This is a genomic window from uncultured Cedecea sp. (assembly GCF_947498825.1).
Taxonomy (GTDB): Bacteria; Pseudomonadota; Gammaproteobacteria; order Enterobacterales; family Enterobacteriaceae; genus JGM124.
The window spans coordinates 115344-173014 of record NZ_CANMLV010000001.1 but is presented as its reverse complement, the minus strand read 5'-3'; the positions used below and the strand labels follow the sequence as shown (position 1 = coordinate 173014).

At 46.1% G+C, this 57671-nt stretch carries 55 protein-coding genes and 2 pseudogenes (2 of these 57 cut by a window edge); 25 read left to right on the top strand and 32 right to left on the bottom strand.

Going from position 1 to position 57671, the window contains the following annotated elements:
- The 4 genes from lolE to Q1A40_RS00820 form a co-directional block, all read left to right on the top strand.
- On the top strand, nt 1-636 hold the 3' portion of the coding sequence (lolE, locus tag Q1A40_RS00835) for a lipoprotein-releasing ABC transporter permease subunit LolE (RefSeq protein WP_299996534.1). 609 nt of this gene lie to the left of the window's left edge; the window shows 636 of its 1245 coding nt (coding positions 610-1245); its start codon lies off the left edge, out of view; the stop codon is at nt 634-636.
- Between the two features lie 36 nt (nt 637-672).
- Nucleotides 673-1584, top strand: coding sequence for an N-acetylglucosamine kinase (gene nagK / locus Q1A40_RS00830; protein ID WP_299996531.1), 912 nt, complete (start codon nt 673-675; stop codon nt 1582-1584).
- 3 nt (nt 1585-1587) lie between these two features.
- Nucleotides 1588-2412: a Sir2 family NAD+-dependent deacetylase gene (cobB, locus tag Q1A40_RS00825; RefSeq protein WP_299996528.1), complete on the top strand. Its 825-nt coding sequence runs from the start codon at nt 1588-1590 to the stop codon at nt 2410-2412.
- Between the two features lie 393 nt (nt 2413-2805).
- Nucleotides 2806-3102 (top strand): hypothetical protein, encoded by a 297-nt coding sequence (locus Q1A40_RS00820; protein WP_299996525.1) that lies wholly within the window; start codon nt 2806-2808, stop codon nt 3100-3102.
- A 223-nt stretch (nt 3103-3325) separates the two neighbouring features.
- On the opposite strand, the gene potD is transcribed toward Q1A40_RS00820, so the two are convergent.
- From potD to potA, 4 genes are read right to left on the bottom strand one after another with little or no spacing between them, the layout of a single operon-like run.
- Nucleotides 3326-4372: a spermidine/putrescine ABC transporter substrate-binding protein PotD gene (potD, locus tag Q1A40_RS00815; RefSeq protein ID WP_299996522.1), complete on the bottom strand. Its 1047-nt coding sequence runs from the start codon at nt 4370-4372 to the stop codon at nt 3326-3328.
- Nucleotides 4369-5160: a spermidine/putrescine ABC transporter permease PotC gene (gene potC / locus Q1A40_RS00810; RefSeq protein ID WP_299996519.1), complete on the bottom strand. Its 792-nt coding sequence runs from the start codon at nt 5158-5160 to the stop codon at nt 4369-4371. Before potC ends, potD begins: the two co-directional genes overlap by 4 nt.
- A complete protein-coding gene (gene potB, locus Q1A40_RS00805; RefSeq protein ID WP_299996517.1) occupies nt 5160-6014 on the bottom strand; it encodes a spermidine/putrescine ABC transporter permease PotB in 855 nt (284 codons plus the stop codon). The genes potC and potB overlap by 1 nt, the downstream gene beginning before the upstream one ends.
- On the bottom strand, nt 5998-7116 hold the full coding sequence (gene potA / locus Q1A40_RS00800; protein WP_299996514.1) for a spermidine/putrescine ABC transporter ATP-binding protein PotA: 1119 nt from the start codon (nt 7114-7116) through the stop codon (nt 5998-6000). Before potA ends, potB begins: the two co-directional genes overlap by 17 nt.
- 257 nt (nt 7117-7373) lie before the next feature.
- Here potA and pepT point away from each other — a divergent pair, with 257 nt between their 5' ends.
- Nucleotides 7374-8606 carry a peptidase T gene (gene pepT / locus Q1A40_RS00795; protein ID WP_299996511.1) on the top strand — a complete coding sequence of 411 codons (1233 nt, stop codon included), beginning with the start codon at nt 7374-7376 and terminating at the stop codon, nt 8604-8606.
- A gap of 42 nt (nt 8607-8648) precedes the next feature.
- On the opposite strand, the gene Q1A40_RS00790 is transcribed toward pepT, so the two are convergent.
- The 8 genes from Q1A40_RS00790 to rluE all read right to left on the bottom strand — a co-directional run bounded on the left by Q1A40_RS00790 (nt 8649) and on the right by rluE (nt 16409).
- Nucleotides 8649-9770, bottom strand: a complete 1122-nt coding sequence (locus Q1A40_RS00790; RefSeq protein WP_299996508.1) for a cupin domain-containing protein — start codon at nt 9768-9770, stop codon at nt 8649-8651.
- 73 nt (nt 9771-9843) lie between these two features.
- Entirely contained in the window at nt 9844-11313 is a 1470-nt protein-coding gene (phoQ, locus tag Q1A40_RS00785; protein ID WP_299996505.1) for a two-component system sensor histidine kinase PhoQ, read from the bottom strand.
- Nucleotides 11310-11984: a two-component system response regulator PhoP gene (phoP, locus tag Q1A40_RS00780; RefSeq protein WP_299996503.1), complete on the bottom strand. Its 675-nt coding sequence runs from the start codon at nt 11982-11984 to the stop codon at nt 11310-11312. Before phoP ends, phoQ begins: the two co-directional genes overlap by 4 nt.
- Before the next feature lie 122 nt (nt 11985-12106).
- Nucleotides 12107-13477, bottom strand: a complete 1371-nt coding sequence (purB, locus tag Q1A40_RS00775; protein ID WP_299996501.1) for an adenylosuccinate lyase — start codon at nt 13475-13477, stop codon at nt 12107-12109.
- A 16-nt stretch (nt 13478-13493) separates the two neighbouring features.
- Nucleotides 13494-14123: a high frequency lysogenization protein HflD gene (gene hflD, locus Q1A40_RS00770; RefSeq protein WP_299996499.1), complete on the bottom strand. Its 630-nt coding sequence runs from the start codon at nt 14121-14123 to the stop codon at nt 13494-13496.
- 21 nt (nt 14124-14144) lie between these two features.
- Nucleotides 14145-15254 (bottom strand): tRNA 2-thiouridine(34) synthase MnmA, encoded by a 1110-nt coding sequence (gene mnmA, locus Q1A40_RS00765; RefSeq protein ID WP_299996496.1) that lies wholly within the window; start codon nt 15252-15254, stop codon nt 14145-14147.
- A 51-nt stretch (nt 15255-15305) separates the two neighbouring features.
- The gene (locus tag Q1A40_RS00760) at nt 15306-15767 is read right to left on the bottom strand and encodes an NUDIX hydrolase (RefSeq protein ID WP_299997812.1); all 462 of its coding nucleotides are present in this window, start codon (nt 15765-15767) and stop codon (nt 15306-15308) included.
- A 9-nt stretch (nt 15768-15776) separates the two neighbouring features.
- Nucleotides 15777-16409: a 23S rRNA pseudouridine(2457) synthase RluE gene (gene rluE, locus Q1A40_RS00755; RefSeq protein ID WP_299996494.1), complete on the bottom strand. Its 633-nt coding sequence runs from the start codon at nt 16407-16409 to the stop codon at nt 15777-15779.
- Between the two features lie 147 nt (nt 16410-16556).
- On the opposite strand from rluE, the gene icd reads away from it, so the two are divergent.
- The 3 genes from icd (at nt 16557) to Q1A40_RS00740 (ending at nt 20753) form a co-directional block, all read left to right on the top strand.
- On the top strand, nt 16557-17807 hold the full coding sequence (gene icd / locus Q1A40_RS00750; RefSeq protein WP_299996492.1) for an NADP-dependent isocitrate dehydrogenase: 1251 nt from the start codon (nt 16557-16559) through the stop codon (nt 17805-17807).
- Nucleotides 17808-18312: 505 nt separating this feature from the next.
- Nucleotides 18313-18807 (top strand): molybdopterin-dependent oxidoreductase, encoded by a 495-nt coding sequence (locus Q1A40_RS00745; RefSeq protein WP_299996489.1) that lies wholly within the window; start codon nt 18313-18315, stop codon nt 18805-18807.
- Nucleotides 18808-18824: 17 nt separating this feature from the next.
- Nucleotides 18825-20753, top strand: coding sequence for a bifunctional diguanylate cyclase/phosphodiesterase (locus tag Q1A40_RS00740; protein ID WP_299996486.1), 1929 nt, complete (start codon nt 18825-18827; stop codon nt 20751-20753).
- A 106-nt stretch (nt 20754-20859) separates the two neighbouring features.
- On the opposite strand, the gene catA is transcribed toward Q1A40_RS00740, so the two are convergent.
- The 4 genes from catA to Q1A40_RS00720 all read right to left on the bottom strand — a co-directional run bounded on the left by catA (nt 20860) and on the right by Q1A40_RS00720 (nt 23853).
- Nucleotides 20860-21537 (bottom strand): type A chloramphenicol O-acetyltransferase, encoded by a 678-nt coding sequence (gene catA / locus Q1A40_RS00735; RefSeq protein WP_299996484.1) that lies wholly within the window; start codon nt 21535-21537, stop codon nt 20860-20862.
- A gap of 223 nt (nt 21538-21760) precedes the next feature.
- On the bottom strand, nt 21761-22186 hold the full coding sequence (gene arsC, locus Q1A40_RS00730; protein ID WP_299996482.1) for a glutaredoxin-dependent arsenate reductase: 426 nt from the start codon (nt 22184-22186) through the stop codon (nt 21761-21763).
- A 12-nt stretch (nt 22187-22198) separates the two neighbouring features.
- Entirely contained in the window at nt 22199-23488 is a 1290-nt protein-coding gene (locus Q1A40_RS00725; protein WP_299996479.1) for an arsenic transporter, read from the bottom strand.
- 44 nt (nt 23489-23532) lie between these two features.
- Nucleotides 23533-23853: a metalloregulator ArsR/SmtB family transcription factor gene (locus tag Q1A40_RS00720; RefSeq protein ID WP_299996477.1), complete on the bottom strand. Its 321-nt coding sequence runs from the start codon at nt 23851-23853 to the stop codon at nt 23533-23535.
- Between the two features lie 434 nt (nt 23854-24287).
- On the opposite strand from Q1A40_RS00720, the gene rnz reads away from it, so the two are divergent.
- Nucleotides 24288-25208 carry a ribonuclease Z gene (rnz, locus tag Q1A40_RS00715; protein ID WP_299996475.1) on the top strand — a complete coding sequence of 307 codons (921 nt, stop codon included), beginning with the start codon at nt 24288-24290 and terminating at the stop codon, nt 25206-25208.
- A 137-nt stretch (nt 25209-25345) separates the two neighbouring features.
- Here the strand turns inward: rnz and Q1A40_RS00710 are convergent.
- A pseudogene (locus Q1A40_RS00710) lies at nt 25346-25747 on the bottom strand (integrase core domain-containing protein); the annotation flags it as partial.
- Nucleotides 25748-26196: 449 nt separating this feature from the next.
- Between Q1A40_RS00710 and Q1A40_RS00705 the strand changes: the two are divergent.
- The 5 genes from Q1A40_RS00705 to dcuC all read left to right on the top strand — a co-directional run bounded on the left by Q1A40_RS00705 (nt 26197) and on the right by dcuC (nt 33155).
- Entirely contained in the window at nt 26197-26730 is a 534-nt protein-coding gene (locus Q1A40_RS00705) for a fimbrial protein (RefSeq protein ID WP_299996472.1), read from the top strand.
- A gap of 48 nt (nt 26731-26778) precedes the next feature.
- Complete coding sequence (locus Q1A40_RS00700; RefSeq protein ID WP_299996471.1) at nt 26779-27504, top strand: molecular chaperone; 726 nt, start codon at nt 26779-26781, stop codon at nt 27502-27504.
- Nucleotides 27497-29980: a fimbria/pilus outer membrane usher protein gene (locus Q1A40_RS00695; RefSeq protein WP_299996468.1), complete on the top strand. Its 2484-nt coding sequence runs from the start codon at nt 27497-27499 to the stop codon at nt 29978-29980. Before Q1A40_RS00700 ends, Q1A40_RS00695 begins: the two co-directional genes overlap by 8 nt.
- A 5-nt stretch (nt 29981-29985) precedes the next feature.
- Nucleotides 29986-31122: a fimbrial protein gene (locus tag Q1A40_RS00690; protein ID WP_299996465.1), complete on the top strand. Its 1137-nt coding sequence runs from the start codon at nt 29986-29988 to the stop codon at nt 31120-31122.
- A gap of 584 nt (nt 31123-31706) precedes the next feature.
- Nucleotides 31707-33155, top strand: a complete 1449-nt coding sequence (gene dcuC, locus Q1A40_RS00685; protein WP_299996463.1) for an anaerobic C4-dicarboxylate transporter DcuC — start codon at nt 31707-31709, stop codon at nt 33153-33155.
- An 88-nt stretch (nt 33156-33243) separates the two neighbouring features.
- On the opposite strand, the gene Q1A40_RS00680 is transcribed toward dcuC, so the two are convergent.
- The 3 genes from Q1A40_RS00680 to Q1A40_RS00670 form a co-directional block, all read right to left on the bottom strand.
- Nucleotides 33244-33645 carry a DUF1090 domain-containing protein gene (locus Q1A40_RS00680; protein ID WP_299996460.1) on the bottom strand — a complete coding sequence of 134 codons (402 nt, stop codon included), beginning with the start codon at nt 33643-33645 and terminating at the stop codon, nt 33244-33246.
- Nucleotides 33646-33803: 158 nt separating this feature from the next.
- Nucleotides 33804-34199 (bottom strand): DUF4440 domain-containing protein, encoded by a 396-nt coding sequence (locus Q1A40_RS00675; protein WP_299996457.1) that lies wholly within the window; start codon nt 34197-34199, stop codon nt 33804-33806.
- A complete protein-coding gene (locus Q1A40_RS00670) occupies nt 34196-35575 on the bottom strand; it encodes an MFS transporter (protein WP_299996455.1) in 1380 nt (459 codons plus the stop codon). Before Q1A40_RS00670 ends, Q1A40_RS00675 begins: the two co-directional genes overlap by 4 nt.
- A gap of 125 nt (nt 35576-35700) precedes the next feature.
- Here Q1A40_RS00670 and Q1A40_RS00665 point away from each other — a divergent pair, with 125 nt between their 5' ends.
- A complete protein-coding gene (locus Q1A40_RS00665; RefSeq protein WP_299996452.1) occupies nt 35701-36603 on the top strand; it encodes a LysR family transcriptional regulator in 903 nt (300 codons plus the stop codon).
- A 28-nt stretch (nt 36604-36631) separates the two neighbouring features.
- Here the strand turns inward: Q1A40_RS00665 and Q1A40_RS00660 are convergent, their stop codons facing one another.
- From Q1A40_RS00660 to Q1A40_RS00645, 4 genes are read right to left on the bottom strand one after another with little or no spacing between them, the layout of a single operon-like run.
- Entirely contained in the window at nt 36632-37102 is a 471-nt protein-coding gene (locus Q1A40_RS00660; RefSeq protein ID WP_299996449.1) for a DUF1284 domain-containing protein, read from the bottom strand.
- Nucleotides 37103-37711: an energy-coupling factor transporter transmembrane protein EcfT gene (locus Q1A40_RS00655; RefSeq protein WP_299996446.1), complete on the bottom strand. Its 609-nt coding sequence runs from the start codon at nt 37709-37711 to the stop codon at nt 37103-37105. It abuts the gene before it with no gap.
- Nucleotides 37708-38373 (bottom strand): energy-coupling factor ABC transporter ATP-binding protein, encoded by a 666-nt coding sequence (locus Q1A40_RS00650; RefSeq protein WP_299996443.1) that lies wholly within the window; start codon nt 38371-38373, stop codon nt 37708-37710. Before Q1A40_RS00650 ends, Q1A40_RS00655 begins: the two co-directional genes overlap by 4 nt.
- Before the next feature lie 47 nt (nt 38374-38420).
- On the bottom strand, nt 38421-38969 hold the full coding sequence (locus Q1A40_RS00645) for a biotin transporter BioY (RefSeq protein WP_299996441.1): 549 nt from the start codon (nt 38967-38969) through the stop codon (nt 38421-38423).
- Nucleotides 38970-39208: 239 nt separating this feature from the next.
- Here Q1A40_RS00645 and Q1A40_RS00640 point away from each other — a divergent pair, with 239 nt between their 5' ends.
- The 6 genes and pseudogenes from Q1A40_RS00640 to Q1A40_RS00615 all read left to right on the top strand — a co-directional run bounded on the left by Q1A40_RS00640 (nt 39209) and on the right by Q1A40_RS00615 (nt 45575).
- Nucleotides 39209-39910 (top strand): nitroreductase, encoded by a 702-nt coding sequence (locus Q1A40_RS00640; RefSeq protein ID WP_299996438.1) that lies wholly within the window; start codon nt 39209-39211, stop codon nt 39908-39910.
- Nucleotides 39907-41049, top strand: coding sequence for an AMP-binding protein (locus Q1A40_RS00635; RefSeq protein WP_299996435.1), 1143 nt, complete (start codon nt 39907-39909; stop codon nt 41047-41049). The genes Q1A40_RS00640 and Q1A40_RS00635 overlap by 4 nt, the downstream gene beginning before the upstream one ends.
- Nucleotides 41046-42164 (top strand): thiolase family protein, encoded by a 1119-nt coding sequence (locus Q1A40_RS00630; RefSeq protein WP_299996432.1) that lies wholly within the window; start codon nt 41046-41048, stop codon nt 42162-42164. The genes Q1A40_RS00635 and Q1A40_RS00630 overlap by 4 nt, the downstream gene beginning before the upstream one ends.
- A gap of 296 nt (nt 42165-42460) precedes the next feature.
- On the top strand, nt 42461-42910 hold the full coding sequence (locus Q1A40_RS00625; RefSeq protein WP_299996429.1) for a carboxymuconolactone decarboxylase family protein: 450 nt from the start codon (nt 42461-42463) through the stop codon (nt 42908-42910).
- A 60-nt stretch (nt 42911-42970) separates the two neighbouring features.
- Nucleotides 42971-43207, top strand: a pseudogene (locus Q1A40_RS00620) (transposase); the annotation flags it as partial.
- A gap of 370 nt (nt 43208-43577) precedes the next feature.
- On the top strand, nt 43578-45575 hold the full coding sequence (locus Q1A40_RS00615) for a choline BCCT transporter BetT (RefSeq protein ID WP_299996427.1): 1998 nt from the start codon (nt 43578-43580) through the stop codon (nt 45573-45575).
- A gap of 140 nt (nt 45576-45715) precedes the next feature.
- On the opposite strand, the gene nhaA is transcribed toward Q1A40_RS00615, so the two are convergent.
- The 3 genes from nhaA to Q1A40_RS00600 all read right to left on the bottom strand — a co-directional run bounded on the left by nhaA (nt 45716) and on the right by Q1A40_RS00600 (nt 49134).
- Entirely contained in the window at nt 45716-46897 is a 1182-nt protein-coding gene (gene nhaA / locus Q1A40_RS00610; protein ID WP_299996424.1) for a Na+/H+ antiporter NhaA, read from the bottom strand.
- Between the two features lie 277 nt (nt 46898-47174).
- Nucleotides 47175-47738 carry a hypothetical protein gene (locus tag Q1A40_RS00605; protein ID WP_299997809.1) on the bottom strand — a complete coding sequence of 188 codons (564 nt, stop codon included), beginning with the start codon at nt 47736-47738 and terminating at the stop codon, nt 47175-47177.
- Between the two features lie 187 nt (nt 47739-47925).
- Nucleotides 47926-49134 (bottom strand): MFS transporter, encoded by a 1209-nt coding sequence (locus Q1A40_RS00600; RefSeq protein WP_299996421.1) that lies wholly within the window; start codon nt 49132-49134, stop codon nt 47926-47928.
- 103 nt (nt 49135-49237) lie between these two features.
- On the opposite strand from Q1A40_RS00600, the gene Q1A40_RS00595 reads away from it, so the two are divergent.
- On the top strand, nt 49238-50158 hold the full coding sequence (locus tag Q1A40_RS00595; protein ID WP_299996419.1) for a LysR family transcriptional regulator: 921 nt from the start codon (nt 49238-49240) through the stop codon (nt 50156-50158).
- Between the two features lie 121 nt (nt 50159-50279).
- Here Q1A40_RS00595 and Q1A40_RS00590 read toward each other — a convergent pair whose 3' ends face one another.
- Nucleotides 50280-51065, bottom strand: a complete 786-nt coding sequence (locus Q1A40_RS00590) for a glutamine amidotransferase (RefSeq protein ID WP_299996416.1) — start codon at nt 51063-51065, stop codon at nt 50280-50282.
- A 71-nt stretch (nt 51066-51136) separates the two neighbouring features.
- Nucleotides 51137-51724 carry a TetR/AcrR family transcriptional regulator gene (locus Q1A40_RS00585; RefSeq protein ID WP_299996414.1) on the bottom strand — a complete coding sequence of 196 codons (588 nt, stop codon included), beginning with the start codon at nt 51722-51724 and terminating at the stop codon, nt 51137-51139.
- A 154-nt stretch (nt 51725-51878) separates the two neighbouring features.
- Here Q1A40_RS00585 and Q1A40_RS00580 point away from each other — a divergent pair, with 154 nt between their 5' ends.
- The 3 genes from Q1A40_RS00580 to Q1A40_RS00570 all read left to right on the top strand — a co-directional run bounded on the left by Q1A40_RS00580 (nt 51879) and on the right by Q1A40_RS00570 (nt 54450).
- Entirely contained in the window at nt 51879-52460 is a 582-nt protein-coding gene (locus Q1A40_RS00580) for a sugar O-acetyltransferase (RefSeq protein WP_299996412.1), read from the top strand.
- A gap of 179 nt (nt 52461-52639) precedes the next feature.
- On the top strand, nt 52640-53401 hold the full coding sequence (locus Q1A40_RS00575) for an isocitrate lyase/phosphoenolpyruvate mutase family protein (RefSeq protein ID WP_299996410.1): 762 nt from the start codon (nt 52640-52642) through the stop codon (nt 53399-53401).
- Nucleotides 53401-54450 carry a bifunctional transcriptional activator/DNA repair enzyme AdaA gene (locus Q1A40_RS00570; protein WP_299996408.1) on the top strand — a complete coding sequence of 350 codons (1050 nt, stop codon included), beginning with the start codon at nt 53401-53403 and terminating at the stop codon, nt 54448-54450. Before Q1A40_RS00575 ends, Q1A40_RS00570 begins: the two co-directional genes overlap by 1 nt.
- A gap of 164 nt (nt 54451-54614) precedes the next feature.
- On the opposite strand, the gene Q1A40_RS00565 is transcribed toward Q1A40_RS00570, so the two are convergent.
- From Q1A40_RS00565 to Q1A40_RS00555, 3 genes are all read right to left on the bottom strand, one after another.
- Entirely contained in the window at nt 54615-55646 is a 1032-nt protein-coding gene (locus tag Q1A40_RS00565) for a methionine synthase (RefSeq protein WP_299996406.1), read from the bottom strand.
- A 26-nt stretch (nt 55647-55672) separates the two neighbouring features.
- Complete coding sequence (locus tag Q1A40_RS00560; protein ID WP_299996404.1) at nt 55673-56656, bottom strand: DUF1852 domain-containing protein; 984 nt, start codon at nt 56654-56656, stop codon at nt 55673-55675.
- A gap of 826 nt (nt 56657-57482) precedes the next feature.
- Nucleotides 57483-57671: the 3' portion of a DUF488 domain-containing protein gene (locus Q1A40_RS00555; RefSeq protein WP_299996402.1), read on the bottom strand. It continues 165 nt past the right edge of the window; only the last 189 of its 354 coding nucleotides appear in the window; its start codon lies beyond the right edge, outside the window — the gene reads right to left on this strand; its stop codon occupies nt 57483-57485.

Here is a 57671-nt window from a genome sequence, read left to right as displayed (position 1 = left end):
GCTATGGTGCCGCTCAGTGATGCCAGCGAGTACTTGGATATGGGACACAGCGTCACCGGCATTGCCATTAAAGTCGATGATGTCTTTAACGCCCAGCAGCGGGTACGTGAAGCGGGTGAAGCCACGAACGCCTATGTTTTTATTAAGAGCTGGATTGGTACCTATGGCTATATGTACCGTGATATCCAGATGATCCGCGCCATTATGTATTTGGCGATGATTCTGGTGATAGGCGTGGCCTGTTTTAATATTGTCTCGACGCTAATTATGGCTGTAAAAGATAAAAGCAGTGATATTGCAGTATTGCGTACCCTGGGGGCAAAAGACGGCTTAATTCGTGCTATTTTTATCTGGTATGGCTTACTCGCAGGGTTTGTGGGTAGCGTCAGCGGAGTGATTATTGGTGTACTGGCCTCATGGCAATTGACGCCGATAATTAACGTGATTGAAAAGCTGATCGGACATCAATTTCTATCCGGTGATATCTATTTTATTGATTTTCTGCCATCGGAATTACACGGACAAGATGTATTCTATGTGCTGCTCACCGCTCTGATACTGAGTTTACTGGCGAGCTGGTATCCGGCGCGACGAGCCAGCAAAATAGATCCAGCCCGGGTACTCAGTGGACAGTAAATACCATTTCTGCAAACAGCAGGGGACGACATAGCCATGTATTACGGCTTTGATATTGGCGGCACTAAGATGGCTCTTGGCGTCTATGATGCTGACAGAATGCTGCAATGGGAAACACGAATAGCGACACCGCATAGCCAGTATGCCGAGTTTTTGCAGGCCATTGTCGACTTAGTGGCGCAGGCTGATGCGCGATTTGGCAGCCCCGGGAGCGTAGGTATCGGTATTCCGGGAATGCCGGAAATCGATGATGGTAAACTTTATGCTACCAATCTTCCGGCCGCCAGCGGACAGCCGCTGCGGGCAGACTTAAGCCGCCTGTTACAACGCGAAGTACGTATCGATAATGATGCTAACTGCTTTACCCTGTCAGAAGCCTGGGATGATGAGTTCCGTTCCTATCCGGTGGTGATGGGGCTGATTCTCGGTACTGGCGTCGGTGGCGGCATTATCGTCAACGGTCGCCCGATCACCGGTCGAAATTTTATCACTGGTGAATTTGGTCATACCCGCCTGCCGGTTGATGCACTGGATATCCTCGGACGTGAAATTCCCTTTATCCCTTGCGGCTGTGGGCAAAAAGGCTGTATTGAAAATTACCTTTCTGGCCGGGGATTTGCCTGGTTATGGCAGTATTTCTACCAGACGGAGCTGGATGCCCGGCAGATTATTGCCCGCTATCGGGCAGGAGATAAACAGGCGCAAAGTCATGTAGAGCGCTTTACCGAGTTGCTGGCTGCCTGTTTAGGTAATCTTTTTACGGCACTAGATCCTCACCTGGTGGTGATCGGTGGAGGGTTGTCTAACTTTAGTGAGATGTATGCGCTATTAACGGCGCGGTTATCGCAATATTTATTGCCACTCGCACACGTACCCAGAATTGAGCCCGCACGCCATAGCGATGCGGGCGGAATGCGCGGTGCGGCATTTCTCCATCTGCCGGAGTAAATTATGTTGTCTCGTCGTCAACAACGACTCAGTCGCTTCAGGAAGAAAAAACGATTGTTACGCCATCGACTGCGTCAAAGCAGTTACTTTGGAGAACAGGTTATGCTGAAACAGACAGAAAAACCGAAAATTGTTGTACTCACGGGGGCGGGAATTTCTGCTGAATCAGGGATCCGAACTTTCAGAGCAGCGGACGGATTATGGGAAGAGAGCCGGGTGGAGGATGTCGCGACACCAGAAGGTTTTCAGCGTGATCCTCAAAGGGTACAGGAATTCTACAATGCCCGTCGCCGTCAGCTTCAACAGCCGGATATTCAACCGAATGCCGCCCACCTGGCGCTGGCAAAACTTGAGTCAGTGTTAGGTGAAAATTTTCTCCTGGTCACGCAAAATATTGATAATTTGCATGAGCGGGCAGGGAATAAACGCATCATTCATATGCATGGAGAGCTGTTAAAAGTCCGCTGTGTCAGAAGCCGTCAGGTTGTGAGCTGGCAGGAGGATATTACCCCAGCCGATCGCTGCCACTGCTGCCAGATTTCAGAAGTATTACGCCCGCATGTCGTGTGGTTTGGTGAAATGCCGTTGGGGATGGATGAAATTTATCATGCCATCAGCGAAGCCGATTACTTTATTGCGATTGGCACCTCCGGGCATGTTTATCCTGCGGCGGGCTTCGTCCACGAGGCCCGACTGCAAGGGGCGCATACCGTTGAGTTAAACCTTGAACCCAGTCTGGTAGAAAGCGAGTTTGAGGAAAAACATTATGGTTTGGCCAGTCAGGAAGTTCCTGATTATATCTATAAATTGTTGAACGATATTGGTTGATAACAATCCCCTTAACTTAAATTGTTAAGGGGATTAATTTAAATCATTGCTTAACAGAATAAATAAAATAATAAATAAAATAACCACATCGATCAAACACCTATTACTAACGGCTGGCACATGTGTGAATTTTATTTCTCATAAAAAGAGATGAATGGATAACGTTATTTAATCTGTATGGTTAGGTTTAATGTCATATTAAAAACTGTGTTTTCGAATTTATTTATTATCAGACAGTTTCTGTTACAAAATACTGTTTCTGTTATCATGTCGGCGGTCTCTACACTCTGGGCAAGGATTTATTTTTTACGAAACCATGATTCATGGTTTATATCGCTCTGGTATCTGACAGGTTTAGACGCGTTTTGCACAGGAAAGTGCCAAGGATAAATTATGATCCGGGAACGACAGGAATCAATACGACATAAACGCCCCACAGAGCCATCCCTGGTCATATGGTTGATGGCAGGAGTGGTGGCGCTGTTAAGTGGTGTACTGCTATTCTGGCTGCATATATTTCAGTTACTGGGAGCACTGCAGATTTACGATATCCGCTTACTATCTGCGATACCACTACTTCTCTGGCTTATCCTCCTGTGCCTGCGAGTCTGGTTGTATAATATGATGTTCCATCTCTACTGGCAGGAAATTAATGAAGCGGAAAAAAGGAAAAACGAGAAGAAAAAATAAATGATATATAATATGTTTCTGTAACGTATCGGATTATTATTTTGCTGTGTTACTAAAGTAACCTGATGAATGTATTTCAGGAGAAGGGCCAGTGAATGATTATTGCTATCCCTGATAAATCACAGTATTTATTTCTGTTTATTATCAGGGATATTAAACCTCTACAGTAGAGCTCGTCTTCAGGTACCAGAAATTCGATACTGACTGTTTTCAAACGTCAGCATCATCCCCCGGTTTTCAGTTTCTGGTAATAAGACTCATACAGCAGACTGGCGTCACCCACATCGTTTTGCCACTCTCCGGCCTCTATCACTTCGGCATCGGGATAGAGTGACTTATCGCCAGAGACTTCTGGTGGTAATAATTTACGTGCGGCGAGGTTAGGAGTCGGATAGCCAATAGTTTCGGCGACTTGTTGGGCGATCTCCGGACGCAGCAGGAAGTTAATCAGTTGCAGGGCACCGTCCACGTTTTTAGCATTAGCCGGAATTGACAGGTTATCCATCCAGAAAATACCGCCTTCTTTCGGCCAGATGATTTCCAGCGGAGTGCCTTCTTCACGGGCAACATAGGCTGAACCATTCCATACCATCCCGACATTGACTTCACCTTCCATATATGGATTCGCCGGGTTATCAGAGTTAAAGGCGGCAACGTTTGGCATCAGTTTTTGCAGCTCGTGGTAGGCGGCTTCGATCTCTTTCGGGGAGGTACTGTTACCGGAGTAACCCAGTTTACGCAACGCCACCTGGAAGACTTCACGAGCGTCATCTGTCAGCAACAGGCTCTGTTTATACTCGGGCTTCCACAAATCAGCCCAGCTGCTGATGCTTTTCGGATCCCTCTCATCGGCGTTAACGCCTATCGCGGTTGCCCCCCAGATATAAGGGATGGAATAGTCATTATTGGGGTCGAAAGGTTTATTCAGCATCTCCGGGTCGAGATTACTAAAGTTCGTCAGCTTACTTTTGTCGATTTTCTGGATCATACCCTCTTTACGCATTTTATCGACAAAGTAAGTGGAGGGGACAACCAGGTCATAGGCGCCATCTTTATAGGTTTTAAGCTTGGCGTACATGGTTTCATTCGACTCATAGGTGGAATAGATAACCTTGATCCCGGTTTCTTTCGTGAATTGTTCTAACAGGCCGGGTGGTACATATTCGGTCCAGTTATAGAAATAGAGTGTTTTATTATCGTTAGCTTGTGCGCTCCCTATAACCAGCGCAAGTGCACCAGCAGCAAGCAGGTGGCGTGACCATTTTTTCATTTTAACGTCCCCTGGGGTTTTGTTTTATCGCGAAGAATGAGTTGACTGGCGATGACCATCACCAGTGACAGTAACAGCAGAATTGTTGCCAGGGCATTCACCTCAGGTGATACGCCCACTTTCACCATTGAATAGATCTTTAATGGCAGAATTTCATAGCTTGGACCGGTGACAAAGGAGGAAATCACAACATCATCCATCGACAGTGTGAAGCTCAGCAGCCAGCCTGCAGCAACCGCGGGCATTGCCAGTGGCAGCAGAATTTTCCGCAGAATAACCCACTCACTGGCGCCTAAATCACGCGCGGCTTCCAGCATTTTGACGTCGAAACCTTTAAGTCGTGAATAAACGGTTATCACAACAAAAGGCAGGCAGAAGGTGATATGGGAAAACAGCAGGGACCAGAAACCGAGTGAAATGCCGAGTAACATAAACAGCACCAGCAGTGAAATCGCCATCACGATATCCGGCGACATCATCACTACAAACAGCATGCCGCCGACAAAAGGCTTGCCGCGAAAGTGATAGCGATAAAGTGCCACGGCGGTCAGCGAACCGATAAGGGTCGCGGCGGTGGCTGAAAAGACGGCAATGGTGAGAGAGTGACGGGCAGACTGGAGCAGGCTGTCGTTGTTCATCAGCAGGCGATACCAGTCGGTGGTAAAGCCCTGCCAGTTAATGCCAAATCTGGAGCGGTTAAAAGAGTTAACGATAAGCAGGATAATGGGAATGTACAGAAAGGCATAAATCACCGACATAAACCCTGCTTTGAAGAGTCGTCCTTTCATTACGGCGCCTCCTTCTTATTCAGTAAGCGGGAAGTCCGCCAGTACACCAGTAACATCAACCCCATAACCAGCGTCAGCATAATGCTGGTGGCAGCCCCAAAGGGCCAGTCACGAATAGTAAGAAACTGACTTTTAATCACATTGCCAATCAGCAAGTTTTTCGCACCCCCCATCAGGTCCGAAATATAGAACATCCCCATTGCAGGCAACATCACCAATAAACTACCGGCAACAATACCAGGCATGGTCAGTGGCAGAATAATCCGCAGGAAGGTTTGTCGCTTACTGGCTCCCAAATCTCGCGCCGCTTCCAGTAAGGGTTTGTCGAGCTTTTCAATACTGGAATAGAGTGGCATCACCATAAAGGGCAGTAAAATATAGACCAGACCAATAATGACTGCACTTGGGGTAAACATTATCTTTATTGGCGTCTCTGTCACGCCAGTCCACAACAGAAATTCATTGAGATAGCCTTTGGTACTGAGAAATAATTTCAGGCCATAGACGCGAATTAATGAGTTTGTCCAGAAGGGGACTATCAGCAAAAATAACAGTAATGGCCGCACGCGAGCGGGCAGGCTGGCAAGATACCAGGCAAAGGGATAACCGAGGATCAGACAGGCGAATGTGGCAATCAGTGCCATATTCAATGAATGAATCAGTACCTGGGCATAAAGTGGGTCAGCCAGACGGGTATAGTTATCAAACGTGAATACCATACTGACAAAATGCGCATCATCCCGGGTGAGAAAACTGGTGCCGATTATCATTAGGTTTGGCAAAAAGACAAACACTAATAACCAGCCTACTGCCAGGCCGATGACAATGTGTTTAAATTTACGAGAACTCTGCATCGGTCAGGACAACCTCCCAGCTTTCAACCCAGGTCACAGCCATTTTCTGATTTAATGAATGGTCGAAATCAGGATCGTCTTCGTTGAAAAACTCACTCACCATTATCATCTTGCCGTTTTCCAGTTCGACGGTTGATTCGAGGGTCATACCTTTATAGTTACGCTCGCGGATATACCCTATCAAACCATCAGATTCACTACTGTCATTGATCTCTTCAACTCGTAAATCTTCCGGGCGTAACAGCACTTTGAGTGCCTGACCTGGTGTTACCGGTTTTTGAACAAAAATATGACATTCCCGGCCTTCCACCTGTGCCAGAACACGCTGTTTATCAAGACGTTCAATCACTACTGCATCAAAAATATTGATTTCACCGATAAAGCTGGCGACAAAGAGATTTTTCGGTTCTTCGTAGATCTCACGCGGCGTGCCGTCCTGCTCAATTTTACCGTTACGCATCACCACAATACGATCGGACATGGTGAGAGCTTCTTCCTGATCATGAGTGACGAAAACAAAGGTAATACCGAGTTTACGCTGTAACGCTTTGAGTTCATTTTGCATCTGCTTACGCAGCTTATAGTCGAGAGCAGATAACGATTCATCGAGAAGTAGCAGGCGGGGTTTATTCACAACCGCACGGGCAATGGCCACTCGTTGTTGTTGGCCCCCGGAAAGCTGATGGGGTTTGCGCTGCGCAAACTCTTCTAACTGTACCATTTTCAGGGCTTCAGTCACCCGAGGCGCAATCTCACTGGCGGGTGTTTTTTGCATACGCAAGCCAAAAGCGACGTTTTCAAAAATGGTCATATGGGGAAACAGGGCATAACTCTGAAACACCGTATTAACGGGACGATGCTCAGCCGGAACGAGGGTAATATCCTGGTTATCCAGAGAGACAGAACCGCCGTCAGCCTGTTCGAGTCCCGCTATTAAGCGTAATACTGTGGTTTTGCCGCAGCCAGAAGGGCCAAGTAGCGTCAGAAATTCACCGTGACCGATGGTGAGAGAGAAGTCAGAAATGACGGCTTTACTATCAAATCGTTTAGTTAACGCCGTAATCTCGACTAACGGCGAAACGTAAGATTGCTGTTTTTCCAATTGTTACACTGTCCCATCAATAACGTATCTTTCGAAGCAGATACAGGGTTTGTGGTTAACCACCTTGAGGCTTAACACATAAAGTAAGGGCTGGCATTCTACGGGAAACTCAGTTCATCGCCAATAATTGATGTGGTAAAACTGTCTGCCCGCAAGCGAAATGATTTACAGTCAGCCTACCTAACTATGATATGACGCAATACTTCTGAGTCCGGCCTTATGAATAATGGAATAACTCTACTCTGAAGGTGAAAGCAATGGATGAATTACTTGACCGCTTTCTGGAATATATCGATTTTGATACCCAGTCACGCCCGGGCGTGAAGCGTACCCCCAGTAGTACTGGGCAATGGGATCTGTTATTCCTGTTGCAACAGCAGCTTACCGGAATGGGATTGACTGACATCAGTTTAAGCGAGCAGGGTATCCTGATGGCAACACTGCCAGCTAATGTGAGCCATACCGTGCCGGTTATTGGTTTTATTGCACATGTGGATACTTCGCCGGATTTCAGTGGGAAGAATGTTCAACCACAAATTATCGAAGGCTATCGAGGGGGGGACATTGCGCTGGGGCATGGCGAAGAAATACTGTCCCCGGTGATGTTCCCTGTATTGCACCAATTATTAGGACAGACATTAATTACCACAAACGGTAAAACGTTATTAGGTGCGGACGATAAAGCGGGAATTGCCGAAATTATTACCGCCCTTGCTGTATTAAAAAATGACAATATTCCCCACGGTGATATTCGGGTCGCTTTTACGCCAGATGAAGAAATTGGCCGTGGCGCGGCATACTTTGATGTGAAGGCTTTTGCTGCTGACTGGGCCTATACCGTTGATGGTGGTGGGGTCGGTGAACTTGAGTATGAAAATTTCAATGCCGCAGAGGTAAAAATTGAAATCGTGGGGAATGTCGCGCATCCTGGTTCGGCAAAAGGCGTGATGACTAATGCGATAGCGCTGGCTGCTCGTTTGCATGCTGAGCTCCCGCAGGAGGAGACCCCCGAGTGTACCGAGGGATATCAGGGCTTTTTCCATCTGCATAGTCTGAAAGGTAATGCAGAACATGCGCAAATGCACTATCTGATCCGCGATTTTGATATACAACAATTTCAGCTGCGTAAGAAAAAAATGGTGGAGATAGCGGAGCGGGTGGGAAAAGGTCTGCCCCCGAAGTGCTATATTGAGCTGGTTATTGATGACAACTACTACAACATGCGTGACAAAGTACTGAGTCATCCCCATGCGTTGAATATTGCCCGTCAGGCGATGACCAACTGCAATATTGAACCGATAATGAAACCTATACGCGGGGGAACGGACGGGGCACAACTCTCTTTCAAAGGACTGCCTTGCCCTAACTTATTCACCGGCGGATATAACTATCATGGAAAACATGAGATGGTGACTTTGGAAGGTATGGAAAAGGCCGTTAACGTGATTGTACAGATAGCGAAGCTGACCTGCGAGATTACCCCTGAATAAGAGATTAATGACGGTAGCTAAAACCCGCTACCGTCATGATAATTAGTCTTCGAAATACCAGTAACCGCTATTGACGAGGGCAGTCAGTAAAACGAGGAAGCCAGGATCGTCAAGGGCGTCAGCGAAGTGCTCTGCGTTTAACGTCAGATGACTGGCAAGCGCTTCCAGCGCCTGATGTTGCGGACTGTCCAGCTTCTCGCCATTCACATACACCTCATTTGCCACGCGTAAAACGCGCAGGCCACCGGCTCGGGTCAGTACATCCCCCTGATGTAAAGCATCAACAATTTCATCGGCCTGATAAGGGGGTTCTGGTGGGGCAAGATCCAGTTCATGACGCGACTGGCTAATAAACTCGCCGAACCAGTGATTAAAAGTTTCAGGTTGATTCAGCATACTGAGCATCATATCGCGAAGTGCATCAACTTCTTGCGGCAGGATATCGGCAGGGTGATTTCGCTTCGGAACCTGTGGATCGCTATAACGCAAGCCACCCAGTTCACGCTGCAATACAAAGTCAGCGAAACCGCTGATCAGTTCGCGGCTGCTGGGTGCCCGAAAACCGACCGAGTAATTCAGCGCATTTTCCAGCGCATAGCCTTCATGCGGGAAACCCGGTGGAATATAGAGCACGTCACCAGGCTCCATCTCTTCATCAATGATGGCATCAAAAGGCTCGACTTGTAACAGATCCGGATGCGGACAGTGTTGTTTCAGTGACGCCTTTTCACCAACCCGCCAGCGGCGGCGACCGAGACCTTGAATAATAAAGACATCATACTGATCGAAATGCGGACCGACACCACCACCCGGAACAGAAAAAGAGACCATTAAGTCATCGATTCGCCAGTCGGGTAACGCCCGGAAAGGAATCATCAGAGCGCTGGCAGGCTGATGCCAGTGATTGACGGCTTGAACCAGCAAAGACCAGTTATGTTCGCCCAGGTGATCATATTCCTGAAACGGGCCATGACCCACTTGCCATTTGCCTTCGTTATGGCTGACCAGACGGCTATCGACTTCGCTTTCCATCGCCAGACCGGCCAGTTCGTCCGGAGATATGGGGTCAACGAAATTTTTGAAAGCGTGCTTCAGTATTACCGGACGTTTCTGCCAGTAGCGTTCAATAAAATCTGGCCAGTTTAAATCAAGCTGATAGTCCATAGTGGTTACCTTGAGGGTGAAAATAATGCTATCCGGGATTGTAACGGATGCCAGTGTGACTGACGGTATCTTTTTACTCTATTTCCTGGGAGAGATACTGATGAGAAAAAATGACCTCCATCCTGGCTCCGCCCAGCGAGCTGACGCCAACGAGAATTTCTCCTTCATACTGAGAGACCAGTTCCCGTACCACCGAGAGGCCAATACCCTGACCTGGCCTTAACGTATCCGCACGCTGACCCCGATGAAATACTCTTTCACGCTGACTTTCTGGAATGCCTGGCCCATCATCTTCAATAATAATATGCAGCCTGTCATCGTGCTGTTGAGCAGAAACTTCAACAAACTCCAGACAATATTTACAGGCGTTATCCAGTATATTGCCCATAATCTCCATAAAGTCATGTTTTTCACCGACAAATATCGTTTCCGGAGAGATATCGAGCGTAATATTCACGCCTTTACGCTGGTAGACTTTATTCAGGGCTGAACACAGGCTGTCCAGTAATGGGGCGACAGAGTGGAGTTCCCGGCTGAGCAATTCCATATCACCGCGTATACTGGCACGATGCAGGTAATAGCCAATTTGCTGAGAAATACGGCTTATTTGTTCCAGCATTTCCGGCTCAGCCTGATCCAGGTTAATTTTATTGCCCCGCAACGATCGCAGAGTAGATTGTAGTACAGCTAACGGCGTTTTCAGACTATGGGTCAGGTCGGTCAAAGTAGTGCGATATTTATCATGACGTTCCCGCTCGGTGCGTAGTAGCCGATTGAGGTTTTGTACCAGGCTTTTTAGTTCCGGCGTAGTTTCCGGGTTCAGGCTATTACGATCGCGCTTTTCCAGCTCACGTACTTCTCGCGCCAAAGCTTCTATTGGGCGTAAGCTCCACCACGCTGCCAGTAACAGTAACGGTACCACTAATAACAGATTCGCCAGCAAGACATAAATAAACCAACTCCATACCATATAAGAGCGCTTAAGCTCTATCGGAATGGTATCGACCATTACAATAGTCACCGCAGGCATGCGGGAGGTTGCCGGGTACTGGTTAACGGCAATCGAATGCGTCACTTCATACTCATCATCGGCCTCTGCTTCATACATCACTTTTAGTTCAGCCAGCCGTTCGGCGTCATCTCCCAAAAGCGCACTGCTGGTGGCGTAGTTGGCTTCCAGTTCAAAAAAACCATTATCTCTCAGCCATTCTTTACGGATTTGGTGTTCGATATAAGGCACATCACGCTGGGCCCACAGCAGTTTACCGTCCGTATCGTAAATAAGAGCCATTGCCGGGCTTTGCAGGTTTAAATCACTGGAAAGTGCAACGTCCATCTTACCGTTTTCCCAGCGAGCTAAGGTATAGATGAGGTTGCTTTCGCCGCGTAATAAACGGAAAGTTGTTTTATCAAAACTGACACTGTAACCGACCAGGGCGACCAATCCATAGGCCAGAGATAACACCATGACCACCGCCGCTGTCGCCAGTAAAAACCGAATACGCAGTGAAAGTGGTAGCAGGTGACGAAACAGGCGCTTCATGATGGCAAGTCGAACCGATAGCCTTGCCCGCGTACGGTGGTAATAACCTCAGGAGTATATTCGGCCTGAATTTTTTTACGTAAACGCCCCATCAGAACGTCAATAGTGTGGCTTTCGCGGAGTTCAGCATCGGGATAAAGTTGCAGCATCAGCGAGTCTTTACTGACAACTTTCCCGGCATTACGGATTATCGTTTCCATAATCGTGTACTCAAAAGCGGTGAGTTTAATTAACTGGCCGTTAATCGACAGTTCGCGACGCGATAAATCAACCTGAAACGGTGGGCGAGAGATAACCTGCGAGGCCAGGCCACTGTTACGCCGCATAAGGGCCTGCATTCGGGCGACAACCTCTTCAAGATGAAAGGGTTTTGTCACATAGTCATCAGCCCCAGCGCCCAGGACCTCGACTTTATCCTGCCAGCCTTCGCGGGCAGTCAGCACCATAATCGGGATAGTCACATCATGGCTGCGCCAGCGACGAATTAAGCTCATGCCATCTTCATCAGGTAAACCTAAATCGATAATAGCGATATCTGGAGTATGTTCATTCAAAAAGTAATCGGCTTCTTTAGCATCTTCCGCAGCATCAACCTGGTGGCCTCCCTCGCGCAGTTGTACTGTGAGGTGGTGGCGGAGCAAAGCATTATCTTCGACAACCAAAACGCGCATCACTTTTCCTTGATAAATAAATGACGGCTATAGTTTAACGCGAATTAGCAGGGAGCAGGAGAGTGATGAAGGATAAATCTCAGGAGAAACCCTCGGGAGTGAGGGTTTCTTATTGAAAAATATTATTTCAGCTCATCAACCATGGCGATGGCACGGCCAATATAGTTAGCTGGAGTCAGCTCTTTCAGGCGCACTTTTTCTGCTTCTGGCAGCTCCAGACCGTCGATAAACTGCTTCATACCTTCGGCATCGACACGCTTACCACGGGTCAGCTCTTTGAGTTTCTCGTAAGGTTTTTCAATACCATAACGGCGCATCACGGTTTGAATAGGCTCAGCAAGAACTTCCCAGTTAAGGTCAAGTTCAGCCAGCAGTCTGTCACGATTAACTTCGAGTTTACTGACTCCTTTCAGAGTGGACTGATAAGCAATCAGCGCATAGCCGATACCGACACCCAGGTTACGCAGTACCGTTGAGTCAGTCAAATCACGCTGCCAGCGTGAAACTGGCAATTTACTGGCCAGGTGTTGTAACAGAGCATTGGACAGACCCAGGTTGCCTTCGGAGTTTTCGAAGTCAATTGGGTTCACTTTATGCGGCATGGTTGAAGAACCGATTTCACCGGCAATGGTCTTCTGTTTGAAATGATTAAGAGCGATATAACCCCAGATATCACGATCGAAGTCGAGAACAATAGTGTTAAAACGCGCGATGCAGTCAAACAGTTCAGCAATATAGTCGTGGGGTTCAATTTGAGTGGTGTACGGGTTCCACTGAATACCCAACGAGCTGACAAAGCTTGAACTCACTTCATGCCAGTCTACTTCCGGATAAGCAACCATATGAGCATTATAGTTACCGACTGCACCGTTAATTTTTCCGAGAATTTCGACTTTTTCTAGCTGACGCAGTTGTCTTTCCAGGCGATAGGCTACGTTAGCCATTTCTTTACCCATCGTCGATGGGGTCGCTGGTTGACCGTGAGTGCGCGAGAGCAGCGGGATATCACGATACTGTACGGCCAGGTCTTTTACTGCGGCAATCAACTGACGCCAGTAGGGTAACAACACTTCCTGACGCGCGGTTTCCAGCATCAGAGCATGAGACAGGTTATTAATATCTTCAGAAGTACAAGCGAAGTGAATAAATTCAGTGACAGCATGCAGTGCCGGAACCTCTGCCACTTTTTCTTTGAGGAAATATTCTACCGCTTTAACGTCATGGTTAGTGGTGCGTTCAATCGTTTTAATGCGTGCAGCATCAGCTTCGCTAAATTCAGCAACAATTTTATCAAGGAAACCGTTTGCGTCCGCATCAAAAGCAGGAACTTCCTTGATCTCTGCCTGCGCGGCCAGTTTTTGTAACCAGCGTACTTCAACCTGTACGCGGAATTTCAATAAACCGAACTCGCTGAAAATAGCGCGCAGAGCGCTGACTTTATCGCCATAGCGCCCGTCAACGGGGGAAACAGCGGTCAGTGCGGATAATTCCATAACAACTCCTGAGGGATTAACAATGAGCAAGAATTTGTTTGGCCTGTGCAGACAGGCGACCACGAGAAAACATCAATTGTAAACGACCACCACCGACTTGATGCCAGAGTACAGCTGCCCGAATACCGGCCAGCAGGGTAGCGCGTACTTTACTTTGAATTTGGGCATTTTGCAGCACGCTGGGTGCGCCTGTCACTTGAATGCGCGGACCGAGTGGGCTGATGACATCGACATAGATTCCGGCCATGGCATTGAGCAGAGGATCGGACTCTAAGTCAAAATGTTCAAGCTGACGTTGCAGGCCCTGGATACTGCTACCCAGTTTGTCCATTGCCCCTTTGCTGGCATGAAGTTTTCGCTCCAGCACCATCAGGCTCAGGGTATAGCGTGTCAGTTCACCGTTCAGGCCCTGACGACTGCTGGCGTTAAGTACCCCGAGCAGGGTTTCAAGGCCCAGTTTGAGATTGGCTTCTTCACCGCCAAAAATCGCCAAAGTAGAGCCTGGATTTAAGTCAACCACGCTATTAAGAGATACGCGTAACGCATCGCTATCAGCCTGACCTTGATGTGCCAGTTGCTGCACCAGATGGGCAGACTGACAAATACCCGCCAGGGCGAGTGTAATATCGTAGTAGTTTTTAGCCACGCGGCCCTTGTCCTTGTGTAGTTAAATAACGAGCGGCAAGCGCTGTTCGATAATGCCGCCACCTAAGCAGATATCAGCAGAATAAAAGACCGCTGACTGGCCTGGGGTAACGGCAGATACCGGCTCGTCAAAACGCACTTCAACGTGCCCGTCATCAAGTGGGGTCACAGTGCAGGGAATATCAGCCTGGCGATAACGTGTTTTTACGGTACAGCGTAAAGTATCGCTCAGGGGTTCGCGGTTGACCCAGTCCAGCTGGCCGGCAATTAAGCCGACTGACATCAGGCGTGGATGATCGTGGCCCTGAGCAACCACCAGCAGATTCTGTTCAACATCTTTATCAACAACATACCACGGGTCTTCAGAAGCTTCTTTTATTCCGCCGATCCCAAGTCCTTTGCGCTGACCCAAAGTATGGTACATCAACCCTTGGTGCTCGCCGATGGTTTCCCCCTCTACATTGACGATTCTACCCGATTGCGCAGGCAGATAACGGCCAAGAAAATCGCGGAATTTACGTTCACCAATAAAGCAGATCCCGGTGGAGTCTTTTTTCTTTGCGGTGATTAAGTCCAGTTGCTCGGCAATACGGCGTACTTCTGGTTTTTCCAGTTCACCCACAGGGAACAGGCTTTGAGCAATTTGCTCGTAACCCAAAGTATACAGAAAGTAACTTTGGTCTTTATTACCGTCCAGACCACGCAATAGCTGACTTTTACCCTCGACATCTGCACGGCGCACATAGTGACCGGTTGCAATATAATCGGCGCCGAGATCTTCGGCGGCAAATTCGAGAAAGGCTTTAAACTTTATCTCTTTATTACACAAGATATCAGGGTTAGGGGTACGCCCGGCCTTGTATTCCTGAAGAAAATGCTCAAAGACATTGTCCCAGTACTCGGCGGCAAAATTAACGGTATGTAATTCAATGCCGAGTTTATCGCATACTGCCTGAGCATCCGCTAAGTCTGTGGCTGCGGTACAGTAGTCTTCGCCATCATCTTCTTCCCAGTTTTTCATAAACAGGCCTTCCACTTGATAGCCCTGTTGCTGGAGCAAATAAGCGGAAACGGAGGAGTCAACGCCGCCGGACATACCGACAATGACTTTTTTCTGGCTGTTATCAGACATAGCATACTCACAACATTGAATTTCAAGCGCCGTATTCTATCACGCACTCTTTTACATGGCACCCTCTGTAAACGGCCAGTTAAATGTAGAAAGCACGGAAAGTGGATAACGAACATTCTTTTGATAACAACGGATGCTTTCGGCAACCAGTGGTGAGCGTAAATTGGGTGCTTCCAGAATCTGTTGCGCACTGACCCAATGGCAACAATCAATGTCACTGTCATGCGGCTGGGTGGGGAGTATCTTTTCAAAATCAATAACAAATAAAAACCGCAGAAAAGGGGTTTTATCGGGGGCAATCCATTGATGAAGGCCGAGAAAAGCCTGAGGTTGTGCCCGAATACCGGTTTCTTCCCATAACTCACGGCTTGCAGCCTGGATAAGCGTCTCGTCTGCTTCCAGATGCCCGGCCGGCTGGTTCCACAAGGCTTTACCTTTAATTGTTTCTTCAACCACTAAAAATTTATCTTCTGCCTGAACGATGCATGCCACAGTAACATGGGGTTTAAACATCATGACTCCTTATAAGAGGGTAGGGGAAACATCCAGCCAAAGACCTGGGGCCAGCCCGTCGAGAGTCAAAGGACCCACGGCATAACGAATCAAGCGTAATGTGGGTAATCCAACATGGGCAGTCATTCGGCGTACCTGACGATTACGGCCTTCATAAAGGGTGATTTCCAGCCAGCTAGTTGGGATCGATTTACGTTCCCTGATGGGAGGATTGCGTGGCCATAACCAGCTCGGTTCGTCAATCATCCTGACTCCCGCGGGCAGGGTCAAGCCATCCTTGAGCTCGACTCCCGAGCGTAACGTCTCGAGAGCCACTTCATCGGGCAGCCCTTCAACCTGAACCAGATAGATTTTCCCCGTCCGTTTGCCAGGCGCCGTCAGTTTTGCCTGTAACTCACCGTCATTGGTAAGAACTAATAATCCTTCGCTGTCTCTGTCAAGACGTCCGGCGGCATAAATTCCAGGTATGGAAATGTAATCTTTGAGGGTTAAACGCCCTTTTTCATCAGTAAATTGCGTCAGTACATCGTAAGGTTTATTAAAAATAACGACCCGTTTGGGGCCCTTGTCATGATGGATTTTTCTCGATTTACTGGAGCTGAATCGTTTAGTTTGGTGGTTTCTTTGATAAGTTTTGTTCATAGTATTTTCAGCTGGTGTGTATTAGCGCATTATAGCTGAAATGAGAAGCGATTGGCGCGAGAGCGATATTGCAGTAGTATGTGCCCGCACATTACAAATGATTAACATAAAATCAGTAACCACCAGAAGCGCTCGAAGGAGAGGTGAATGGAAAGCAAAGTAGTCGTTCCGACGGAAGGTAAAAAGATCACCCTGCAAGATGGCAAACTCACTATCCCTAATAATCCAATCATTCCTTTTATTGAAGGTGATGGTATTGGTGTGGATGTCACCCCAGCGATGATCAAAGTCGTTGATGCCGCCGTTGAAAAAGCCTACAAAGGCGAGCGGAAAATTTCCTGGATGGAAATCTATACCGGCGAAAAATCTACCCAGGTTTATGGGGAAGACGTCTGGTTACCAGAAGAAACGCTCGACTTGATTCGTGATTACCGTGTTGCTATTAAAGGACCTCTGACGACGCCAGTCGGCGGTGGTATTCGTTCTCTGAACGTTGCTCTGCGTCAGCAGCTTGATCTGTACGTTTGTCTGCGCCCGGTGCGCTACTACGACGGCACCCCAAGTCCGGTTAAGCAACCAGAACTGACCAACATGGTTATCTTCCGTGAAAACTCAGAAGATATCTACGCGGGTATCGAGTGGAAAGCGGACAGTGCAGAAGCGCAGAAAGTCATTAAGTTCCTGCGTGAAGAAATGAACGTAACCAAAATTCGTTTCCCTGACCATTGTGGTATCGGCGTTAAGCCATGTTCAGAAGAAGGCACCAAACGCCTGGTACGTGCTGCCATTGAATACGCAATCGCCAACGATCGCGATTCACTGACGCTGGTACACAAAGGCAACATCATGAAGTTCACCGAAGGTGCATTTAAAGACTGGGGTTACCAGCTGGCACGTGAAGAATTCGGTGGCGAACTGATCGATGGCGGTCCTTGGGTTAAAATCAAAAATCCAAATACCGGCAAAGAAATCATCGTTAAAGACGTTATCGCTGATGCCTTCCTGCAACAGATCCTGCTGCGCCCGGCTGAGTACGACGTTATTGCATGTATGAACCTGAACGGCGACTACATCTCTGACGCCCTGGCAGCCCAAGTTGGTGGTATCGGTATCGCACCTGGTGCAAACATCGGTGACGACTGTGCACTGTTCGAAGCAACCCACGGTACTGCACCAAAATATGCAGGCCAGGATAAAGTGAACCCTGGTTCAATCATCCTGTCCGCTGAAATGATGCTCCGTCACATGGGCTGGTTCGAAGCAGCAGACCTTATCGTTAAAGGCATGAGCGGCGCAATCAACGCGAAAACCGTAACTTATGACTTTGAACGTCTGATGGACGGCGCTAAACTGCTGAAATGCAGCGAGTTTGGTGACGCAATCATCGAAAACATGTAATCCTGTTTTCGGTTGAAAAACAAGCGGGAGCCTGAGGGTTCCCGTTTTTTATTATCAGCCTGCGAATGACGTTCAAAAATTATCAAAATGATTTATCACTCCTCCTCTAAAAATCGTAAAGAAATCAGTGAACTGTCTGCCTGTTCCGGACATCTTTCTACCTGTTGATACAATAATTACCCACTATACTTAATAGGTTGCTTTGTTTGAGGCGCTGATAATTGTTTGCGTTACATTCCAGCCTGCGCACAAAAAATAAATCTTTATATTTCTGTGTGTTGATGGTCATGGTGTTAACGGATGGGAATGACAGAGGTGAATCGCTGTTTTGTATGCATCAGATATGTCTCGATCTTGTTTAGTCCGGACAGAAAGAGCATTTTTTAATCAGTTGATTATCAAGAGTTAATGTATTGATGACACTAACAATAGCCCTGAAGCATATACAAATAACACCGTAACTAAACTATAATTCTGTGACGTTCAGTTGATATGTGAGGTCAGAATGCGTTTAATTATCATGCTGTTAAGCTTTGCTCTCTCCACACAGGTCTGGGCGGATGAATTTTCCAAGCCTGAGGGTAAAGTCCTTTTAACGCTGTCTGGTAATATCGAAAATACAAATGAGGCTGGAAAAGCCGTTTTTGATCTGGCAAGTCTTGAAAAACTGGGAATGGTAAGCTTTCAAACCACATCTCCGTGGTATGATGGTCGCACGACTTTTGAGGGCATCTCACTGCAAAAGCTTATGGATTATGTCGGAGCGAAAGGCTCTGTTGTTAAGGTCACTGCGCTCAATGACTACACCACCGAAATTCCCCTCAGCGATTTTAAGAAATATAACGTGATCCTCGCGCTAAAGGTCAACGGAAAATATATGCGTGTCCGCGATAAAGGTCCGCTGTTTGTTGTGTATCCTTATGACAGCATTCCTGAGTTGAATAACCAGATTTATTATTCAAGATCGGCCTGGCAAGTCAGCAAAATGAGTATTGAGTAAGAGGTCAGAAGAGCAACATGAACAGAATTCTGGCTGGCATCATTTTTTTCCTTTTTATATCTACCGGGTATATCTCTTTCCTTGTGCATGAAAGGCAGCAAGAGTTACAGAAATTGACTCACTACGCTGCTTCTTGGTCTGTCGCACAGATGGCATCAGAATATTACCGGTTCGAATCATTGCTTGGTCTTTACACTATCGATGAGACGATGACGCTGGATGATGTGCGTATGCGTCTGGATATTATGCTCAGCCAGAGCGATTTAATGAAAGAAGGGGATTTGAGTAACTACATTGAAAATAATAAAGCCTATCATGCCTTAGCTTTTCAGCTTGAAAAGACGCTTGTCTATTTGGATATTCATCTTGAGAGAATGAATCGCTCAGAACTTCAGGCGTATCTGAAAGTCATGCACGCGCTTGATGCTCCTCTGGGACGCCTGTCGTCTGGCGCTTTAGATAAGGATATCAATTCGATTAATGATGCCAATATCAAAATTAAAACCCTGTACTATATTTATTCCGCGACCTCGGTATTGCTGATAATAATGAGTGCGATACTGGGTGTGCTGATATTTTATCAAAACAGAAATATCTTGAAGGCTCATCTTCAGGTAAAGAGCCTTGCTGAAGCATTGCAGGAATCTAAAGAAAAGCTGCAAGTCCAGAATGCAAAGCTGGAGTATGACGTTTACCATGACTCTCTGACAGAGATGAATAATCGTCATTTTTTCTGGGAGAATTTAAATGGAACCATCGAGAACGCAGTAAAAAACAATAAGTCTGTGGTTGTGATGTTGTTTGATTTAGATCGATTCAAGGAAGTTAATGACACCTATGGCCATGATGTCGGGGATAAGTTATTACGCCAGATATCACAGCGTTTGATTTCGATGAGTCTGACTTCCGGTACGCTTTATCGTTTAGGCGGAGATGAGTTTGCATTTCTCTCGGATGCTTTAACGGAGAGTAGTGCCGTTTCACAGGCCCAAAATATATGCGATGTTATCAACCAGACCTACACTATCTATAACACGATTATCAATATCACCACCAGTGTTGGCATTGTTATCTCAGACACTGAGCGCCGCCCCGACTATCTCTATAAATTTGCCGATCTGGCTCTTTATGAAGCCAAAAATGACGGTGTAGGTAAGATAAAAGTCTTCCGGCAATGGATGTTAGAAAAGCTGCAAGAAAGCCGGGTTCTTGAACATGATATGGCGCTGGCGTTAACGAATAAAGAATTTATGGTTTACTATCAGCCTATTGTCGATTCTTTTAGTCGGGAAATTTACAGCTATGAAGCCCTTATTCGTTGGAACCATCCTCTGAAGGGCATCTTGTCGCCGGACAGCTTTATACCAGTAGCTGAAAAAACGGGAATGATTAACGAAATGGGGAAATCCGTGCTGGAAATGGCCTGTCGGGAAGCTGCTTCCTGGGTTATCCCGGCGAAAGTTTCAGTCAATGTCTCTCCTGTTCAGCTAAGCAGCAAAGCCTTTGCCGGAATCGTTGTGTCTATTCTGAATGAAACGGGTCTTCCCGCTGAGCGCCTTGAACTGGAAGTGACGGAATCCTCTATCTTTACTGAGAGCAATACGCCAATGAATACGCTTAACAGGCTACGGGCTTTGGGGGTAAAAATCTCCATTGATGATTTTGGTACCGGTTATTCTTCTCTTTCGCGTCTGGGCAGGCTTGCCTTCGATAAAATCAAAATAGACAAGTCGTTCGTGAATACGATATCAACACAGGAAGACACCCTTAATATCATCAGGCTTATCATCGGCATGGCGAAATCTCTCAACATGAAGACTGTTGCGGAAGGTGTTGAAACGGAAGAGCAGCTGAAAAGGCTTCAGGTGCTGGGCTGCGATTTCATACAAGGTTACCTGTTTGGTAAACCCCAGCCTGATATCGATAAGAAGATCAGAAACGGTTAAACGGAATATCTACCCCTGCTGAACGTGATGGTAAAACGACAAGGGCAGATTCTCTCAGTTTGCTGTCTGTTCAATATAAAATCAGATTTTCAAGACTTCTGGCTTATCAACCATGAGTTTCTTCGGAAAGAAACTGTACATTATTGCTCATCTCTTGTAATTCATTGACCAACCTTGCGACATGGAAACCATCGCATACGGAATGATGAACTTGAACGGCGAGAGGCAACAACACTTTTCCATCTTGTTTATAGTATTTTCCAAGAGTAAACATAGGGGAAAAAAAGTTCTTCATGTTAGCAACGTTGATATCGAAACTGGTAAAACTGACCCAAGGAATAGCTGACACGAAAAATATATTTTCCCGGGACTCTTCTTTAGGCCAATAGGAAAGGTTATTACCATAGCGCGCAATGTCTTCTGAATAAACATCCAGGAAGTGATGAATATTGCCATCATAGTGACTCCATAATGATGAGAAGGTCTCCGTTTCATTATGGAAAATGGTATAGTTTGGATGAATTTCATTCCATATGACAAGTTCATCATTCTTTATCGCCATCCGGAACTCTGCATGGCGGTTGACAATTTTAGCGAGCAGAAAAATAATAACAGGATAAAACTTCCAGCCCACTTCCTTTATATGTTTTAGTAATACGGTAATATCGATGAGGACAGTCTGGTTAAATGTGCTTTGTGCAAACGACTGAAATACCTCAAAATGTTCCTTCCTTGCCCAACGAGATAAGTCAACGGGTGTATATTTTGGGGGTATTTCTTTCATTTTTTAACCTTTAATAATATCGGGCATGAGTCTAAGTTATTTTATAAATGAAGCAAATATACAGAGCACAACCGGTCTCGTTACGAACGTATTCTTGACGGCAGCGCGTCATTATACAGGAGGCAAGGGGATTTGAAATATTTAATATATCACGCAATAGAATCAGGTGATGTAATCAACAAACGTTTTGAAGGGCGAGTTTACTCGCCCTTTATCAGGATATTCAGTTCAGCTTTTGTCCCTTTTCATTCGTCACTTTCTCGCCGTCCTCTTTCGTGAACGCGCCTTTCTGTGCATCAGGCAGAATATCCAGCACGGCTTCAGAAGGTCGGCATAACAGGGTTCCCAGTGATGTCACGACGATAGGACGATTAATCAGTATGGGGTATTGCAACATAAAATTGATTAACTGGGCGTCAGTAAACCGGTCTTCCGCAAGGCCCAGTTTTTCATAAGGCTCAACATTTTTACGTAGCGCTGCCCGTACTGAAATACGCATATCCGCAATGAGTTTTACCAGTTCATCGTACAACGGCGGAGTATCCAGGTAATAGATAATGGTTGGCTCAACGCCGCTGTTACGGATCATTTCAAGGGTATTACGTGACGTGCCGCAGTCCGGGTTGTGGTAAATAGTAATCTTGCTCATATCAGTATCGCATTAAAGAGTGAAAGACAGACGAAGCGCCAGTGCTGCCAGGGTGACAAACAGCACAGGGATTGTCATGACAATGCCCACCCGGAAATAATATCCCCAGGTAATTTTGATATTTTTCTGCGACAGAACATGCAACCACAGCAAAGTGGCAAGGCTGCCAATCGGCGTGATTTTAGGTCCCAGGTCGCTGCCGATGACGTTGGCGTAAATCATCGCTTCTTTGATAACACCGGCCGCCGTGCTGCCATCAATCGACAGTGCCCCGACCAGCACGGTTGGCATATTGTTCATCACCGATGAGAGGAAGGCCGTCAGGAAGCCCGTACCCAGCGTAGCTGCCCACAATCCCTGTTCTGCCAGCTGATTCAGCAAGGACGAGAGATAGTGTGTCAGTCCGGCATTTCGTAAGCCGTAGACCACCAGGTACATCCCCAGGGAGAAGATAACAATTTGCCACGGAGCACCACGCAGTACTTTACCGGTATTAATGGCATGGCCTTTTTTCGCAACGCCAAACAGGATTAATGCGCCAACGGCAGCAATCAAACTGACCGGTACCCCCATTGGCTCCAGTCCGAAAAAACCCAGCAGAAGCAAAACCAGAACCAGCCAGCCGGTTTTAAAGGTATTCATATCACGTATAGCATCTTTCGGTTTTTTCAACAGAGAAACGTCGTAAACGGCAGGAATGTCTTTGCGGAAAAATAAATGTAGCATGACCAGCGTTATTGCAATCGCTACCAGGTTAACTGGCACCATCACGGCGGCATATTCAGAGAAACCAAGTTTAAAGAAGTCAGCAGAGACGATATTGACCAGGTTTGAAACAATCAACGGCAGGCTTGCGGTATCGGCGATAAATCCTGCGGCCATGACAAAGGCCAGGGTTGTCGCCCGACCGAATCCCAGAGCAAGCAGTATCGCGATGACGATAGGCGTCAGGATCAGCGCCGCACCGTCGTTAGCAAACAGTGCCGCGACCATCGCACCAAGCAGGACTATCCAGGTGAAGAGCAGCCGACCCCGGCCATTCCCCCAACGGGCAACGTGCAGTGCGGCCCATTCAAAGAAGCCGGATTCGTCGAGCAGAAGACTGATGATGATCACGGCAATAAAGGTGGCGGTCGCATTCCACACAATCTGCCAGACCAGCGGAATATCCCCCAGATGAACAACGCCAGAGAGCAGTGCCAAACCTGCGCCCAACATGGCACTCCAGCCGATCCCCAGCCCTCTGGGTTGCCAGATAACCAGGACGAGCGTGAATAAAAAGATAATACCAGCCAGTAACATCAGACACTCCATTACATTTGTTTATTCGAATATGTATATAGCTCTCAGCAAAAGGTCAATACTGCGCTACTGAGTTTCTTACGTATATTTTCGCGTTCACAATTCCAGGCGGTATCAATAATATTCGCTGCCCATGCGGGCATATGTGGCGACAGTCGGTAATGTACCCATTTTCCTTCACGGCGGTCGATGACCAACCCGGACTCGCGCAATAGTGCCATATGGCGTGAAATTTTGGGCTGAGACTCAGCTGTTGCCCCGCAGATATCACAGACGCACATCTCGCCAGATTCCCTGAGAAGTATCACGATAGTCGAACGAGTCTCATCGGCGAGCAGTTTAAAAAGCTGAACAGGCAGAAGCATGGATTACCTCGGTGAAAAATAACAATACATATGATATTCCATATGTTATTAATTTTAAAGCCCCGTTTGTTAAATGGAATTTTTATGACAATACGGTCAATAAAATGCGCATACTTGGCCGTTGAATGCGAGGGTTCACGATCCCTCATCCTGGTATGACGGAATTGGGGATGTTGTTGAAGAGTCGTTCAAAATGATGTGACTTCTCAAAGGTACGCTGGCTATTTGACCGAACGCCACAGCGAAAGAAAAGAAAGCCATTAAGAACTGTCTGCCCGAGTTAATCAGACAAAATCTGACTGATAATAATGCCCAAATTCATTTTCGGGTTTTTATAACACCAGCCACTCGCTCATAGCCAGCCATCAGTTGCCTATGGTTGGCCCCTTGTTGGTATACTCTATATTTGACTGACACCCTGAGGACACAGGACAATGGAGTTGCTCTTTTTGGGGACATCTGCAGGTGTGCCTACCCGTACACGCAATATGACGTCGATAGTATTGAATTTGCAGCAGACAACAGCGGCTGAAATGTGGTTGTTCGATTGCGGGGAGGGGACTCAGCATCAGTTTCTGCAGACGCCTTATCATCCTGGCAAACTGAATAAAATTTTTATCACCCATCTACATGGTGATCATCTGTTCGGTCTCCCCGGCCTGTTGTGCAGTCGTTCAATGCAGGGTAATTCTTCGCCACTGACGCTGTACGGACCCAAAGGGCTGGCAGAATTTGTCGAAACCGCGTTGCGTCTTAGTGGCTCCTGGGTCGGTTATCCGCTCAACATTATCGAAGTCGTGCCTGGGCTGGTTTTTGACGAATCAGGTTATCGGGTTACCGCCCGGCCGCTAAAGCATCCGGTCGAATGTTACGGCTATCGTATTGAACAGCATGATAAACCGGGTGCGCTGGATGCCTCTAAACTTATTGCCGACGGTGTTCCCCCAGGACCCTTGTTTCACCGCTTAAAGCAGGGCTTAACTGTTGAGCTGGAAGATGGTCGGGTCATTGATGGCAGCCAGTATCTTGGCCCACCGATCCCGGGTAAGAAACTGGCTATTTTTGGTGATACGGCCCCCTGCGCTGAAGCTCTGGAACTGGCGCGCGGCGTGGATGTCATGGTTCATGAAGTGACACTCGAACAGGCGATGGCGGAAAAAGCCAACGGGCACGGACATTCATCCAGCCAGCAAACGGCGAAACTGGCACAGGATGCGGTTGTCGGTACCCTAATCGCAACCCACTTTAGTTCTCGCTACGGCACCGAGGGTTGTCAGCAGTTACTGGCAGAGTGTCGGGAAGTATTTCCGTCAACCGTACTGGCAGAAGATTTCCTCGTTTATACCGTAGAATAAAAAAGCGTAATCGCGGTTAATAAACATAGCCGCGATTACGCCAATAATCATCCTTCAACATAATGGTTATCAGGGAAAACAGGTGAGGGGGGCAGCGTTTTATTTTTTTAAACAATGAAATTGCCCACTCCCCGTTATCAGAGACAGCGCTGATTAGAGTTTTCCAGCTGTTTTGGTATATAGCCGGGGAGATACTTCAGACTTTCATGGGTACTATTCAGGTTGTAATATTATTGCCAGAACCAGGCTATTTCTCTGATCTGACTGAGTGATTCAAATAAATAAGCATTTAAAACCTCCCGCCGGAATGGATCATCGAACCACTCAATAAATCCGTTCTGCTGCGGTTTACCCGGTTGAATATAGCGCAGGATAATATCATTATACTCACAGTAATTCAGTAAGTTAACTGACATCCGTTATGGGTTGTTATCAATTCAGCTTTGCTGAGGTTGTCCGCGCTCTTCTTTCAGGCGATTAAGTACGCGTATTCCCCTGTTTGCAGGCAAAAACGTATCGACTTCAATGGCCAGGCATTCATGCACTCCCCCGTTACTTATAAATAGTTCTTTTTTCAGGAGTACTTATATCTCTTAGCAGAAATATTTTTTACTGCAATTCGCGAATGCGTTTTTTTTCTATCAATACGATTAAGATCATTTTTTAATATATTGATTATTTATTTTAAAAATTTTTTTGTACATCTTCCAATCGTCAGCTACATTTAGTTGGTTGACTTGATTCAGGCAAGTTTATTAGGTGATGCTGAATCAGTTGATAGCGTTAAATAAAGTGTTTTAACATTGTTCAACTCTGAATCAGAGAGGTCAGTTAACATATCAATGAATCATTTTTAATCCGCTAAGACATCAATTTTTAAAGTTGCTAGCTATATTTAGCTGTAACACGCCACGCTATTATTAATGAGAGTAGCAGGTCTAGCTGTGCCCTTGTTAATAATAATTTAAACAATAATATTGGGGGATTTATGAAATTAATTCACGTTATTTCTATTGGGGTATTAGCCCTAAGTTCTTCTGTATATGCGGTTGACGGTACCATTAATTTTACCGGTGAGATCACTTCCAACACCTGTACTATCGATGGTTCTGTTGCAGGAGCTGCAACGAAGACTGTTGCTTTAGGTAATGTTCCTGCTAGTGCGTTAAGTGCTGCTGGCCAGACTGCTGGTAATAAAAACTTTTCACTGACGTTAACCGACTGCTCAGCAGTAACGAGTGTAGCTGCTCGTTTTGAGTCACTCGATTTAGCATCAACTGACGGTTATTTACAACTAAGTCCACCAGCTGGAGCTACTCCTAATGCTGAAAACGTTGAAATCGCTATTTATGATAACAATGGTGTTCTGCAACCAGTCAATGGTGAAATACCATCAACCAGCTATGTAAATCTGGAAGATGGCGATGCTGTACTTAATTATATCGCAGCATACTACGCGACAGGTGTAGCAACAGTAGGGCCTGCTAACTCTGTTGTTTCTTATACTTTAAGTTATCAATAACCTTGCTTATAAACCCTGCCTGTGGCAGGGTTTATTTTGGAATGCCGGATGAAAATAATAACATTATTACTGATCTCTTTATTTTCACAGAGTCTTTATGCCAATGTCATTATCAATGCTACTCGTGTCATTTTTCCGAGCGACAAACGAGAGGTTTCATTTAAAATAGAGAACTCAAATCCCTATCCAGTATTAGTTCAGACATGGGTGGATGATGGTGACTCTAGAATGACGGCTAATGCCGCTAAAACACCGTTTACGATATTACCGCCTATATTTAGAATGGAATCCAGGCAGGGGCAAATTTTACGGGTAATTTATAATGGCGAAAAACTACCGGATAACCAAGAATCTGTTTTTTGGGTGAATGTGTTTGAGGTACCACCAAAAGATAAAAATGCCGCTAGTACAAATAGCATTCAACTGGCTTTCAGAACGCGTATAAAGCTGTTTTTTCGCCCTGCGACAATGAAGGTACCTTCAAGTGATTTCCTCGCGGCCAGCATGTCATGTTCTCTTGGCCGTGGTACTAAAAACTCCGTTTTACGGTGTAATAATAGCTCAGGTTATTTTATTTCATTTTCTAAATTAAGTTTAATTAAAAACAATGTGAAATATCCAGTTTCAATGGAAGATATGGGAATGATCCAACCCTTTAAGAGCGTTGAGACGAAAATCAATGGAGTCACGCCTGGAAATTATGAATTACTGGCGTCTATTATCAATGATCAGGGAGGGATGATCGAGAAAAAGATAAAGGTAACTTATGAATAATAATTTCAAATTTAAGTTATTATATATTTCTTTATTAGTTGCTTATTCGCAATGCGCTAGCGCTGAACAGGATAACAGCGCTGCGGTTGAGTTTGATCCACAGTTCTTTAGTGGTCAAAAAATTAATATGGAAAAATTTACTCATCCAGGTGGCATTGTGCCAGGGATGTACAGTCTGACTATCAATATCAATGGTAAATACATTGGTGGTAGTGTTCCAGTGCAAATCGAAACGGGCGAGGCTGTTAATGAAAATATTGTTTGTGCAAACCCCAAGTTAGTTGATCTGATTAATAGTAAAGTTAAAACTAAAATTGATTTCTCTGAAACTATTAACACCTGCGTTTCGTTGAAAAAACTTGCCTCCTATATTGATTACTCTATCGATATGCCTAATTTATCTATAGAGATTAATATCCCACAGATATTTTTAAATACACGCTCACGCGGCTACACTAATCCATCTTCATGGGATGAAGGTGTTAATGCCGGGTTTGTGAACTATAATATGAACTACAATGAAACCCGCCAGAATGGAAGCAATAATTCCAGTTTCTTTTCCATGCTACATTCCGGCGTCAATATTGGCTTATGGCAATTCAGAAATAATACTAACTATAATTATAATCAGGGCACATCTGCTAAGTGGAATGTCATCAATAGTTATGTACAAAGACCTATTGCTGCAATACAAAGTAACTTAATTATAGGGGAATATAACAGTGATGGGCGTTATTTAGATTCCGTTAACTTCAAGGGGATTAAGTTATCTTCAGATGACAGGATGTTACCTGAATCACAACAAGGTTTTGCCCCTGTAGTGAGAGGTATTGCACAATCTAACTCCACAGTGGAAGTAAAACAACGAGGTGTTTTATTATATCAGACCGTTGTTCCCCAAGGACCTTTCGTTATTGATGATTTATATCCTACAGGATATGGTGGCGAGCTGGATGTTATCGTTACAGGTGCTGACGGTCAGGTTCAAAAATATTCTGTGCCATTCTCATCAGTCTCACAACTCTTAAGGGCCGGCATGTCACGTTATGATGTGACTTTAGGTGAGTTAAATAATGCGGTTTTACATGATAAGCCTAAATTTGTTCAGGGCTGGTACTCCAGGGGGATGTCAAATATTGTCACGGCTTATGCCGGAGGGCTGGCATCAAAAAATTACCAGGCTACAGTTACGGGGGTTGCTGTCAATACCCAAATCGGCGCATTAGGTTTTGATCTGACAAACTCATTTGCTAAGATCAATGATAATCAAGACTCTAAGAATGGCTGGAGTATTAAAGTATCCCACAGCAAATTGCTTGAATATACAAAAACATATTTCGCTTTATCTGCCTATCGCTACTCCAGTGAAGATTATTACGACTTTAATACTGCTTCACTGGCAAATGAAAAAAGCAACAGTATTAATTACAACAAAAAAAGCAAACTTGAAGTTTCCATTAATCAGCCCATCAATGATAATGGAACGCTATTTCTCTCTGGTTCTCAAGTTAATTACTGGAACAGAAATAATACGACTACATATTATCAAGCAGGTTATGGTTTTACTTATAATGATATAGCTATCGGTGCCAGAGCCTCACGTGTTGAAAATGACAACAGCAAAAATGAAAATCTGTACTCATTAACCGTAACTATTCCATTCAGAACGGGTGCATCAGGATACAATAATATTACCAGTAGCTTTACCAGCTCCGATCGTGGACATTCACAAACCACGGTGGGGGTCAATGGGTTGGTTAGTCAAGAAAGTAATTTATCCTATGGTCTCTCAACCAGCTATGACAGTGATACCAGGGAGTCTGTGAGCGGCTCTTTAACCAAGAACTACTCCCAGGGACAAGCATCGTTGATGGCGAGTTCGGGCAAAGGCTATAACCAGTATTCGGCAGGTTTATCCGGCTCTGTTGTTGCACACTCCGGTGGTATTACATTAGGCCAGTATGCACCGAATGGATTAGTTCTGATTGAAGCTGAACATGCAGCAGGTGCAGAGGTTTATAACTCATCGGGTATTTCTATTGACCGATTTGGTTATGCCATATTGCCTTATGCCAGTCCCTATCGTGTTAATGATGTCTCGATTAATCCTGAAGGCATACCTGAAAATACAGAATTAAAAAATACCAGTAAGAATGTCATTCCCTATAGTGGAGCTATTGTTAAAGTTAATTTTCAGACCGTCGTCGGTTATAAAGCCTTTATCTACAGTAAGCTGCAAAATGGTCAGGAACTACCTATCGGATCCGTCGTCACCAATGAGAAAGGCGAGGAAATTGGTTTGGTTGGTCAGTCCAGCATTATCTATGCCACCGGCCTTGCTGATAAAGGTCTGTTAAACGTGTCGTGGGGAGCAGCGGCAGATGAAAATTGCACTATGCAATACGATATCAATGCCCTGACAAAACAAGAGAGCAATAATGGTCTCTATAAACTATCACTTACTTGTATGAAATAATGCTTATGAAAATGAAACTAAAATTATTGATTCTTGCTAAAGTAATGCTGATATCGGCCATTGTCAGCACAGCAGAGGCTCGCTGTACACGAGTCTCGGGCAATGAAATAGATGTACAAATTCCAACTCCACCGAATATTGTTTCTATTAACGATGGTATTTATCCCGTGCTGATGAATACGTCTACTGGCGTGATAAATACGCCGGTGACGCTAACTTGTACGGGCCCCGTGGATGTCACACCAAGATTAAGAATGGTACGAAATCCGATAACAACATTCAGTGGTAGTTATCCTCATATGCAGGATTTAAATAACCTGCCTTTTTTTGCTTTTGAAATGTCCTATACCAGCCCAAATGGCGAGGTGATCTGGTTCGGTGGTCAAGGTTCCAATACATTTAAGAGTGGTACACCTTTCCGTATGGCCGAGGGGGCAACTGTTGATAACCCGGTGACCATTACCCAGAATGATTTTAACCTGCAGTCAATCGTCTTTAACGGATATCAAATCGGTAACGGAGTGGCCAGACTTTTCAACTATGGTCGTGGTGGAGAACTCAATAATATCTACTTTGACTTTGTTGATGTGGAGGGCACAAATACCAATACATATAACCCTTTTAGCCGGGCATATATCTATGTATTCTCTGTTAACTTTACGGTAAATACTTGTGCTGTTTTAGCTTCTGATGTTTATAAAAATATTCAGTTAGGGCGTAGATCCGCGAATGATTTTTCAAGCGCAGACGTTGGCGGAGTAACACCATCATCACAGTTCACTCTTCAGTTGCGCTGTGTACCGGGAATGGCAGTGAAATATAGGATTAATGCCACATCTGATACCATCGGCGATCCGTCAAACTCTTTAGGTTTGATTGCCCTTGCAGGTGCCAGTCCTGCTAGTGGGTTTGCTATACAGTTAACAGCCCAGCCTTTTAAACAAGCTAATGCTGCCTATACGCCGGTGAGCCTAAACCAAATAGTGACCTCGACAGAACTTACAACAGGGCGTGATCCCAATAGTGGCGGTATTCCGGATTATCTTGCCTTTGATGCGCATTATTACAGAACTGCACCAGCATCAGAAGCTCAAGCCGGGTCAGCCAATGCAACAGCGACGATAGATTTTATTTATCCATAGTGCACCAGGCAATTCTGTTGCTCAGGGAGAATCTACAGAGTGTATGTACAAGGACAGGAGCTAAGGATGGCTATATTTTCTCTCTGATTTACATCGGGCCGCTGAAAAAACTGGCATGGTAAAAGTGCATACGAAAGTATTGGAACAGGTAGCTTTGAGCGTAGAATCCTGCCTCTGTCGCGGCAGGTGTATGGCAAGTCTCCCTGCAAAAAGAACCGGTGATTTGACCCGGTATGATGGTTATCCCTCCTGTCTTATATTCTGACCAGATGATGAGATTCGGAAATTCTGATATGCTATATATTGATCAGAAGGGGCAAGTATTTAACTGATGCTACTGATATAAAATTGATATATATCATATCAGATGAAAACTGGCTGAAAAATATCCGATATTTTTATTGATACTTTATTAAGCGAAGGGATACTCTTAGCAGATAAGTATTATTCTCAATTATTGACGCAATTTTTCTCCAAATCCTGTTTATCGATTAAAAATGTGTAGTACTGAGAGCTTTTTTACTTAGAGTGGTGTTTACTGTGCCCTTGATATTCTGAGCTATATTTTTTGGAGATAAACGGATATGGTGGAAGTTTCTTATACCGTCAATTTATTGATCGGTGCGGTCGCCGCAATTGCCGTCGGCTACTATATTATGAAAGGCTATTCGGCGACTGGCGTCCTGATGGTGAGTGGCGTTGCTTTGTTACTGATAAGTATCAGCTTAGGTCGCCCGATTGTCGCAGAAAAAGATGCTACGGGTTTCTTGTTTCTGGATGTCTTTGAATATATTAAAATTCTATTGACTTCTCGCGCCGCTGATCTCGGTATGATGATCATGATTTTATGCGGTTTCGCCGCATATATGTCCCATATCGGCGCGAATGATATGGTGGTGAAGCTGGCTTCTCATCCGCTTAGATATATTAACTCACCCTATATCCTGATGATTGCTGCTTACTTTCTGGCTTGTTTAATGTCTTTAGCCGTTTCATCAGCAGCCGGTCTTGGCGTATTACTGATGGCAACATTATTCCCCATTATGGTTAACGTCGGTATTAGCCGTGGTGCAGCAACGGCTATTTGTGCTTCACCCGCAGCCATTATTCTGTCTCCTACTTCCGGTGATGTTATTGTCGCGGCAGAAGCGTCAAAAATGGGCGGAGAAAAACTGATTGAATTTGCGTTTCATACCACATTACCCATTTCAGTCATTGCTATTCTGGCCATCGCCGTCGCCCATTTCTTCTGGCAACGCTATTTAGATAAGAAAGAAGGTGTGGTCAGCGAGAAGCTCGATGTCTCAAAGATAGTGACCAAAGTACCGGTGTTCTATTTTATTCTGCCCTTTTTGCCGATTATCGGCGTGCTAGTTTTCTCTGGGAAAATGACGCTACCCTTAACTGAACGCATTATTCCAAATCTGAATATCATCACTATCCTTATTATTTGCATGGTTTTAACTGCGCTGATTGAATTTATTCGCACTTTTAACGCTAAGACAGTATTTGACGGGCTGGACTCTGCTTATAAAGCAATGGGGGAGGCCTTCTACTCCGTGGTGATGCTGTTAGTCGCTGCGGGCTTATTTGCTCAAGGTTTAAATACGATTGGCTTTATTTCCGGGTTAATTCACTTAGCTGAAAGCTCCGGCGGTGGCATCATTGTGATGATGCTGGTACTGGTCATCGTGACCATGCTGGCTGCTATCGCGACCGGATCGGGTAATGCGCCTTTCTATGCCTTCGTTGAATTTATTCCTAAACTGGCGGATCAGATGGGAATTAATCCTGCTTATTTGGTTATCCCCATGTTGCAGGCATCTAACCTTGGTCGTTCCATGTCGCCGGTATCTGGTGTTGTGGTCGCGACCTCGGGCATGGCAAAACTGTCACCTTTTGAAGTTGTTAAACGGACATCGGTACCGATGATTGTTGGTTTGCTGGCCGTCATTATCGCGTCTCATGTTATGGTGCCGGAACATACCCCTGAACAGGTTGCCCAACAACAGACTGCGCCTGCCGTACCCTAAGCGGTTGACGTAAATCACCTTCAGCGGTGATAGTGCCGCCGTATTCAGTATACGGCGGATTTTTTATTTCTGGTGCCAGGATGACACCTTATCTGTCAGCCATCAGCATGCTTCTGGCTTCATTCAGCTCAGCCTGTGCCTTGTCGAGTTTCCACTGTTTTTTCATGATCTTATCCGTACGACCAGTCGCCTGGGCCTCTGCCAGCTCATAGCGGCGTTCCTCAACTTTTCTTTCTTTTTTTAATACATTGTATTTTTGTTGGGTAAACAATCCTTCATCGGTACAGTAAGTGTTAACTTTAGCCAGAGCTCTTTCCAAACCCGCTACACGATAGCTGTTATTGTACATACGGGCATAATTCAATTGTCGTTCAATGTTCTGCCGTTTAGCTTCACAGCCAGCGAAGTTTTGAGGGTGAGCCTGTGCAGAAAAAGTAGAGATAGCAACCAACAAACCAGCCGCCAGCAATGTCAGAGTGTATTTCATCATATTCTCCTGTTTACTCTCTTGTCCTTAGATATTCGCAACAATGCTAAGCAACGATCTTAACCGATTTAAAAACATTATCAAGTGTATGGTTTTTTATATAATTGATTTTATTATAAAACATAGGAAAGTTCCTGGCTTGTTCTCCGTACGGAAAGGGGTTAGGTTTGAGGCAGAGACGTCTCGTGGAGATGCCGCCAGATAGCATGACCATCATGGTTACATTCAAACACAACAGTTGAAAAACGGCGTGTTGCTTCCTGTCCGGGCAATTGCTGTAATTCTTGATAGGTGACAGTGGCCCCCTTTTCATTTTCAACAATAACTTGCATATCGTTGATTTCAATATTCAGGCCCTGACGGGTACCACGCTGAGTACGGAAAAAAGCCTTTAATGCGGCAAAATCGAGCAAAGCGCCACCCGGTGTCACCATCGAGAACTCAGGGCTGAAGCGTGACAATAAATTTTCACAGATATCATCATGCGCATCAGCATTGCCTAACCAGTTCTGGATCGATACATGGGCATCCAGCACTTCTTTAAAATAACGATTCATTTTTGCTCCTGATTAATGAGAGATATAACACGTTGATTATTAAGCCGATAACTGTACAGTACGGGAATAACGGCGCTGCATGCTGCCAATATAAAACAAAGAGGATAAGCCTGCTCTGGGGGCAGGCCAGTATTGGCGATGAGATTAAACAGAAGATTGAGCAGAGTAATACCCAGGCAGAAACTAAGCTGGCGATTAATGTTCCACAGTGCGCTGGCATCCGCCAGCTCACTGTCTGCTATCTGAATGAAGGCTGAACTTTGCGTTGCGCTGCTGCATAAGCTGCTGCCAAAACCCATCAGCGTGAACGCCAGGACACAGATTATCACATCCATAGAGTGGCCCGTCAGAGCCAGCAGACCGATACCGCACGCGTTAACCAGGCAACCCGTTATAAACAGGGGGCGAGGTCCCCAGATGTTGAACTTTTTCCCTGTTATAGCGATCGCTGCGAAAGAGGCCAGGGACCATGGCAGCATCATCGCGCCGACAACGCTTGCCCGCAGGTCGAGCTGATTCTGCAAATAGAGCATGCTGAGCATACTCACCCCGGTAAATACCCCCGGTACAAACTGATAGATCACCATAGAGATATGCAGGAGTGGGTCCCTGACCGGGCGCAGATTGAGCAATGGATTGTTTTTTTTCAGGGCATGCCATATATAACCTGCCAGGCAAAATATGCCAGCGGTCAGTATCAAGGCGCCATGAAAAAGATGACGGGGTTCACCCAGATATGTCAGCCCCAGTAATATCAGGGTCAATGCCGTGCAGCCACTGATTAAACCCAACAGATCTAATCGCTCGCGCTTCCCCTCCTGTACATCCGTTTTGAGCCAGAGACCGGCCAGTATCAGGGTGAAAACTGCCAACGGCAGACTTGCCAGAAAGACCCAACGCCAGCTGAGGCTGTCGACCAGAAATCCGCCCACTGTGGGGGACAATGCCGGTGCCAGCAGGGCAATCAGCATGACAACCGAAGAGAGCCTGGCACGTTCATGACTCTGATAGAGCGCATAGGTCATTGTCTGGCCGACAGGAATAAGCAATCCGCCACCCACGCCCTGTATCCAGCGCCAGGCAATAAGTTGTGAAATTGATGATGACGCCCCAACGCCGCAGGTGCCAGCAATGAAAATAAGCAGGGAGAAGATGAAAAGACGTTTAGCACCAATACGTTTTGCCAGCCAGCTGCTGAGGGGGATGACAAGCGTCAGGCCCAGGATATAGCTATTACTGATCCATGCTACCTCGCTGACAGTGGCATCAAAACGTCGTGCAATATCAGGATAAGCGACGTTGGCGATAAACATGTTTACCAAATCAATAAAAAATCCCAGCAGATAAACGAGGGTAACGCGCGCACGATAATTCATTCTGTTCTCGAAAAGGACATCACAAGTCGAGAAGTATATGGGTTGCGGAAATCGGGATAAATGTCTTCTCCGTTGTTATACTGTCAAAAATAAATTGACAATGGTCACGCCAAAGAGCACTAAAAATGTTTAATATGCAACGCGCAGCCATCTATATTGCAGTGGTTGAGGCCGGAAGTTTTACCGACGCCGCCCGGACGCTGGGTCTGACTAAAGCGGTCGTCAGCGCTAATATTAAAGTGCTGGAAAAAGAGTTAGGTGTTTCATTACTTTCCAGAAGCACCCGGCAGGTTTCAGCGACGGATACCGGTGAAAGATTTTACCAGCACTGTCTGCGGCTCCTTCAGGAGGCAGAATATATTCTGAACGATGTTCGCGGCGAACACTCCGGGTTAAGTGGTTCACTCAGAATTACGACAACATCGGAATATGGTGTGCGCGTTGTTGTGCCAGCGCTGGCAGCCTTCAGTGTCCGGCATCCGCAGTTGCGAATACACCATCTCTCGTCATCCCAAAATGACTGTCTTATTTCCGGCCGTTTTGATATCGCGATACGGCTTGGCCAGCTTGCCGATTCCAGTCACCACGCCCGACTCATTGACCAGTTTGATATTTATCCGGTTGCGTCGCCCGACTATTTGAATACGTTGGCGGAGCAGAATGTCGCGGATCTGGCCCAGCTTGCCAGGGTGAAATGGATTGCTCACAGTCGTTTATCCACGCCATTGAACTGGCAAGTTGTCACGCCAGCAGGGGAGAATGTCTTTTTTAGCGCCCATAATCCCGCCATGATTATGGCCGACAGTGCCTCTTCCTTGCTGGCTTTTGCTCAGGAAGGCGCAGGTGTCGCGATTTTACCCGACTGGCTGGTAAAAGATGAGGTGGCCAAGGGACATTTAATTCGGTTACTCCCGGACCATCTTTTTCCCCGACAAGGCATTTACGCGCTCTACCCGAATACACGCCATGTGCCAGAAAAAGTGCGGGCATTTATTGATTTCTTGCAAAGCAGGATCGACAACAGATGACCTGCGATTGCACTTTTTTCAGTCAACGCTATAGCTGCTGACTGACGGCAATGACCTGTTTATCATGTTCAAAAGTATGGGGTTTAAGTCGTGTCTGACGAAAATCATTTTCAGCGATTTCATTACAGTACGCCAACCAGCTACAGGACTGACAGGCTGTGCGTATCTCTCCGGATAAAAAGGCCCCGCGCAGACGTTTGACATTATCAGCATCAAATACAATCCGTTGTCCCGGGCTGAGATCCTTATTTAACAGGTGGCCTATATCGGCCAATGCCTGACTGTCAATTTCACGGGAATGATCGTCCGCGCAGTGAAAATCAGGCTGGCAGAGCATGGGCTGACAAACATCATCGGCCCCCTCTACAATCACCGCGTCTTCTCCGCGCGACAGTCTGCGTATAATACGATTAAAGTTAAGCGAAAAGTCTGGGGTGTAGCCGTTTCCTTTATAGGTTAAAAGGCAAAGTAAATGATGGCCACGCAGTCGAATTGTCATTTATTTATAATCCTGGAGATCAGGAGAACGAGCCCGAATAGCCTCAGAAATTTGGTCACCTGACTTCAGTGTTCTGACAATCAGTGGAACCAGTAATGCGAGTAAGTTCTTGTCCAGACCTCGTGCACGTTGCGCCATGCGCACTTCATCAAAAAGGAGGCGGATCATCGGAATAAAACGCAAGGCAAGCGAGATAGCCAACGCAATCTGTGCCGCAGGTACCCAGCGTGGCGCAGAGCGCAACAGCCTCATGATACCGTCGACAAACTCGCTTGACCGCGTTGTGGCGGTCACCAGATGGGCTGCCAGAATAAGACAGGCAAAACGGATGAGAATAAAGACCGCCAGCGAGAGGTCGATTATTAGCCACTGGAAAATAAATATTGCGGCCAGAACAGGTATTGCAGGCCTGATCCCTTGTAAAAGATGGCGCCAGCCTAAGCCGGCAGCCCAATAGCCAGGTAAGAGAAGGGCGCTGGCAGCGGCTAACCACTCCCAGCGTTCAAATACAAATACCACTGAACAATAGACGGCTAAGCCGACGATTTTTAAGGCGGGTGCCGCCCGATGAACGGGGCTGTTGCCTGGATGATAGCTATCGGATATCACGCATATTCCTCAATATAGCTATCAAGCACGCTATCTGGCGAACCATCGTTCTTTATTCCGCCCCCGGCGATATGGATAACCCGATTAAACTGACGCAGTAGCTCCAAATCGTGGGTAATCATCACGACTTGCTGAGAAAGGCTATTAATAGCGTCAATCAGCATGCGTTTATTTTTCAGATCCAAAAGCGTGGTCGGTTCGTCAAAGACAATGACTCGTGGTTTCATAACCAAGACCCCCGCTAAAGCCACCATTTGACGTTCCCCGCCGCTCAGTTGATGGGCAAAACGGTTAAGCAGAGGCCCCAGTTTGAAACGCGTAACGACCTCATCCAGGCGCTGGTTCATTTCTGTCTGAGATAAACGCAGATTTTTCAGGCCAAACCTGAGATCTTCCTCAACGACAGGATAGACGATTTGATTGTCTGGATTTTGAAAAACAAACCCCACCTCGCGGCGACGCGCCTTTACATCTGGCTGACCGTTGAAGTGGATATTCCCGGAGGTCGGTATCTCCAGTCCATTAAGTAATTTAGCAAAAGTACTTTTGCCTGAACCATTTAATCCAATGATACCAACGCGCTTTTCATCGATTTTGGTGGATATATTTTGCAGTAAAAAGCGCTGGTCTTTTTTTACTGAAACCTCAGTAAACTCAAACATATCCTGTCTTTCTCGTGTTGTTCATTATTCTTACCCAATATCGGTCTTCAGGACTTTGCGCTGATAAGGGGATAAGACCGACGAACCGAGAGGGTCACCCCCACGGCGATCGTCACTTTAATGATGTCGCCAATTAGAAATGGCGTGCTGCTTAAGGCGACGACCTTGATCGGAAGGTGGGATACCGCAGCATTCCATGGAATACCAATCAGATAGATAACACCTATTCCACCAGCGCAGATAGCAACAAAGGCGATAGCAAAATTCAGTCGCAGCCAAAAACGCTCAACCAGCCAACCGACCACGGCGGCGCAGAAGATCCACCCGAGTAAATAACCTCCGCTTGGGCCAAAAAAGACCCCAAAACCTCCCCGACCACCGGATAACAACGGTAACCCAACGCTGACCAGGACAACAAAAAGCACCATAGAAAGCGCACCGCGCCGCGCGCCAAGGATACTTCCCGCGAGCATTGGGCCCAAGGTTTGCGCCGTAATTGGCACACCGATAGCCGGTAACTGAATCGGTGGAAAAATACCGAGTACCGCGGTTAACGCGGCAAACATAGCCATAAAAACAATATCTCGTGTATTCACTCCGACACCTTCTTATCTGACATCATATTTTTATTATCCGTAACATCACCAAGGAATGATTCAGCTACTCTACAATCGGTTAGCCAAACGCCACTTTGCCTTCTCCCCATCAGGCAAGAGAAAAGTATGCAAACAATCATACATAGTTGTAAACTAATAAATCAACATTTGGTTTACGGCGTGCTTTTTCCCTTTTAACTGGCAAACGGCTTTATGGCCACTAAGTAGAATGACTGTCTATGGATATCCAGCATCACGCTTTTTCTCAGTTGCTGTTAAGTCGCCACTCGTGTCGCGATTTTTTACCTGAGACTGTTCCGGAAAGCGTAATAAAAAAAATGATAGCGCTTGCGCGGGCGGCTCCAAGTAGCGCTAACCTGCAGCCTGGCAAATTTCATGCGTTGACAGGTGAACCCTTGGGGGGCTTTGTTAAAACGCTTAGCGATATTAGCGCCAACAATCCGCCTGAACCGGCCTCTTATAGCTATTTCCCTCAGCCAATGCCGGGCGAGCTGAAGCTGCGCCAGCGGGAAGCGGGTTACGCACTTTATGGCGCCTTAAATATTCAACGCCGTGATATCACCGCACGTAAACAACAGTTTGCCGCAAATTACCGTTTTTTTGATGCCCCGGTGGGTATCGTGGTGACCATCGACAAAGAGATGGGATCGGGATGTTTTATGGATCTTGGCATGTTTATTATGAGCTTCTTGATGCTGGCCGAAAGCACGGGCTATAGCAGTTGCGTGATTGGCGCATTCAGTCACTATGGCTCAGCAATCCACCGGCTATTGTCTTTATCTGCCGATGAAAAAGTGGTGTGCGGAATTGCTTTAGGCCGAGCCAATCGTCAGGCTCCGGTAAATCAATTTCGTACCAGCCGAATAGCGTTGGAAGATTTTGCCACCTTTCAAGGATTCAGCGACAGGGAGACCCAGTGACCAGTTTAATTCACTATCACGGCCTGCCACTGGAGCAGGCTCAAGGCGATATGCCTCGAGCTCTGCGGCTACTTGCAGATCTATGGGATAAACAGTGCAGCTTTCGTGCTCTGCAGCAGTCGCCCTGGATTATCCCCCTGGAAGGTCATCACTATATCGAGTGCTCCACCGGAGGGAGTAGTGGTGCCGCCAAAATTATTCGTCGTCACTGGGATTCATGGCAGCAGTCTTTCAGGGTTAATCAGAGCCACTTTAATCTCTGCGCCAACGATCGCTATGCAGTATTTGGTGAGTTAAATCATTCTCTGGCACTGTATGCAACCTGCGAGTCAATCGCGTCGGGTCTGGCCGTTGAGGTGCTTAGCCGCATGCGACCACGCTCGCAGCGAGCCCGGCTTATCGAGAGCGGTGTGACGGTTCTGTATATTACGCCGACTCAACTGCGTTTATTAATCACAGCGGGTGGACCTTGTCCCCTTGTACGTCTGATCCTCTGTGGGGGAAGTAAGCTTGATGACCGACTGCGGGAGCAAACTAAGCTGAGCTTTCCAAACGCGCGGATCCATGAGTTTTACGGTGCCTCTGAAACCAGTTTTATCACACTCAGCGACAGCGATACGCCGCCAGGCTCGGTAGGTAAAGCCTATCCCGGCGTTGATATTGTCATCAAAAATATCTCTCAGCAGGTCGGTGAGGTTTGGCTCAAAAGCCCCTATTTATTTGAACGATACGCTCAGGGCAGTAGTGATGAAACCCGCTATTGTGCAGGCTATATCACCGTCGGGGAAATGGGGCGTCTCGATAGTTCGGGTAATCTGTGGCTTTATGGCCGTAAAAGTCGCATGGTCACCTCCGCAGATAGCAATGTTTATCCCGAGCGGGTTGAAGCCCTGATAGCTCAGCTGACAGGCGCATTATGCGCCGTTGTTGCCCGTCCGGACAGACTGCGTGGGTGGGTATTATGGGCTTATATACAAGGTCCGTTGAGTGATGGACAAGAGCAAAGTCTGCGTCTGGCTATCCGTCAGCAGCTGGGCAGTATTATGGAGCCGAAAAAGTTCTTTGGGCTGACCTGTTTTCCACAGTTACCTTCAGGTAAACCTGATTTGCAAAAACTTGAGGCAGGGGCAAGGTTATGAGCGTAATCATTGCCGTCCGCAGAACCGCAGTAGTGCCGCGAGGAGGAGCATTTCAACATCTTTCTGTCTGTCAATTGGCTGCGCCTGTTATTCAAAGCTTACTGAAGCAGAGCGGTATCGCTCCGCAAAAGGTTGATCAGATTGTTCTTGCCAATAGTCTGGCAGGCGGAGGTAATCCGGCCAGACTGGCAGGATTAGCTGCCGGGATCCCACAGGTATCGGGTATCTCGATTGATACCCAGTGTACCGGAGGACTGGAAGCACTGCGGCTTGCCTCAGCATTGGTGGATGCCGGAGCTGCTGAGATTGTTATCGCCGGTGGCGCTGAAAGCTATTCGCGCAGACCGCTACGGGCAAAAACCTTTGTCGATGGACGCGCGCCTGAGTTTTATTTACGTCCCGCTTTTACCCCTTTCCCCGACAGAGATCCCGATATGACCGAAGCGGCTGAGGCACTTGCTGTCCAATTTGCTGTCACTCGCCAACAGCAAGATGAATATGCCATCGCAAGCCACAGTAAAGCGCTGGCATCCCAGGCGAGTCTGCGTGCTGAGATAGAACCGCTGGAGGCGACAGACCGGGACATTTACACCCGCAATTTGGGGCGTAAATTAGCTGCCCGTTCACCCATATTGGCGGGCAGTGTCAGCCTTGTCTCAACGGCGATTGAAGCTGACGGCGCGGCTTTTTGTTTGGTCGTGTCTGAAGCCGTGGCTGAAAAGCTTAACATCGGTTTTAGGGTGGAAATTAGCCACTATGTTAGTGTCGGCGCTGATATTATGCTGCCTGGTTATGCCCCCGTCGCTGCGATAAACCAGCTCTTTGCCGACCGACCGCAAACAGACCGGCGGCGCTGTATCGTTGAGATGATGGAAGCCTATGCCGTACAAGCTATCGTCTGTCTGAATGAAACCGGGCTCAATCATCAGCGAACCAATCTTGCGGGCGGCGCTTTGGCGCGTGGTCATCCGATTGGTGCCTCCGGGACGATTCTGGCCTGTCGTCTGTTCCAGAGTCTAAAGACTGCCGATTATTGTCAGGGGATCTGCGCGATTGCCGGCGCGGGTGGACTGGGTGCGGCCATGTTACTCACGGCTAAAAACAAGCTTCAGTAATCAGTGAACCGCGGGTCATGAGCGATTTAATATGGAGACATTTTGCTCCCGTGGTTCTGTGTGATCTCGACGTTGCCAGGGCTAAAACCATCATTGTTAAATAAACTCAAATTAGAGTCATGGCATTCCATTTTTCATCATGTCCTACGCATTTTCTTCCTCTTTGTGTCTTTTTTATATGTCAACGTTGATTACTATGATTGAACTCTGAAGTATCAGTGAGTCACCCTTTTTAAGAAGGTGATACGTATTTTTGTAGATAAATCACCTGCCCAACTCTCTATAAAGGAAAGAAAATGAAACGTCCAAATTGGTTCCAAGTATCAGCAGAAGGGTCAAAGGCGCTGGGAGCTCTGCATCATTTCGCCACAACAGGAACAAATCTGCCGGAAGAGTTAATTCATTTGGTTTTTTTAAGAGTCTCTCAGATTAATGGTTGCGCGCATTGTATTGATATTCATACTCGCGATCTTATAAAGCAGGGGATGTCGGTAGAGAAAATAGTACTGATTCCAGTATGGGATGAGGCTGCTTACTTATTCTCGGATCTGGAACAAGCGGCACTTGCCTGGGCAGAAGAAGTGACCCGTGTAAGTGAGACACATGCTTCGGATGAAGCCTATTCTGCAGCGCTTTCAGTATTTGGTGAAAAAGATTTGGTTGATTTAACCATCGTGATTGCAACAATGAATGCACTTAATCGTATGGGTATCAGCTTTCGCATGAAGCCGCTAGCCAAAGCGTAAATTCCCCTTCGTTTTCATCTCGCGGTTGGTGATTAATTTTCCCCAATGGAAAAACCGTCGATCCAGCCAGACAAGCCAGTTCAGAACGGATTCATTGATATCTTTAACGGACGATTCAGAGATAAGTGCCTGAACGAGCACTGGCTCAGCGGTATTGTTCACGCCAGGAAAACGATTAATAACTTGGGGTGGGATGATAACGAGCGCCGTCCGCATGTATCGCTGGATCACCTGACGCCAGATGAATTTCCTGCGGACTGGCGCAATGGAATATATGAAAAAAACCAACGGATATGACTCACTGACGTTGTATCTAATACTGGGGACAGGTCAGTTCGTTATTTCAGGATCATTTCATTGAGTTGTAAATTTTGAAAGCGGGATTTTTTCAAAAGTTTCAGCAATACTTGACCTGTTTCCCGCTGATTAATACACTGCAATGTGAGTCATTCCGCAACCCAATGCGAGAACAATTTATAACTTCTGCTTCTCGCGCAAAACAGCCAGTCAACGTGATCCAGACAGTTTACCGCAGTCCTGAAGCATAAAAGGCCGCTTTAATGTATAATCATTTTTGATATTCAAATGGAACCCTATGGATAGCTTATTCGGGCTATCCTGTAAACTGATTAACGGATGCGGATCCAAATAAATGGAATGAATGATTATGACTGAAAATAGCACCCCTCCAAAGAAGCCTAAAAGTCAGATTAACAAAGCGGTATTCTACACATCTGCTTTGTTAATTTTCCTTCTTGTCGCTTTCGCCGCCATATTCCCGGATTTAGCTGACAAAAATTTTAAATTATTGCAACAACAAATATTTACCAATGCCAGTTGGTTTTATGTCTTAGCAGTCGCTCTGATTTTACTGACTGTTACTTTTCTCGGTCTTTCACGTTACGGTGATATCAAGTTAGGACCGGATCACGCCCAGCCCGATTTCAGCTATCACTCGTGGTTTGCGATGCTTTTTTCCGCAGGGATGGGGATCGGTCTGATGTTTTTTGGCGTTGCCGAACCTGTGATGCATTATCTTTCGCCTCCGGTTGGCACTCCTGAGACTGTTGCTGCAGCAAAAGAAGCCTTGCGCCTGACGTTTTTTCACTGGGGGCTGCATGCATGGGCTATCTATGCCATTGTTGCGCTGATTCTGGCATTTTTTAGTTACCGCCACGGCCTGCCTTTAACACTTCGCTCCGCCCTTTATCCAATTATAGGCGATCGCATCTACGGACCTATCGGCCACGCGGTCGATATTTTCGCCGTTATAGGGACGGTCTTTGGCGTTGCAACATCTCTGGGATACGGTGTTTTGCAGGTTAATGCCGGTTTAAACCATCTTTTTGGCGTGCCGATTAATGAGACGGTGCAGGTCATTCTTATTGTAGTCATTACGGGATTAGCGACAATTTCGGTGGTGTCCGGGCTGGATAAGGGGATACGTATCCTGTCGGAAATTAACCTAAGTCTTGCTGTTTTGCTTGTTGTGCTCGTTCTGTGTCTGGGACCGACAGTACTATTATTAAAATCATTTGTGGAAAATACTGGCGGTTATCTTTCAGAACTCGTGAGTAAAACTTTTAACCTTTACGCTTATGAGCCTAAATCAAGCAACTGGCTTGGCGGCTGGACATTATTGTATTGGGGTTGGTGGCTTTCATGGTCGCCGTTTGTAGGAATGTTCATCGCACGGGTTTCTCGTGGCAGAACCATTCGTGAATTTGTTACCGGAGTTCTGTTTGTTCCAGCAGGTTTTACCCTCATGTGGATGACGGTGTTTGGTAATAGCTCTATCTATCTCATCATGACCCAAGGGGCAGATGATCTAGCCAATACCGTGCAGCAGGATGTTGCTCTTGCCCTGTTTAATTTTTTAGAGCATTTTCCGTTTTCTTCGGTGCTGTCATTTATTGCCATGGCGATGGTCGTTGTCTTTTTTATAACTTCTGCTGATTCGGGGGCAATGGTTGTTGATACTCTTGCATCTGGCGGGGTAGCAAATACTCCTGTCTGGCAGCGTATTTTCTGGGCATCGCTTATGGGTATTGTTGCTATTGCGCTGCTGATTGCGGGGGGATTGAGCGCTTTGCAAACGGTGACGATAGCAAGTGCATTACCTTTCTCAATTATTTTATTGATATCAATATATGGACTGTTAAAAGCCCTGCGTCGCGATTTGACTAAGCGCGAAAGCCTGAGTATGGCGACAATTGCCCCGACAGCGGCCCGCAATCCTATTCCGTGGCAGAGAAGATTACGTAATATCGCTCATTTACCAAAGCGTTCCCTGGTGAAACGTTTTATGGGGGATGTTATTCAACCAGCCATGGCATTAGTACAGGAAGAACTGAACAAGCAAGGAACGGTGAGTCATATAAGCGACTCTGATGATGATCGTATTATACTTGAAGTCGATTTAGGCAACGAGTTGAACTTCATATATGAAGTCAGGCTCAGGAGATATGATTCTCCAGCTTTCGCATTGGCTGCGATGGATAATGATGAACAGCAAGCGGAACAACATCGATATTATCGAGCAGAAATCTATCTTAAAGAAGGTGGTCAGAATTACGATGTGATGGGCTGGAACCAAGAGCAGCTTATCAATGATATGCTTGATCAGTACGAGAAGCACCTGCACTTCCTGCACTTGGTTCGTTGACAGATAAATGCCGCCCAACTGGGCGGCATTTATTTTACCTGTAAGTTTATGATTTCCGTAACGATACGTATTGACAGTATCGGTGTCCAGTCGTCAGATTATCGAACGCTAAAAGCCTGCGAAGGCTCTGGCGATCGATTTCATTTAGATTGTCTGGATGGCGAGAACCTTAATATTAAGCTACCTGCTAATGCAGCCAATATCGAACCCAGCAAGACACCTATTTTAACCTCGTCGATGAGTAACTGATTACCTACGAATGCAAGGTTGCCAATAAAGAGACTCATGGTAAATCCAATACCGCATAATATAGATATCCCGTAAATCTGCAGCCAGCTGCTATGGTCAGGGCGTTTAGCAAGTCCACAGAGTACGGCAAGCAAAGCCAGACCAAAAATACCCACCTGCTTACCGAAGAATAGTCCTAAGGCAACCCCAACAGGTACAGGTGATAACAGATCGTCAAGGGTTAACCCCGATAAGGCGACCCCTGCATTGGCAAAACCAAAAAGAGGTAAAATAAAAAAAGTTACCCAAGGATTAACGGCGTGTTCAAGGCGCTCCAGTGGTACAGGTTTTTCTGTTTTGTTGACTCTGAGAGGTATGAAGAAAGCCAATAATATACCGGCGATAGTAGCATGCACCCCCGACTGAAGCATAAAGAACCAAAGCACAAAGCCGACCAGTATGTAAGGTAGTAAACGCGTTACCCCACTGCGATTCAGAATAAAAAGTATTGCCGTCATTGATAACGCACCGGCCAGCATAAGCAATGAGATATCGGCGGTATAAAAGATAGCGATGATAAGTACTGCGCCCATATCATCCAGAATAGCTAATGCAGACAAAAATATTTTTAGTGATACCGGAACCCGATTACCGAGTAAGGCTAAAACGCCTAGCGCGAAGGCGATATCGGTTGCTGCTGGAATAGCCCAACCGCCAATAGTTTCCTCATTCCCGATATTAAAACAGACATAAATCAGCGCAGGTACCAGCATGCCACCTACAGCGGCAAATCCCGGCAATGCGCGTTGACTCCATGTTGCTAACTGTCCGACGAGAAGTTCACGTTTGATCTCGAGTCCGACAAACATAAAAAATATTGCCATTAAAGCATCATTGACCCAGTGTTCGATGGAGAGCCCGATAACTTTTGTTTTTAACAGTTGGCTATAACTTTCTCCAAGAGGTGAGTTCGCGACTATTATTGCGGCTAAAGATGCGACAATAAGAATAATACCCCCGGCCATTGGTGAACTAAAAAAATCAGAAATAGGATTACTGACCCTGTCGGTATGTTTACTTTGTTTTTTTTGCATCTAACCTCCCGAAATTTAAAGCTTGGACTAAAACAACGATTTTTGCGAAATTAATAATGAAAACTTATATTTATCATTGAATTTTCTCTTTTTTAGAACGTTAACACTTTAACATTCAAAATGTTGAATGTTGCTCAGACTATGTAAGTTAGCGTAAAGGGGAGGGCGGTTTATTGATAATGAATAAGAGGAGCAATCTCTGTCAGTGGTTTGTCGTGGTACAGTAAATTTGGCGTCTGATTAAAGACTATACTTTCACCACGACATAAAACATAAGTCAAACACAGGGGCCGGTGGCGCATCCGTACATCATAAACAGTGGGAATAAGGGGAGTAATGGGACCATAGCGGCGGTTCCCAATGCGCTCAGAGTTTTGGTTTTATCATTGATTGATACCACGACAGGCTGTGCCAGCTGGTAGGGGGCGGCCAGTTCTGGAGCGTAGGATGAAGACCAAAATCCTGCAGCTTTAAACAGAACGCCGAGGTTGTTGTTATCCATCTCCACTGCCTGATATTTATTGATAAGCTCTGTATGCTGTCCGGCATCCAGTTTGCGCTTATCAATCACCACCAGATACTCTGCCGTCACTTCATGCTGTTCGACCAAAAAGTTAACCCGTACTCCGGAAGCCTGCTGATGAAAGCGTTCATAAAATGTCTTATAGCGCTGATATTCCTGCGGTACACCGTCACGAAAAAAGCGGTAACTGTATTTAGCTGAGCTGGCGATAATACCTGACTCAATAGGTTTAACTGCCACAATGGTATCGGTAGGGGGCAAGTTTGGCGCACTTGTACATCCGGCGAGAATCGTTACCAGCAGCAATAAATATTTCATCGTATCAGCCATTAATGTCCGTTATTTCCTCTGTGCATCCGACAGATTTTTAGATGCAATTTATAAAATTTCCCCCCTCTGTTTATCATAACTTCCGAACCGGCTTCAATGTTACAGAGGGGAGTCAGTCTCCTTTCTTTGACAGTAGTTCCCCTCATCAAAGCCCAAGACCAGGAAAGGGGGTTATTTAACCACTGAAAAGGTGGTTATGCTGAAGGGCCCGTTTCGCCAGTTCTTTTTCCAGCATGATGACCAGCAAAGGGTATGCGGATGCGGTTAATGCACATATCACCAGCAGCCTGTTAAGACCTTGCGCGGTTATGCCCTGGTCGGGGAGTAATAACGACGAGAGAAAAAATGCGAGGGTGGTTATCAGATACATTATTGCGGTCTGTAGTGAAGAAAAGCGCGCGCGTTTTTCATTCTCAGGATACCGGACAGCAATTGCCGAAGCAGAAACCAGTCGACTATAGGAGGCGCCAAGAAATAAGGTGATAAACAGAAAGGTATTATCATAACCCATCAAAGGGATCAGCAAGCTTGCGATAAATAACAACGTTGAAATTGTTGCCAGCGCCAGAGCAGATAACCGCGATGTCAGAATGCCTGTTATTCTGGTAAATAAATAGCCGGCAATTCCTCCACTTAAAAATAATAAGGGCAGCAGCTTTGGCTGTGCTCCCATATATTGCGTCATTAATGGAATTAAAATCGGAATAATCAGCATAGGACTGAATTGTACCAACGCAGTACAGGAGGCGAAAAGTACGGTTTGTGTATTCAGCGAAAGGCGGACTTTTACGTTTGATGAGGCTTTATCTTTGGGAAGGGTAAAGATAATTAACGGCAAAGATAACAGGCAGAGTGAACTGATTAACCATAGTGCAGTATGCCAGCCATAGTGTGTGCACAAAAATAGTATGGCAGGCATACCGGCAATGCTCACTAGCGAAAAAGAGGCAATTACCGTTGCCAGCATTTTGCCACGCAAGTTTGCGGGGGTGTGATTGATCAAAATACTGATCCCCACCCCCATTGTTGTTCCGCCAACTAATCCTGCGCAAAAGCGCAGTGCCAGAAGAAGGTCAAACTGCGTTGTGAGAGTGGACAGAAATGTGAGGATCCCCAGCAACGCCATATTTTTAAATAAGAAGTGCTTTTGATTAAAACGGTCTATCCAGTAAAAAGCAGCCACCCCTGAAAGCACGGCACCCAGAGTGTACATGCCAGAAACGTAGCCTGAAAAGGATACAGGGACTGAAAACGTGTCTGCCATAAAGGCAAAAACAGGCGTTAATGCCATGTATTCCAGCGCGTTAGTGAACTGAATAAAAGCCATTGCCATGGCTATCCGCATCAAGGCTTTATCATTAAACGGTGGTGTGGTCTGGGACATAACAAGCATCCTGTAAAGAAAAGATGCCTGAGTTTAACCGCTATCACAAGCGATTATTATATGGTAAAAATGGCAATGATTATTATCATATATGGGATAGTTGATGCGCTCGGTTCTGGATTTTAATGCTTTGAAAGTGTTTGTTGCCGTGGTTGAAAGTGAAAGCTTTGTCGGGGCATCGAAAGTCCTTGAAATGCCAACGTCAAATGTGAGTCGTTGTATTTCTCAGTTAGAAGAAAAGCTGAATCTTCAGCTTATTGAGCGTAGCACCCGGCATATGAAACTCACCCAGCCAGGACATCTGCTTTATGCCCGAGCAAAGCCATTACTGGAGGCGCTGGAACAAACTGAAACAGAATTAATGTTACGGCAAGCGCAGTTCAAGGGACCATTACGTCTCTGTATTCCCAATGAAATAGGTCCTGCATTACTGGGTTCTGTTATTGCTGATTTCGCCTGCCAGTATCCGGAGCTGGAGATCAGCTGTGTGACAAATCTTGCCGGTTTAGAGTCCCTGCGCGATGATCTGGATTTAGCGATTATTGTTGCCCGTGGTCAGATAGATGACAGGGACTATATTGCGCGTCATCTGGTGACCATTCCCTGCACCATCGTTGCCGCCCCCTCCGTGATTCAGCGTTATGGCATTCCTGCGCAGATTCAACAATTCGCAGCATTACCCTGTATTACCACGGTAAGTGCACTGAAGGGAGCCCCCTGGCAGTTTGTCAATAAAAAGGGGAGATTCGAAACCATTAAGGTAAAAGGACATTATCGGGTAAACAGTGGAGAGATGGCAGGGCACGCAGCGCTGGCCGGTATTGGTTTTGCCATTTTATCAAAACAGGTCTGCCAGCCCTATATTAACGACGGGCGATTAATCGAGATTGAATTTGAACAATCGGCAGCCCCATTACAACTGTTTGCCCTTTATTCTAATAGGCGTTATTTGCCCGCTAAAACAAGAGCGCTGATTGATCTTATTCATCAGAGATTGAGTCACCAATATGGGGGAGGGAGATAGCAACGCTTCAGACTTGCTATCATCGCGTCCCGTTTTTGTCAGTTGGCTGGTTTGTGGAACAATCCAGCCTGTCTGCGAGGCTCCAGGAAAACCGCCCTGACTGTATTGGGGCGGATAGCCGTCAAAGAGAGTGGATTGTCTCCGACTCCGGAGGCATATGCGCTAAAACAAAGACTTTAAGGATTTCTCTCGCCTCTGGTGCATCCCTGAGTGCCTTTTGCATTTCATCGGGGTGATATCCCTCGTTTAGCAAGGCTTCCGAACGTAAATCTATCATTGTTGCTATGATTTTCGGGGTAACTTCTGGGTGAAACTGCGTTGAAACGGCTTTATCGCTATAGCGAACTATCTGGTGGGCATCATGCCTGGATGAGGCCAGAACCTTTGCCCCCGGAGGGAGTGTTGTGACGGTCTGAAGGTGGGTAAGGTTGGCACTGAATTTCTGTGGAAATGCCCCCGTCAGCGAATCTTCAATACCGGCCTGAGTCAGACTGATATTAAGACAGCCCATTTCGCGACCTTGGGGATGGTAATCCACCGTTCCGCCTAACGCATATGCCATTAGCTGGTGACCATAGCAAACGCCAAACAGCGGCATATTTGCCGCAAAGGCATGACGTATCCATGCTGCTGTATACTCACTCCAGGGAAGCTTATCTGTCACCATATCCCAGGAGCCGGTAATAACGGCAATTCTGCGAGGATCGGGTTCCGGAAGCGCTTCACCGCGGTAGACTTTCACTACCTGGATATCTTCTTTTTTAACCCCCATAGCCTGATGAAACCAGACGGGCAGGTCTCCATGTTGTTCCCTGAGTGCGTCAGGCGGTGTCCCTGTCTGGATCAGTAGTATGGGAGGAAATCCAACCCTGGCGCTGCTCGTTTTCTGGGAAAAAATGTTGTTCACAGCTATCCGGACCTTATTCTGATGTTAGAAAAAAGAGAGATTGAGTGAATAAACCGTCCGATTAGTCAGGATTATTCCGCAGAAGCAATGAGTCTTATCACTCGTTCAATCTCTGTACGCGTCATCGGTTCTCGATCAAAATAATTATGGATACCGATCCCTTCGACAAACGCATCGATAACACGAGCCGTGGCTGGCGTAAAGTGTTGTTCTAATGCCGCCCGGCTTTGTTTCATCCAGCTTTGTGGCAGGCTCTTTAACTGAGGATGTCGGGTCACGAAGGTATAAAGTTCAAAACTCAGCGTCAGCGTGCTGTGAGAACCCCAAATTTTTTGATCGATAAAATCCACAACGGCAATTAACGCCTCTTCTCTTGTTTTGGCAGCACCCAGAACGTCGCGGAACTCGTTACTGATTGATAAAGACAGTTGAGTAAATGCCTCTTCGATCAGTTGGTTGATGCCCTCAAAGTAATAGGTCAGAGACCCAAGAGAGACATCAGCCATTTCGGCCACCTTTCGTGTGGACGTTCCCGTTATGCCATATAGCTCAATGGCTTCAAGGGTGACTGCAATAATACGTTCGCGCCGGGAAGGATCGTAGCGACGCTTGCGGCGAACGGGAGCATTTATCGTGTCTTTTGGGGTGTTCTCATCCATATCTCAATTCTCTTCTGATCCTGCAGGGTATACATTTTTTTATTGTATATGTACACTCGTACGCATCGGCTTTTGTTTTTGTTATTTACTCAATAGTGCGTGCAAACAGAGGGGTATTAAACCCTTTTTCTCAGATTAATTCAGGAGGTTTCAGGTGAACGAAGCGGAAAAAGCGGCTGCCGGCATGTTATATGATGCAAACTATGATGAAGATCTGCTCAGAAGGCGCGATGAAGCGAAATTGAAAATTTTTAAGTTCAATCACACGCCCTTCACTGACAAAGCGCTCAGAAGCGACATTCTCCACAGCCTGCTAGGTAGCCTGGGGGCAAATATCACGATAGAAGGACCTTTCTATTGTGATTATGGTTATCACATTGAGATTGGCGATAACTTCTACGCTAACGTTAATCTGACTATTCTTGATGGCGCCAAAGTCACTATTGGTGACAATGTATTTATTGCACCAAATGTTGGGATCTATACCGCAGGGCATCCCCTTGATATTGAACGCAGGAACAAGGGGCTTGAATATGCACATCCAGTAAAAATTGGCGATAACGTCTGGATAGGGGCGGGTGTTAACATTCTCCCCGGTGTCACCATTGGGTCTGGCGCGGTGATTGGCGCGGGGGCTGTGGTTATCCGTGATGTACCTGAAGATGTAATTGTTGCCGGAAATCCCGCCAGAATAGTCAGAAAAATTACCGATGAAGACCAACGACGCTATAGCTAACACACAGATTTAGCCGATAAATTGTCGTGAATAAAATGAATCCAGGGATAAGAAGACGTTATCTGTGGTTATATATCCCCGCCACAGAAGCGATATTAAAAAAAATGGTCGTACGATTTTCGGTTGTTGGTTATGGGCTGAGGTTCTAGATTTGTCCATAACAACAACAGGAGCGAATCATGGACTTCACGCAACTTCATCATCAAAACAGCCCGTTACTGATTGCCAATGTCTGGGATGTGAGTAGCGCCCGGGCTGCACAACAAGCCGGATACCGGGCATTAGGAACATCAAGTGCGGCAATCGCCGCGATGTTAGGCTATGAAGACGGAGAGTTCATACCATTTGATGAGTTGTTGTATATTGTCTCACGTATTAAATCGGCGGGCAGCCTGCCATTAACAGTGGATATCGAGGCCGGATATGGACAAACGGCGAGCGAAATCGTCGATAATATTAAACGTCTGATCCAAACTGGGGTAGTGGGGATCAATATTGAAGACAGTCTCGTGGCAGAAGGCGTCAGACAGCTGATAAGCCCCGCTCTTTTTGCAACGCGCCTACAGGATATCCGCAGCCATCTTATGCGGGAGAATCTGTCGGTATTTATCAATGTTCGCACCGATACCTATTTACTCAATCATCCTCAGCCGTTACAGGAAACACTGTTACGTGGCCAGTTGTATCAGCAAGCGGGAGCGGATGGTCTTTTTGTCCCATGCCTGACGGCAGAAAATGAGATGGCGGTCTTGTCCCGTGAGATAATATTGCCCTTAAACGTCATGTGTATGCCAGACTTGCCCCGTTTCGATGTTCTCTGGAAGGTGGGTGTAAAGCGTATTTCCATGGGGAACTTTGTCCATGGCGCTTTACAGTCGAAGCTTGAAGAGATGCTGCAATCGATCGGGTCGCAACAGTCATTTTCAGGAGTATTTCATTAATGGAAGTTACCGATAATACTCTGTGTGATATCTGGTATCAGGCGTTACTGGAACGTGCTTCAGATTACACCGGCGTTTTTTTTGTGGGCGTGAAAACAACAGGGGTGTTTTGCCTTTCTGTCTGTCGGGCACGTAAACCGAAACGTGAAAATGTCCTGTTTTATCGTGATATGAAATCTGCACTGGCAGCAGGATATCGCCCCTGTAAAGTTTGCCGTCCGACAGAGAATGCTCATAGTGCCCCTGAATATATTGAACAAGCCCTTCAGCTGGTGCGTCATCAGCCGAAGATCCGTATCACGGATGCCTACCTCCGTACTCACGGTCTCAGTCCGGAAAGAGTGCGGCGTTGGTTTCTCCAGAATCACGGTATTACCTTTCAGGCTTTTCAGCGCATGCAGCGCGTGAATGTAGCGATGCAGGAGTTAAAAGTAGGGCGTTCAGCCACTGATGTTGCTTTTGATAGTGGCTATGAGTCACTAAGTGGTTTTGGTTATACCTATAAACGGATGACCGGAGCGGCCCCGACTAGCGTCAGTGACGTTATCCTGATCCACCGTTTTACTACGCCACTTGGGCCAATGTTTGCCTGTGCGACGGAGCGTGGCATATGTTTGCTGGAATTTACCGACCGACGCATGCTGGAAACCGAATTTCGCGATCTTCAGCGTCTATTTAGGGCCCGGATTATGTCTGGTGAAAACAGCCATACCCGCCAAGCAGAGCAAGAGGTCGGTGAGTATTTCCAGGGAACGCGCCAGCAGTTTGATCTCCAGCTTGATACGCCTGGCAGTGATTTTCAACAAAGCGTCTGGCGGGGATTACGTGATATTCCCTATGGCCAGACCACGCATTACCAGGCGCTTTCAGAACAGATAAACCGACCAACAGCAGTACGTGCGGTTGCCAGTGCGAATGGTGCAAACCGGGTGGCGATTGTTATTCCATGTCATCGAGTGGTGGGTAAGGATGGCAGTATGACAGGATATGGAGGAGGAACTGCGCGTAAGGAGTGGCTGCTTAAGCATGAAAGCCAACATTCTGGCTGATAATACACTCAGTCCGATCCCGGACTGAGTCATTTTAACCGGCTATACCCGTCATACTTCAAGTCGTTTGGGGGGGGAGGCGCGCCGAATCACATCGTTTATCTGTTTTCATCGACGTACTTCACTTCGCGCCTACAAGCAACTCGAATTATTTTGGGTATATATTATTTGGTCAGTAATTCATTACGTACGATTTCAGCACCCGCACTTAAGGCCTGTAATTTACCGCGTGCCACCTGGCGTGGAAGCGGGGCCATACCGCAGTTGGTCGACGGATAGAGTTTATCAGCGTCGACAAACTGTAGCGCTTTACGCAGGGTATCGGCAACTTCTTCTGCTGTTTCAATGGTATGGGTTGCCACATCAATAGCCCCGACCATGACCTTTTTACCGCGAATTAACTCGATAAGATCCATCGGGACGCGGGAATTCTGACATTCCAGTGAAATTATATCGATAGCGGATTTTTGTAACTTAGGGAACGCTTGTTCATATTGACGCCACTCTGATCCCAGCGTTTTTTTCCAGTCGGTATTGGCTTTGATACCATAGCCATAGCAAATATGTACCGCTGTTTCACATTTAAGCCCTTCAATGGCTCTTTCCAGTGTGGCAATGCCCCAGTCATTCACCTCATCGAAGAAGACATTAAACGCGGGTTCATCAAACTGGATGATATCGACACCCGCAGCCTCTAACTCTTTGGCTTCTTGATTAAGAATTTTCGCAAATTCCCATGCAAGTTTTTCACGACTCTTGTAGTGATTATCATAGAGTGTATCGATCATCGTCATCGGTCCTGGCAGTGCCCACTTGATAGGTTGCTGGGTCAATTGACGTAAAAATTTAGCGTCTTCAACGAAAACTGGCTTCTGTCGAGCGACGGCACCAACAACTGTCGGGACACTGGCATCATAGCGATTACGAATTCTGACCGTTTCGCGTTTCTCAAAATCGACACCGTCAAGGTGTTCAATAAACGTGGTGACAAAGTGCTGACGCGTTTGTTCGCCATCACTGACGATATCAATACCTGCCAGCAGCTGTTCTTGTAATGACAAACGTAAGGCGTCTTGCTTACCGTCAATTAACTCCTGGTCTTGTAATTTCCACGGTGACCAGAGTGTTTCAGGCTGTGCCAGCCAGGAAGGTTTCGGTAAGCTGCCCGCAGTTGAAGTTGGTAATAAACGTTTCATAATCGATGACCTTATTTTTTGATTAATCAGAATGCGTATTGAGCGGACCACTGCTCAAGAATTGTCTGGTAGGGTTTGATGAAGATTTCCTCAACAAACTTTCCTTGCTCAATAGCCAACTTGCTACGTTCTTCTCGGTCATAAACAATGCGCGTTAATGAATAATCCTGATGTTTTAAACTCGGCTGATAGTGTTTACCTGCCACTGAGTTTGCGTTATAGATTTCAGGACGATAAATTTTCTGGAACGTATCCATGGTGCTGATGGTGCTGATCAGTTCAAGATTGGTGTAGTCACTCAACAAGTCGCCAGAAAAGTAAAATGCCAGAGGAGCAACACTATTGGCTGGCATAAAGTAACGAACCTTCAGACCCATTTTACTGAAGTACTCATCAGTTAAAGAGTATTCATCTTGCTGATATTCAACGCCCAGTACGGGGTGGATATTTTCCGTACGAATATAGGTCTTGGTATTTGATACGCTGAGACAAATAACCGGCGGCTTAGTAAAGTTTTCTTTATAAGTTTCTGAGTTAACAAAGCATTTAAAGAGATTGCCGTGCAGGATACCAAAATCATCCGGGACGCTAAATGTGTTGCTGTCTTTATTATGCTCAGAAAGTAACACGCTAAAGTCATAATCGCGGACGTAAGAAGAAAAATTATTTCCTACCATGCCACTAATACGTTCGTTGGTTTTTAGATCAATAACGCTGGTTTTCAATATTTCAATTAATGGCAATGCATGCTCATTATTTGCACTGTCAATATTCATCTCCACGGAGATAATGTCGAGTTCAACCTTATAACGATTTCCTTCCGGGTTATCCCAGTGAGCAAGAGAATTGAAACGATTGTCGATCATTTTTAAGGTATTACGCAAGTTTTCCTGGCGACTTGCTCCCCTGGCCAGATTAGCAAAGTTAGTCGTAATACGTGTATTTCCTGAGGGATTATAATTCTCATCGAAACGGATATTTTTAATCTTGAAAGTGAAATCTTTATTCATTGTAATCTGACATCCTGATAGATAAATCTGTTTTTATTTCTTGCTTTTTCAAAGGGGGTGCGATTTTCTTATGGCATTCCCACTCAGTCATCTTCATATTGCTTTTTATTCACAACAATGGATACTGTTATGCCTGAGCCACTGGTTGAGTAAAAGTGATTTAATTTCATTACAACATGAGGGATTTTCATGTTGGGTGATAAAAACAGCAGTTTTTTGTTATGTGCTTTTATGTTGAGTTAAATTATTGTTATAAATCATGTAGTTAATTCTATGTTGTCTGTCAGGCTGGCAACATGACCGAAATGCATCAATGACAAAAACCAAACAACTACCGGGAGGCTATACGTTCGTTGAGTCTCCGGTTAAAGCACAGTTTTTAGCCTTCCCGTAACGCGAATTATTTTGGACGCAGAAATTTTCGTTGCTTATTTTTAATAAGTTCAGGGTTTTAATGAGTGAATGAAGATGAGAAAGCGCTTTATTATTTAAAGTCTAAATCCGTCAGATTTAAATAATAAGTAATAACGGGCAGTTTTATTTTCAATTTTTTTTGAAGAGAACCCGACAGACGTCGGGTCACCACAAGGCTATCATCATTAATATAATTGGGTGCACAACCGAATCATTTTAAAGTGGTTTCGGTGCCTCCAGTGGAGGAATAAATAGGCATATACGGGATACAGAATAAGGGAACTCCATATCACCGCAGGAGTGAAATTATCCTTACTGGAGACAGTTGGCAAGCATCAATTGATATTTTTTTAAAAAATTCTATTGATGTCTAAATTTGATAAAATAAATCACCATGAACCGCTTTCGACGGTCATTCACTTGCCAGGGTTCGTAAATAGTCAGCCAGAACTAACGCGTGATTTTGAGTGGTGTTTTTTGCGGCATAAAGCAGTGTGACGGGCGTGTTATTACTGCGTTCGGCGAGTATTCGGGCGGTTTGCTGGTGCTCGGCCAATTCGGCGCGGTAACGCCGGGCGAACTCAGTGAAATCGATAGTTTC

Bases quoted from the DNA above. Each gene is read 5' to 3' on its own strand.
- nagK (WP_299996531.1), top strand. From the start codon at position 673: ATGTATTACGGCTTTGATATTGGCGGCACTAAGATGGCTCTTGGCGTC.
- cobB (WP_299996528.1), top strand. From the start codon at position 1,588: ATGTTGTCTCGTCGTCAACAACGACTCAGTCGCTTCAGGAAGAAAAAA.
- Q1A40_RS00820 (WP_299996525.1), top strand. From the start codon at position 2,806: ATGATCCGGGAACGACAGGAATCAATACGACATAAACGCCCCACAGAG.
- potD (WP_299996522.1), bottom strand. From the start codon at position 4,372: ATGAAAAAATGGTCACGCCACCTGCTTGCTGCTGGTGCACTTGCGCTG.
- potC (WP_299996519.1), bottom strand. From the start codon at position 5,160: ATGAAAGGACGACTCTTCAAAGCAGGGTTTATGTCGGTGATTTATGCC.
- potB (WP_299996517.1), bottom strand. From the start codon at position 6,014: ATGCAGAGTTCTCGTAAATTTAAACACATTGTCATCGGCCTGGCAGTA.
- pepT (WP_299996511.1), top strand. From the start codon at position 7,374: ATGGATGAATTACTTGACCGCTTTCTGGAATATATCGATTTTGATACC.
- Q1A40_RS00790 (WP_299996508.1), bottom strand. From the start codon at position 9,770: ATGGACTATCAGCTTGATTTAAACTGGCCAGATTTTATTGAACGCTAC.
- phoQ (WP_299996505.1), bottom strand. From the start codon at position 11,313: ATGAAGCGCCTGTTTCGTCACCTGCTACCACTTTCACTGCGTATTCGG.
- phoP (WP_299996503.1), bottom strand. From the start codon at position 11,984: ATGCGCGTTTTGGTTGTCGAAGATAATGCTTTGCTCCGCCACCACCTC.
- purB (WP_299996501.1), bottom strand. From the start codon at position 13,477: ATGGAATTATCCGCACTGACCGCTGTTTCCCCCGTTGACGGGCGCTAT.
- mnmA (WP_299996496.1), bottom strand. From the start codon at position 15,254: ATGTCTGATAACAGCCAGAAAAAAGTCATTGTCGGTATGTCCGGCGGC.
- Q1A40_RS00760 (WP_299997812.1), bottom strand. From the start codon at position 15,767: ATGTTTAAACCCCATGTTACTGTGGCATGCATCGTTCAGGCAGAAGAT.
- rluE (WP_299996494.1), bottom strand. From the start codon at position 16,409: ATGAACAAAACTTATCAAAGAAACCACCAAACTAAACGATTCAGCTCC.
- icd (WP_299996492.1), top strand. From the start codon at position 16,557: ATGGAAAGCAAAGTAGTCGTTCCGACGGAAGGTAAAAAGATCACCCTG.
- Q1A40_RS00745 (WP_299996489.1), top strand. From the start codon at position 18,313: ATGCGTTTAATTATCATGCTGTTAAGCTTTGCTCTCTCCACACAGGTC.
- Q1A40_RS00740 (WP_299996486.1), top strand. From the start codon at position 18,825: ATGAACAGAATTCTGGCTGGCATCATTTTTTTCCTTTTTATATCTACC.
- catA (WP_299996484.1), bottom strand. From the start codon at position 21,537: ATGAAAGAAATACCCCCAAAATATACACCCGTTGACTTATCTCGTTGG.
- arsC (WP_299996482.1), bottom strand. From the start codon at position 22,186: ATGAGCAAGATTACTATTTACCACAACCCGGACTGCGGCACGTCACGT.
- Q1A40_RS00725 (WP_299996479.1), bottom strand. From the start codon at position 23,488: ATGTTACTGGCTGGTATTATCTTTTTATTCACGCTCGTCCTGGTTATC.
- Q1A40_RS00720 (WP_299996477.1), bottom strand. From the start codon at position 23,853: ATGCTTCTGCCTGTTCAGCTTTTTAAACTGCTCGCCGATGAGACTCGT.
- rnz (WP_299996475.1), top strand. From the start codon at position 24,288: ATGGAGTTGCTCTTTTTGGGGACATCTGCAGGTGTGCCTACCCGTACA.
- Q1A40_RS00705 (WP_299996472.1), top strand. From the start codon at position 26,197: ATGAAATTAATTCACGTTATTTCTATTGGGGTATTAGCCCTAAGTTCT.
- Q1A40_RS00700 (WP_299996471.1), top strand. From the start codon at position 26,779: ATGAAAATAATAACATTATTACTGATCTCTTTATTTTCACAGAGTCTT.
- Q1A40_RS00695 (WP_299996468.1), top strand. From the start codon at position 27,497: ATGAATAATAATTTCAAATTTAAGTTATTATATATTTCTTTATTAGTT.
- Q1A40_RS00690 (WP_299996465.1), top strand. From the start codon at position 29,986: ATGAAAATGAAACTAAAATTATTGATTCTTGCTAAAGTAATGCTGATA.
- dcuC (WP_299996463.1), top strand. From the start codon at position 31,707: ATGGTGGAAGTTTCTTATACCGTCAATTTATTGATCGGTGCGGTCGCC.
- Q1A40_RS00680 (WP_299996460.1), bottom strand. From the start codon at position 33,645: ATGATGAAATACACTCTGACATTGCTGGCGGCTGGTTTGTTGGTTGCT.
- Q1A40_RS00675 (WP_299996457.1), bottom strand. From the start codon at position 34,199: ATGAATCGTTATTTTAAAGAAGTGCTGGATGCCCATGTATCGATCCAG.
- Q1A40_RS00670 (WP_299996455.1), bottom strand. From the start codon at position 35,575: ATGAATTATCGTGCGCGCGTTACCCTCGTTTATCTGCTGGGATTTTTT.
- Q1A40_RS00665 (WP_299996452.1), top strand. From the start codon at position 35,701: ATGTTTAATATGCAACGCGCAGCCATCTATATTGCAGTGGTTGAGGCC.
- Q1A40_RS00660 (WP_299996449.1), bottom strand. From the start codon at position 37,102: ATGACAATTCGACTGCGTGGCCATCATTTACTTTGCCTTTTAACCTAT.
- Q1A40_RS00650 (WP_299996443.1), bottom strand. From the start codon at position 38,373: ATGTTTGAGTTTACTGAGGTTTCAGTAAAAAAAGACCAGCGCTTTTTA.
- Q1A40_RS00640 (WP_299996438.1), top strand. From the start codon at position 39,209: ATGGATATCCAGCATCACGCTTTTTCTCAGTTGCTGTTAAGTCGCCAC.
- Q1A40_RS00630 (WP_299996432.1), top strand. From the start codon at position 41,046: ATGAGCGTAATCATTGCCGTCCGCAGAACCGCAGTAGTGCCGCGAGGA.
- Q1A40_RS00625 (WP_299996429.1), top strand. From the start codon at position 42,461: ATGAAACGTCCAAATTGGTTCCAAGTATCAGCAGAAGGGTCAAAGGCG.
- Q1A40_RS00615 (WP_299996427.1), top strand. From the start codon at position 43,578: ATGACTGAAAATAGCACCCCTCCAAAGAAGCCTAAAAGTCAGATTAAC.
- nhaA (WP_299996424.1), bottom strand. From the start codon at position 46,897: ATGCAAAAAAAACAAAGTAAACATACCGACAGGGTCAGTAATCCTATT.
- Q1A40_RS00605 (WP_299997809.1), bottom strand. From the start codon at position 47,738: ATGAAATATTTATTGCTGCTGGTAACGATTCTCGCCGGATGTACAAGT.
- Q1A40_RS00600 (WP_299996421.1), bottom strand. From the start codon at position 49,134: ATGTCCCAGACCACACCACCGTTTAATGATAAAGCCTTGATGCGGATA.
- Q1A40_RS00595 (WP_299996419.1), top strand. From the start codon at position 49,238: ATGCGCTCGGTTCTGGATTTTAATGCTTTGAAAGTGTTTGTTGCCGTG.
- Q1A40_RS00585 (WP_299996414.1), bottom strand. From the start codon at position 51,724: ATGGATGAGAACACCCCAAAAGACACGATAAATGCTCCCGTTCGCCGC.
- Q1A40_RS00575 (WP_299996410.1), top strand. From the start codon at position 52,640: ATGGACTTCACGCAACTTCATCATCAAAACAGCCCGTTACTGATTGCC.
- Q1A40_RS00570 (WP_299996408.1), top strand. From the start codon at position 53,401: ATGGAAGTTACCGATAATACTCTGTGTGATATCTGGTATCAGGCGTTA.
- Q1A40_RS00565 (WP_299996406.1), bottom strand. From the start codon at position 55,646: ATGAAACGTTTATTACCAACTTCAACTGCGGGCAGCTTACCGAAACCT.
- Q1A40_RS00560 (WP_299996404.1), bottom strand. From the start codon at position 56,656: ATGAATAAAGATTTCACTTTCAAGATTAAAAATATCCGTTTCGATGAG.